Below are 52,042 nucleotides of genomic sequence, written 5' to 3'. Positions count from 1 at the left end.
TCACGCCGGCGGTACGTCAGGTCAAAAAAACGGGGAAAAGCGCTCTTCTGCCTTTCCCCGCCGTTGGGGTGTCCCCGACGCCTTATTTGCCCGCCCGGGCCTTGTCAATCTCGGCGTAGAACTCTTTGATGAAGTCTTCTCCGATCTGCGGCGCGAACTTGGCGACGACGGGTTTGACTTTCTCTTGGATCTTGGCGAGTTCGGCCGGGGCGATTTCGTTGACCTTGACGCCGGCGGTGCCAAACTTGCCGATCACTTCCTTGTCGCCTTCGTCGAGCAGTTGCCGCTGCAGGATCTTGGCTTCGTCAGCCGCCTTTTGGACGCCTTGCTTGTCGGCGTCGGAGAGGCCGTCCCAGAATTTCTTGGAAACGACGAGGGCCACCGGGGTGTACACGTGGTTGGTCAGGGAGATGTATTTCTGCACTTCCTGCATCTTGTTGGCGTACATGTGCACCAGCGGGTTCTCTTGGCCGTCGATGGCTTTGATCTCGAGCGCGGTGAAGACTTCGGAGAAGGCCATCGGGACGGCGTTGGCGCCCAGGGTCTTCCAGGTTTCGAGCGCGACGGGGTTGGCCATGACGCGGACCTTGAGGCCGTTGATGTCTTCGAGCTTGGTCACCGGGCGCTTGCTGTTGGAGAGGTTTCTAAACCCCATGCCGGTCCACATGAGGCCATGCACGCCGGTGGCTTCCACCTTCTCGAAGATCTTCTTGCACGCGGCACCGTCCAGCAGGGCGTAGACTTCCTTGGTGTTGGCGAACATGAACGGCAGGTCCCACACTTGCACTTCTTTGACCCGCGTGGAGAACGGGGCGAGCGTGCCGATGTAGAACTCTTGCGTGCCGGTCTGCACGGCTTGCAGTTGCTTCTCGTCGCTGCCCAGCACGGCACTGTGGAAGGCCTTGAGCTGGACGTTATTGTTGGTGTACTTCGCCGCCAACTCGACAAACTTGTTCATCGCGATCGCTTGCGGGTGGCTCTCCGGCATCGCGTGCCCCACCTTCCCCGTCACCGTCGCCAGCGCACTCCCCGTCGCCAACGCCCCCAGCGCCAGCCCCACCACCACCCGCTTCAGCATCCTTCCACTCATGTCTAACTCTCCTCGATTGAAAATTGCAACGATGACCAACACCACTTTTGCGAGGCGGCCTTGCTCCCGCGCCCCGTTCTTTTTCTCTACAGAACCGATAGCCAGCCGCCATCCACGTAAATGATTTGTCCGTTCACGTAGCTCGATGCGTCCGACGCGAGATAAACCGCGGTACCGACAAGCTCGTCCGGCCGTCCCCACCGTCCCGCCGGGTTGCTGCTCTTGACCCACGCGTCGAATGCCGCGTTGCTGATCAATGCTTCGTTCATGTCCGTGAGGATGTAGCCGGGACCGATCGAATTCACCTGGATGTCGAACGACGCCCATTCGGCCGCCATCGCCCGCGACAGGGTCTTGATACCCCCTTTAGCCGCCGTATACGGAGCCACCGTGGCCCGCCCCGCCTCACTGGTCAGTGAGCCGATGTTGATGATCTTGCCGCCGCGCCCGCGCGCGATCATGCGCCTTGCCGCCGCCCGACCGACGATGAATGCCGCCGTCAAGTTGGTATCGATGACACGCTGCCAATCCTTGAGTTCGAGCTCGACCATCGGTTTACGGAACTGGATGCCGGCATTGTTGATGAGGATGTGCACCTCAATGCCTCGCCGATCGAAATCGGCAAACGCGTTTTCGACGGCGGCTTCATCGGTCACGTCGAAAACCGCACCACTGGCGGCCAGCCCTTTCTCCGTCAGTTTGCCAACCGCTTCGTCCACCGCTTCGCGATGGCGTCCGTTGATGATCACATGTGCACCTTCTGCCGCCAATCCCTCGGCAAGCGCGAACCCGATGCCGCGCACCGACCCGGTAATCAACGCCGTGCGTCCCGTCAGATCAAATAACCTAGACATAGCTTTTCCTGTTCCTCAATTCAGTTCGCTGACGCGGCGCGTCAGATCCGGGCGTTGGAATACTTCGGGCAGGAGTTCGACGCCCAGGCCCGGCCCTTCCATCGGATAGACGTACCCGTTTTCAATACGCGGTACCGCGGTGACGAGTTCTTTGTACCAGCCTGTGTAGAACGCGCGGACCGACTCCTGGATCAGGGTGTTGGGCTGGCTGAACGAGGCGTGGACCGCCGCGATGAAACCGACAGGTCCCGTGCAGTCGTGCGGGGCGAACGGCCGGTGCCACGTTTCGGCGAGCGAGGCGATCTTTCGTCCCTCCGTGAGCCCGCCGGTCCAGCAGAGATCCACCATCGCGATCTGCGTGGCTCCGGCTTCCAGCATGTCTTTGAACGGATAACGCGACCCGAGCGTTTCACTGGCGCATACCGGCACATGGGTAGATTGCGCATACTCCCGCAACGCGGCGGCGGAGTTCATGCGGATCGGATCTTCGTACCAGGTCGGCTCATACTGTTCGAGGACTCGGGCAATCTTCTTCGCGGTCGGCAGATTCCAGAGGCTATGGAACTCGACCATGATTTCCATCTTGTCACCGACCGCCCTGCGAATTTTCTCGAACGGCTCGCACGCCTTCTTCAACTGCGCGGCAGAGATGAAAAGGCCGTTGTTCTCGATCGCAAACGGATCGAACGGCCAGATTTTCATTGCTGAGATACCGCTCGCCAACAAGCTCTCGGCGAGTTCGTCCGCACGGTTCATGAACCCATCGAGATCTTCGTACGGCCCCGATTTTTCGCCGGCGTTCCAACTGCCCGTGACGCAGCGGATGTTGTTGGAGCGAACGTACTTGTATCCCGCGCACGTGTTGTAGACGCGTACCTTGTCGAAACACTGCCCGCCGAGCATCTGATGCACCGGTTGGCCGCACACCTTGCCGAAGAGGTCCCAAAGCGCGATGTCGATCGCCGACGCGGCGCGATACTCGGCCCCGGTGGAGGACTGAGCCATCGGCAGATCCACCATCAGTTTGTTCAGCGCTTCGATGTGCAGCGGATTGCGTCCGAGCAGTCGCCCTGCGAGCGTGTCGTGGATATGTGCTTCTACAGCGCCAGCGCCGTAGAAGGTTTCACCTAGCCCAATGACACCCGCGTCGGTATGGACGCGGACCCAGAGCACGTTGGCGAACTCCTCGGTTCGCAGCGTTTCGATCGATGTAATCTTCATAGGATTCCTAGCTGTGATAAAGATGCGCGGCCGGTCTAGCGGCGTGCGCGCTTGAAGTGTTCTTGGAGATCGCGTTCGGCCTGCTCGATGATCGTCACCGCGGCCCGTTCCGCGGCATCGCAATCGCCTTTCCGGATCGCCGCGCACAACGCTTCGTGCATCGGGAAAGAGCGTTCAGGACCACCCGGCACCTCCGACACGAGGTCGAAACTCGTATGCAGAACGGCCGCCATGGCGTTCTGCATTTGCCGCACGAACTGGTTGCGACATGCGGCAAGAATCACCGAGTGAAACTCGAAGTCGGCAGCGACATAGTCCCCATCGCCGCCGATGGCCCGCCGCATCGCTTCGAGCGCCGCCGCCAGCCGTTCGCGCTCGTCATCCTCGATCCGGGCGGCAGCCAAGCGGCATGCCGCCGGTTCGATGATGCGGCGCAGCTCCATCATCTCGCAGGCGAGCGGCTCGTCGAACGTTTGCGTACGTCCCCGCCAAGAAATGATGTCGGGATCAAAAAGGTTCCAGGCTGCCGGTTCCAGCACCACGGTCCCGAGCTTTCGCCGGACCTCGAGCATGCCTTTCGAGGCCAGCGACTTGACTACCTCGCGCACGACGATGCGGCTGACGCCCAGGCGTTCGCATAGAACGGGTTCGATCGGCAAGGTTTCGCCAGGTCGATACATACCCCGGCAGATTTCCTCGCCGAGCCGTTCCAAAGTCTGCCGATGTAACGTAGCCACGAGCACTCCTTTTTCTACATCATACGTATGATGTAAACGATGTCAACGGAAAAATCGAGAGGGAGAAGTGCGGGACGCTTAAGGGGTCAGGACGGTGTCGGCACCAAGAGAAGCCCGGTCCAACCGCCGATGAGAAGGGCCTGCGTCAGGCCGGGATGGCCTCAAGAACCGCTTCGCGGTATTCCGCCGCCTGGTCCCGCAACCATTGGCGGAAAACCTGTAGCGATGCGGAACCTACCTTGTTTTCCGGATAGACGAGGTAGTAGCTTCGCTGGCTGTGCAGCACTTGCGGGCATGGAGTCACCAACTCTCCCGAAGCAAGTTCCTTGAGCACGAAAAAACGCGGGACAAGCGTTACGCCGAGCTCGGCCTTGGCGGCTTCGACCAGCATGGCGAACAACTCATAGCGCGAACCGCCCATGGCGTTCACGTTCGACAGCCCCGCGACCTCAAACCAATCGTGCCAGGCGTCGGGGCGTGCGGACTGATGCAGGAGCGGCAATTGTTCAAGTTCCGCCGGTTCGATCTGCGTGCGGCCTTTCAATAATGCGGGACTACACACGGGGACCATGTCTTCCCCGAAAAGAAATTCGCTCAACGCTCCCGGCCATACCGGGTCGCCGTAGTGAATCGCGGCATCGAACGGTGTGTCGGTAAACATGAACGGTTCGGCACGAGTCGTAAGGTCCAGCGTGATGCCGGGATGCACCGCATGGAAATGCCGAAGCCGAGGAATCAGCCAGCATGTCGCGAACGTCGGGATGACGGCGAGTTCGAGTACTCCACCAGCTCCGCGGTGCGCCATCAGCGACATCGTGTCGTGCTCAATACGTCGCAAGTTCTCCCGGACCTGCCGGGCATAAATCTGCCCCGCTTCCGAAAGCGTGACGCGCTTCTTGATCCGGTTGAACAACTGGACGCCGAGATAGTCCTCAAGTGCCGAAATCTGCCGACATACCGCGCTTTGCGTCAGCGAAAGCTCTTCAGCTGCCTGAGTGAAACTTTGGTGCCGAGCCGCCGTTTCAAAGGCGACCAGTAGTTCGGTACCGGGAATCTTTCTTCTCATTTGTTATTCCGAACCAGAACAATGTGGTGAATATACATCGTTTGCGGATTGTAAAAAAGCCCGGAACAATAAGCTCCCACGGGCCACACGACTGGCTCGCTGAAGCAGCATGAATTGATTGTTTTGCATGAAGTCGCGCTATTGATAGTCCCGGTTATAGGGTCTACCTTGGGGTAGGTAGACGGCTGGTGTTACGCGATTCCTACATAAGAAAAGGCCGCATCCAGGCCACGCTTCCAGTCGCCGTTTTTTTAGCGCACGACCCGACCCTTCCTTCCCATCGGGTCTTGAAAAGGCCATCCACAAGATGGCCGGGCATTAGGCCGTATTCCACCAACAAACGAGGATAAGTCAGATGACAACCGTCGCTTCCAACGAGAGCACGCTGTTCCGGGATTTGCGCGACATATCGGAACGGCAAAAGATCTCGCCGATGCTCAGTGCATTTATCGACCACTATTTCGCCGATGCCGATTTGGCCGGACTCGGCGAAGCGAGCCCCGAAGACTTGCATAGCGCGGCGCTCCAGCACCATCGGTTGGCCAGTGAACGTTCGACAAACCAGGCTGTTGTCGCTTTATACACGCCCGACTTCGACCGCCACGGCTGGCATTCGCCGCACACGGTGGTTGACGTCGTCACCGACGACATGCCGTTCTTGGTCGATTCCCTAACAATGACCGTATACCGTCGCGGACTTGCCATACACCGCATGGTTCACCCGGTTCTCGGCATCGATCGTGACGCCAGCGGGAAACTGATGAAGAGCGTGCCGCGCGGAACGAAGGCAAGCCACACCGAGTCGTGGATACACCTTGAAATCGACCGAATCAGCGACGCTCACGAGATCGAGGCGCTGAAGGCCGAGCTAGCCGACGTGCTGGCTGACGTTCGAGCCGCTGTTGAAGACCATCTTCCAATGCGGCAAAGCGTCGCCTCGGCAATCGCCGATCTCGAAACCTCCACTGGCCAAGATCGCGACGAGATCACGGAATTCCTGCGTTGGGTCGCCTCCGACAATTTCGTCTTTCTCGGCTACACGCATTACCGCGCCGACACCGCGTCGGGCGAACTCAAACGCGAACCTGAAGGCGGACTGGGCCTGCTGCGGCGCGCCGACCATCCGCGTTACGGGCGTTGTCTGGCCGGCATCCCAGGGAACCTGGAAGAGATCGCCCACTTGCCGTCGTCGCTCACTTTGGTGAAAGCCGACGCGCGGTCGACCTTGCACCGCCCCAACTATCTCGACTTTATCGGGGTGCATCATCGCGACGCCACCGGAAAGGTAGTCGGCGAACACGTTTTCGTCGGCCTATACGCGATGCACGTGTACCACGTTGCGACGACCGAGATCCCTGTCGTCCGTCAGAAAGTCGCCGCCGTCCGCGCCGCTTGCGGGTATTCGCCGGGCAGCTATCGTGACAAGGCGCTCATCAACGTTCTCGAAACCTACCCACGCAACGAGCTCATCGAGATCGCGACAGAGGATCTGCTGCGCATCGCGAACGGCATCGTGATGCTGGAGGAGCACCCCCGGGTCCGCGTCTTCCTGCGCGACGACAACTGGGGCCGCTACGTCTCCGCGCTGCTCTATATGCCACGCGATCGCTTCGATACGGCAATGCGCAAACGCATCATCGCCTTGCTCAAGGAAACGCTCCAAGCTGACAGCGTCGATTTCTCGCTGCAAGTCGGCGAATCGCGCCTGGCCCGCATGCACCTCATTGCCCGCAACCCCGGCACCAAACCCGGGCAATACGATGCAGCGGCATTCGAACGCGAGGTCGCACGTATCGTGCGTGGGTGGCACGACGAACTCCACCATCATCTTGTCGAACATTGTGGCGAAGAACGCGGCAACGCGCTCTTGCGGCGTTACGGTCTGTCCCTGCCGCTTGCCTACCAGGACCAAGTCCCTCCGACTTCCGCCGTCTCCGACCTGGAACGGCTGGAAGCAGCGGAGAAGAGCGGCCGGGTCGAGATCAAGCTCAATGCCCCCTACGGCGAAGACGGTTCGCATCAACACCTGAAGCTTTTCCTGAAAGGAAGCCCAAGGCCACTTTCAGCGGTCCTCCCCCTGCTCGAAAACCTGGGGATCACGGTTCTCTCGGAACAGCCGTTCAACCTCAGCGAGGGCGACCTGCACATCGCCGACTTCGCCATCTGCCTGCCACAGAGAGAAGCGCTGGACGGCGAAACGACCCGTGCAGCTTTCCTCGACTTGCTTGAGAAGCTTCTCCGTGACGAGGTCGAGAACGACGGTTTCAACCGCCTGACATTGCTCGCCGGCCTCGACGAACGTTCGATCACCATATTGCGCGCGTACGGCCGCTATCTGAGGCAGGCGGGCCTGTCGTTCAGTCAGGGCTACATTGAGCGTTGTTTGTCGAACCATCCGCAAATTGCCCGTCTGTTGACCGAACTCTTCGTCGCACGGCTGTCTCCGGATTGCGACGACGCTGCCGCGGACGCCGTCGGTGAAAGGCTCGGCGCTGCGCTAGCAAAAGTCACCAATATCGACGACGACCGGATTCTCTCCGGATACCGCACGGCGATCGAGGCGACTGTACGCACCAACGCCTGGCAGACGGACAGCGAAGGCAAGCCGAAGCCTTACCTCTCGTTCAAGATCTCCTCGAAGCAAATCCCCTTCCTACCCAAGCCGCTACCGTTGTACGAGACCTTCGTATACAACCAACGCATGGAAGGCATTCACCTGCGCGGCTCACGCGTCTCGCGGGGCGGTCTGCGCTGGTCGGATCGCATGGAGGATTACCGGACGGAAGGGCTCGGCCTCGTCAAGGCACAGACGGCCAAGAACGCAGTCATCGTCGCCCTTGGCGCCAAAGGCTGCTTCGTTGGCAAACGTCTCCCTTCACCGAGCGATCGGGACGCGTATCAGGCCGAAGGTGTCGCCTGCTACATGACATACATTCGCGGACTGCTTGATATCACCGACAACATCGTTGCCGGCAAGGTCGTCCCACCGGCCAATGTACGTCGTCGTGACGGCGATGACCCCTACCTTGTCGTGGCAGCGGACAAAGGGACGGCAACGTTCTCGGATACGGCCAACGGTATCGCCAACGAATACGGATTCTGGCTCGGCGACGCCTTCGCCTCTGGCGGTTCCGTAGGCTATGACCACAAGAAGATGGGCATCACCGCACGCGGTGCCTGGGAAGCAGCCAAACGGCACTTCCGCGAACTGGGACACGACACCCAGACGCAGCCCTTCGTGGCGGTCGGTATCGGCGATATGAGTGGCGACGTCTTCGGCAATGCGATGCTCAGATCCAAGCAAATCAAACTCGTCGCCGCCTTCGATCACCGGCACATCTTCCTCGACCCCAATCCGGACTGCGAGAAGACCTTCGCCGAACGCGAGCGCCTGTTCAACCTCCCACGCTCCTCATGGGATGATTTCGACCGGTCGATCATCTCCGAAGGTGGCGGCGTCTGGTCGCGCGCGCAGAAAACGATTCCGCTCTCGCCGCAAGTCCGCGAACGTCTCGCCGTCTCGGCAGAGCAGATGAGCCCCGCCGAGTTGATGAACACGATCCTCAAGGCCCCCGTTGACTTGCTCTACAACGGCGGCATCGGCACATACGTCAAAGCCAGCAGCCAAAGCCATCAAGACGCAAACGATCGCAGCAACGACGCGCTTCGTGTCGATGCGACCGAACTACGGGTGAAGGTGGTGGTCGAGGGCGGCAACCTGGGCCTGACGCAAAAGGCACGCATCGAATACTCGCTGAACGGCGGGCAGATCTACACTGATGCAATCGACAACTCGGCCGGCGTCGACTGCTCGGACCACGAGGTAAACATCAAGATCCTGCTCTCCAGCCTCGTTTCCGGCGGCGACATGACGATGAAACAGCGTGACGCGCTGCTCGCCTCGATGACCGACGACATCTCTCGCCTCGTGCTGATCGATAACTACCAACAGACACAGGCCATCTCGGTGGAGGCTTCGGTGGGGAACGCCTTGCTGAGCGCCCATTCCCAGTTGATTCGTTACCTTGAATCGCGCGGAACGATCGATCGCCGTATCGAAGCCCTGCCCGACGATAAAGGGTTCACCGAACGAGCTCAGATGGGCCGGGGCCTTACGCCTCCGGAGATCGCTGTTCTCCTTGCCTACACAAAGATCGCGCTCAAGGAGGAAATCGTCGCTTCCCCGCTCCCAGACGCGCCAGAACTGCAGCCGCTCTTCGCCGACTACTTCCCGGAACCATTGCTGCGGCAGTGCGGCAACGCACTAAGCACGCACCCACTGCGGCGCGAGATCATCACCATGCAGTTGGTGAATCGCTTGGTGAACCGGATGGGACCGAGCTTCGTCATTCAGGTCGGCAACGAAACGGGAGCGACGTCCGCGGAGATCGCGGCGGCCTGGTTTGCGGCCAGCGAATTGCTCGCCGTAGAGACGCTGTGGCACGAGATCGAGTCTCTCGATCTGAAGATTCCTGCCTCCGAGCAGCTCGCTTCCATGGCCGCATTGCGCGACATGACGGCCGCCGTGACGCGGCAAATCCTGGCCTCTCAGCAAAACGGCTCCATCGGTGAAACGATTTCTTTGTACCAAGCGGCGGTAAACGAAACGCTCACGGCGGTGCGCGGGGATCGCTCGGCTTACGCCGCCGTAGGAGCCATCCTCGAAGCGCGACCACGCATCGTCGGCGTTTTTGAACTCGTGGATTTCGCCCGCGCTAGTGGAAAAGCCTTGGCTCAAATTACCGCCTCCGCTGCCAAGCTCGACACCCTTGTCGACTTCGCGTGGCTTGCTGGCGCCATCGACCGACTTCCGGCAGGCAACCGCTGGCAAGCTCGGGCTCGGGCACAACTCGCCAGCGAGCTGCGGCGTCTGCGCGATGCGTTGATGCGGAAGGACTTTGCCGAGGTAATAACCGCAAGCGGGACCCCGGCGGTCATCGACGAGTTGAAGCGCAATCCGCCGCAGGATTTGGCGATGCTGTCGGCTGGAGTTGCTGAGATCAGGAGGCTGACTGGGGTTTAAAACTAAAAGAAGAGCAACGGGGGCGGAAATCATCCGACCCCCAGTACTACAGGCCGGGCTCGCCCGGCTTTTTTTGTGAAAAGCGTTGAGGATGGTTTTCCGCCATTCTGGAGGCGCGGGGGAAAGCCCCCTCTCGATGATTGAACGGGTGTTTGGCTACAGTCCTTTAGCGCGTGCGGTTGGCAGAGAATAGTGTGGCGCCGCGCGGGGAGCCTGATGCCTTGGGGAAAGCACCGTCTTTATGTATGGAGCGTGACATTAGCGTACACCGAGGAACACCAAGTGCGGATTTGAAACCAATGAAGCGGGGATTCATCCGCGCACAGCCGAGATACTTCACTAACAATCTGCGCAAACACCCTAAGTAGGTACGACAGATCGGTCCAATGTGCGTCCATTCTGTGGCTGACAACGGGAGAAAGACAAAAACAAAACGGGCGCCGAAGCGCCCGTTTCATCAAGCTAACTAACTAAAGTCAGATTAGAACGTGTGACGCAGACCGACTTGGTAACCCTTCTGATACGAGCCTTGTCCATCCAGACCGTACTTGACGGTGTTGTCGCTGTCTTGGCTCAGGTTGCCGTAGCCAGCGTAGATGTTCGTACGCTTGCTCAGGTCGTGGAAGTAGTTCAGGCCCCACATATGAGCTTTCTCGTCGCTCTTGCCAGCGGCAAAGAACTCGTTCGTACCGCGAGCGTATTGGATACCAACACGGTCACGCGAGCCGATCGGAACCATCGCGCCAACCGTCCATTGCTTACGCTTCTCAATATCTTTGGTCAACGCCGGGTTGCTGGTATTGTAAGCTGCGGTGGCCGCCCCTGCCGCGCGCATATCGATACCGGCGTCATTGCTGTTGTTAATCACACCGTACTCGGCGCTAATCGCAACAACCTTGAAGTCGTACGCACCAGCAATAACCCACTGGTTGCCAGCGTCAAAGCTCGTCGTATTGGTGCTTTGAGCCTTGCTCCGCTCATAGGTTGCACCGACTTTCAATGGGCCGTTGATGTACGCGACGCTACCGGTGAGAATACGAACGTTGCTCACGTTGCCAAGCGGGGTATTTTCGTTTTCAACACCCGCGGCATCCCAGCCGTTCGTCGAAACGCCAGCCTTGAATTGCAGGCCATTCCAGCTCGGCGACAGGTAGGCAATCATGTTGCTGTAACGACCTTGGTCGCGCATGATCGGGGCAGCTTGCGAAACCGTGTTACGGCCCGTAGCGTCGAAACCACCAATCATTTCATCCATGAACGTGTCGCGGCGACCGATCTGGATTTCGCCCCAGTTCTTGCCGGAGAGGCCAACCGTCGACCAACGGCTGAAGATGCCGCCGTTTTGAGCGGCCGTGCCGCCGTCGATGTTGATACCGGCTTCGTAGCGGAAGTTCGCAGCCAGACCATTGCCCAGATCTTCCGTGCCCTTGAAGCCCAGACGGGAACCCGACTGTCCACCGGAGTAAACCTTGCTGGTGCTCTTGGCGCCAGCGGTATAGCTGTCCGAACCATACACGTAGCCAGCGTCAGCAATACCGTAGATCGTCACGTTCGTTTGCGCGAAGGCAACGCCCGAAACCAGACCGGCAACTGCCAGAGCGATAACTTTCTTTTGCATTGTGAATCTCCTCTAGGTTTAAGGTCGGCGGAGATTTGACGCCCCACCAAACTGTACCTCTCAGCGATGAGAAGCTGGACGAATGATGGCAAAGGGGGAAGAGGACGGCAACCTTGAAGAGGCGACCCGGGTGTCTTGGCCGGGCAATTTGTTGCTAAATTGCAACAAACCGCCTCCCCCAACAGTTCCTTTTACAGGCTGCCAGCAAATAGTGCGACTAAGGCGGCTCCCGGACGCTGAGCTCGCATGAACGCCTCGCCGACCAAAAAGGCATTGACGTTACGGTGGCGCATCAAAGCGACATCTTCAGCGGCGAGGATTCCACTCTCTGTCACCACCGTCTTCCCCGCCGGAATGTTGGGCAGCAATGCAAGCGTGGTGTCTAGAGTGACCGCAAAGGTCTTCAGGTTGCGGTTGTTGATGCCGACGAGCGGGGTCCGCAGCTGCAGCGCCGCTTCAAGTTCCACACCGTCGTGCACTTCCACCAGGACTGCCATCCCGAGCCCTGAAGCAACCGCTTCGAGTTCCTGCATCGCAGGCAACTCGAGAGCGGCGGCAATCAGCAGGATGGCGTCGGCCCCCATGGCCCGCGCTTCGTATACTTGATAAGTGTCGACGATAAAGTCCTTGCGCAGCACCGGCAACCCGCACGCCGCGCGAGCGGCCCGCAGGTAGTCGGGCGCTCCTTGAAAAAAAGACCGGTCGGTAAGCACGGAAAGGCACGCGGCGCCATGCGCCTCGTAGTCGGCGGCGATTTCGGCCGGGCGAAAATCTTCGCGCAGGACGCCTTTCGACGGGCTGGCCTTCTTGACTTCCGCTATAACCGCGGCCTTGCCGGCGGCGACCCGGTTTCGGATCGCACCGACAAAGTCCCGCGTCCCCGGCTGTTCATCGGCCTCTGCACGAACTTCGGACAGTGGCCTGAGCGCCTTGGCCGACGCCACTTCCTCCCGTTTGACGGCAAGGATTCGGTCGAGAATGTCGCCCGTGCTCATGCGGTGAAGCCTTGCGTGAAGCGGGCGAACTCGTCCAGTTTGGCGCGCGCGGCGCCGCTGGCAATCGCTTCACGTGCCTGCTCGATACCCTGCCCGATCGATTCAGCGCGATTGGCAACATAGAGCGCCGTACCCGCGTTGAAGACGACAATGTCGCGCGCCGTTCCGGCGACGTTGTCGAGAACCGACAACACCACATCCTTCGATTCCTGGGCACTATCGACTCGCAGGCTGCGGTTCGACGCCATGCGCAAGCCGAAGTCTTCCGGGTGAATCTCGTATTCGCTGATCTTTCCGTCTTTCAGTTCGCCGACCAGCGTCGACGCGCCAAGAGAGACTTCATCCATCCCGTCCTTGCCGTGAACCACCATCACGTGCTTCGCCCCGAGCCGGTCCATGACGCGCACTAGGATACCGACCAAGTCGGCGTGGAACACGCCCAGTAACGAGTTGGGCGCGCCGGCCGGGTTGGTCAGGGGCCCAAGGATATTGAAAATTGTGCGCACGCCCATCTCGCGCCGCACGGGAGCGACGTTCTTCATCGCGGCATGATGATTCGGAGCGAACATGAAACCGATTCCGGTTGCCTCCAAGCACTCGCCAACTTGTGCCGGCGTCAGGTTGATATTGACGCCGAGCGTCTCGAGCACGTCGGCACTGCCCGATTTGGATGACACACCCCGTCCGCCGTGCTTGGCCACCTTGGCGCCGGCGCCCGCGGCCACGAACATCGACGCCGTGGAAATATTGAAGGTATTCGACCCGTCGCCCCCAGTACCGACGATATCGACGAAATTGGAGTTGTCCGCGACCTCGATGCGCGCCGACATCTCGCGCATCACCTGCGCCGCCGCGCTGATCTCGCCGACGGTTTCCTTCTTCACACGCAGACCCGTAATGATGGCCGCAGTCATTAGAGGGGAAATTTCGCCGCGCATGATCTGACGCATAAGATCAAGCATTTCGTCGAAAAAAATCTCCCGGTGTTCGATGGTGCGTTGCAACGCCTGTTGTGGAGTAATCATGGCTTATCTCGTCAGAAAGTTTTTCAGCATGTCGTGACCGCGCTCGGTCAGAATCGATTCGGGATGGAACTGGACGCCCTCGACCGGCAAAGTCTTGTGGCGTAAGCCCATGATCTCGCCGTCATCGGTCCAGGCCGTGACCTCCAGGCAATCGGGCAGCGACTCGCGCTCAACGGCCAGTGAGTGGTAACGCGTGCAGGAGATCGGGTTAGGCAGCCCCCGAAAAACACCGACGTCGTTATGAATCACGGGGGAAACTTTCCCGTGCATCAACTTCTTGGCATGGATTACGTGGCCGCCGAACGCCTCGCCGATCGCTTGGTGGCCGAGGCAAACCCCAAGCAATGGAATTTTGCCCGTCAGTTCGCGGATCGCGCCAAGGGAAACGCCGGCTTGCGCGGGTGTCCCCGGTCCCGGGGAAATCACCAGGTAGTCGGGGTTCATGCGCACGATGTCCGCGACGGAAATCGCATCGTTGCGGAACACACGCACATCCTGCCCGAGTTCGCCGAAGTACTGGACGATGTTGTAGGTGAAAGAATCGTAGTTGTCGATCATGAGTAGCATGGCGGGCCTCTCAGTCAAAGCGGGTATCAAGGCCGTTTTCGGCCAGTTCTGCTGCGCGCAAGACGGCACGCGCCTTGTTCTCCGTCTCCCGCCATTCGGAGGTCGGATCGGAGTCGGCGACGATCCCCGCCCCCGCCTGAACATGCAGTTGCCCGTCCTTGACGACCGCCGTGCGGATCGCGATCGCCAAATCCATGTCGCCGTGGAACCCGAGATAGCCGACAGCCCCCGCGTAGATACCGCGTTTGACCGGTTCCAGCTCGTCGATGATTTCCATCGCCCGCACCTTTGGCGCTCCGGACACCGTCCCGGCGGGAAACGTCGCCTTCAGGACATCGAGCGCGTCGAGTCCCGGCCTCAGTTTGCTTTCGACATTGGACACGATGTGCATCACGTGCGAGTAGCGCTCCACGATCATGTTCTCCGTCAACTTGACGGAACCGACCTTGGCCACGCGGCCGGCATCGTTGCGCCCGAGGTCGAGCAGTTGGACGTGCTCGGCGCGTTCCTTTTCGTCTGCGAGGAGTTCGACGGCGAGCGCTTGATCCTCCTCGAACGTCGCCCCGCGTTTGCGGGTTCCCGCGATCGGGCGCACGGTGACCGTGTCGCCTTCGAGGCGCACGAGGATCTCCGGCGAAGCGCCGACGACGTGGAAATCCTCAAAGTCGAAATAAAACATGTACGGCGAAGGATTAAGCGAGCGCAGCGAGCGATAGAGCGCAAGCGGACTGGCCGAGAACGGCTTGCTCATGCGCTGTGAGAGGACGACCTGCATGATGTCGCCCTCGGTGATGTAATGCTTGGCCTTGACCACCGCCTGCTTGAAGTGCGCCTCGCCGAAGAGGGACACCGCCGCTTGGGACGGCGCGGGCATTTCCGTGGGAATGGTCGCCGGCTCGCGCAACCTGGCAAGCAATGCCTTCAGTCTTGCCTGCGCTTTCTGATAGGCCCCCGGAACCCCGGGCTCGGCGAAGACGACGAGCGTCAGCTTGCCGGACAGGTTATCGACGACCGCGATCTCCTCGGAAAGCAGGAGGACGATGTCCGGCGTACCGAGTTCATCGGCTTTCGTCGTCCGCGTCAGCTTCGTCTCGATGTAGCGCACGGTGTCGTACCCGAAGCAGCCGACGAGACCGCCGCAGAAGCGCGGCAACCCGGGCGACGGCGCCGCGCGGAAGCGCTTCATGTACTTGCCGATGAACTCCAGCGGGTTGGTATCGTCTTCGCGCTCGGCAATACGGTTTCCGGTAAGCACCATGACCTGATGGCCGTTGACCACGATACGTGTCGGGCTCGACAGGCCAATGAACGAATAGCGGCCGAACCGTTCACCGCCCTGCACAGACTCCAGCAGGTAGGTATATGGGCCGTTGGCGAGTTTGAGGTAGATCGAGAGCGGGGTGTCGAGATCGGCAAAGGTCTCGAGTGTGACGGGGATGCGATTGAAGCCTTCGGCGGCGAGCCGATTGAAATACGTTTCGGTCATGGACGACTCCACTGACAATTACAGCAACGAGATTCGGCGCACGCGCGCCGAAAGAGGACAAGGGCTTACCGGCAGAGTCGCCAGGGCCACGCCTCCGCCCAAAACGCGGGCTCAAGATGCAAATTGTAGTGAAGTGGTTTCATCCGGTATTTAGGCTATCGAGTACGGGCGCCGATGCATTGCGCCGCGCTTGCGACGCTTGGGACTATACCATCGCAATCAAGTTCCTGCACGTCGACACCCTCGTTGTACCCGTAGGGCAGAAGCAGGACATGACAACCCGCCGCGCGACCGGCGAGCAGATCGTTGACCGAGTCGCCAATGAACACCGTATCCGCTGGCGAAACGCCTAATCGTCCGCACGCCCAGATAAGCGGCATGGGATCGGGCTTGAGTTTCGGCAAAACGTCGCCGCCTACGACCACATCGAAGAAACGAGCGAGTCCGGTCTGCTCCAGCAAAGGAACGGTGAAGGCTTGCGGCTTGTTGGTGATGACGGCGAGCGGTAAGCCGCGGTCCTTGAGCATCGCCAGCCCTTCGAGGACACCCGGGTAAGGCTTGGCATTGCGGCCGTTCTCCTGCGCGTAGTGCCGCCGAAAGCTGGCAAGGGCTTCGGCCGGCGCCGGCACACCGTCATCGGCCGCATCGAGCGAGCCGGCCAGAATGCGTTTGACAAGATTCTGGATACCGCGCCCGACATAGGCCCGCGTGGATTCGATTGGGAGCTCGGGGCGTCCGAGATCGCGCAGCATGGCGCAGGCCGCCGCGTGCAAATCGAAAACCGTGTCGAGCAGAGTCCCGTCAAGGTCGAAAAGAACCGCGCGCGCAGATATCTTCTCCGCTTCTGCCGTCACTGTACTGGCCGTCATTGCCCAGCCCCATTCGCGAGGGCTTGGCGCATGGCCGCTATGACTGAGTCGTAACGATGTGAATCGGTGTCGCGAGCCGCACCGTATACCGCAGAGCCTGCGACGAAGGTATCCGCCCCCGCGGCGGCGATCTCGGCGATGTTATCGATCTTCACCCCACCGTCGATCTCCAGGCGAATGTGGCGGCCGCTTTCCTGCGCGTAGGTATCGATTCGCTCACGCGCGGCCCTCAGCTTCCTCAACGTGCCGGGGATGAATTGCTGCCCCCCGAAGCCGGGATTCACACCCATCAACAAGACAAGATCGAGCTTGTCCATCACGTAATCCATGTAGTCAAGCGGCGTCGCCGGATTGAAGACGAGCCCGGCCTTGCAACCGCTATCCCGGATCAGCGAGAGGGTGCGGTCGACATGCTCGGACGCCTCCGGGTGGAAGGTAATGAGGTCCGCACCCGCTTTGGCGAAATCCGGGACGATCCGGTCTACCGGTTTGATCATCAGATGCACGTCGATCGTCGCCTTCGTCAGAGGCCGGATGGCCTGGCAAACCATGGGACCGACCGTCAGGTTCGGCACGTAATGGTTGTCCATCACATCGAAATGGATCCAGTCAGCGCCCGCCGCGATGACGTCGACCACCTCGGCGCCGAGCCGCGTGAAATCCGCGGAAAGGATACTGGGAGCAATAACGTACATGGGATGAGGTATCAGCGGAAAAGGCCGATTCTACCGCGAAAGCCACCGGTGGCCGGGGCTCGTTCCCTCCAGGCCATTGCCCCCCAGCGCTCGCGAGCACGAAGCCGGGCAACGATGAGTCAGAACTCGAAAACCTGGTTGTTCTGCAACATCTCGGGCTTGAGTTCACCTGCGCATTGCTCGATTTCGCCCATGATGAGTTCCACCTGGCCCGGCTTGAGATGGGAAATGTAAATTCGCGGGCTCACCGTCAGCTTGCGCAGTTCGCGACCGAGCATGTTCGGGCAAAGGTGCTTGGAGACCGCGGCCATGCGTTCTTCCCTGTTCGAGAAAGCCGTTTCGACGATCAGATAGCGCAAGTTGGCGATCGTGTTGAGCAGACGCCAGAAGGCGTCGTTGACCGTTGTATCGCCGGTAAAGACGAGGCTGCCTGCGCCGGAATCGAGGTGGTACCCGACAGCCGGCACCGAGTGCTCGGCCGGTACGGGGGTAATGATGCGTGAGCCGAACTGCAACGGCTGCCCGACTCGGATCGGCTTGTATTCCATCGCCGGTGCCGCGCCGACCGAAATGGTGCTGAAATCCGGCCAGATATCCCAGTTGAAAATATGCTCGCGTAGGGTGGAGAGCGTCTCGCTTGTTCCGTAGACCGTGACTGGCTTGGTCCTCGAATCGGTGACCGAATCGAGCATCAGCGGCAGGCCGACCACGTGATCGAGATGCGAATGGGTGAGAAAGACATGGTCGATCGCCGCCAACTCGGCGATCGAGAGATCGGCGATGCCGGTTCCCGCATCGATCAGAATGTCATGGTCGACCAGCATCGCGGTGGTGCGCAGATGCCGCCCGCCGATGCCCCCACTGCAGCCTAGGACTCTCACCTTCATGGCTTCTCCGCAACATCGTACGCAACTGTCAAACCCGTACGGTTCCCACGCGCCTTTGCTTTCCCGCCAGACTGCCCCGCTCGGTAACCGGTAACGCTACGCACAGCGTCCGGCGCTCAACGTTTAACCATGAATTTCATTCGTGTACCGGCGATTTCGACTACGTCGTTCTCCGCCAGTTTGCGGGCGGCCCCGTTCACCGGCTGGCCATTGATCGTGGGTAACAGGGCGCCTTCCACGTGCGTAATGAAGTACCCGTCGGGACGCCGGGCGATGACGGCCACCTGAACGCCGGGTTTGCCCAGCGTCGTCATCGTTTTGGTGAGTTCCAGCCGGCGTCCGGCATTTGTTCCGTTCAGGATTTCGACGATACCTAGCGGAGAGTCGCCGCGGGCCGAGAAACTCGTGGGATTCGTCGCCGAGATCGTGCTGGTGGAAAGCGAGGTCGTGAAGTTGGATTTGGTGAGATTCATTCCGCCGACGTCGGATCGTTCGAATTCGGTAGCGCCGTATTGCGGGATCTGCTCTACGACGTATTTCAGCTTGTACTTGCCGAGTTCGATCACGTCGCCGTTTTTCAGGAAGTGTTTCTTGGCCGGCTGCCCGTTGACGAGCGTTCCGTTCGTGCTATTGAGGTCTTCGAGGAAGGAATCGTCCAGGATGGTCACAACGACGGCGTGTTCGCCGCTGATCGCCAGGTTGTCGATCTGGATGTCGTTGTTCGGTTTGCGGCCGATGCTCATCCGCTCCTTGACCAACGGGATTTCTTTGAGAACCAGACCGTCCATGCTCAATACCAGCTTAGCCATCGCGCCCCCTCTGCCATCCCTTATCGGAACAACGCGAGCTTCGACCACCAGCGGCGGGAGGCGGGAAACTCGCGCAAAACCTTGACCAGAATTACCGAAACGTTATCACGGCCGCCGCATTCGTTGGCGACATGAATCAGACGGTCGGCCACGGCGTCCAGGTCAAGCCCCGGATCGCTGACGATCTGCCGGATTTCGTCGTCGTCCACCATGTCGTTGAGCCCGTCGGAACAGGCGAGGTAGATGTCGCCGACCTCTACGGGATAGTCGTTGATCTCGGTGTCGACCTCGGGGTCGACGCCCAGCGCTCGCGTGACCAGGTTCTTGTTCAGCGAGAACCTCGCTTCATCGGCGGAGATCATTCCGCAGTCGATCTGTTCCTGCAGCAACGAATGATCGCGCGTGATTGCGCGAAGTTCGTCGCCGCGCAGCCGGTAAAGGCGCGAATCGCCAACATGGGCCACCGCCAGTCGGTTGTCGTAAAACAGCGCGGCCACCAGCGTCGTGCCCATGCCTGCATAACGCGGCTGGTTCTCGGCGGCGTTGAAGATCGCCGCGTTGGTCAGCGCCACTTTTTCGACAAGGCAACGATGTGCATACGGCCCCCCGGACATCTCGTCGATTTCGTACGGCGCCTTGGCCGACAGCGCCATTTCGAGTTCGGCAGACAAGAACATCGTCGCCATGCTGCTTGCGACTTCGCCGGCGTTGTATCCGCCCATGCCGTCGGCCAGGATCACGAAACCGTGTGCCGGGTTGGCAAACACCGCATCCTCGTTGTGCCCGCGCACCCGTCCCGGGTCTGTCCTCACGGCGATTTCGAGCGCGTGCCTCAGCGTCGGGTCCATGCGCCCTCCCGCTCTCCAGCGGCCACAGCCGGCAGTGACCCCGGCACGTCGCAAGCCCTTAACGCGCGGGCCAATTCCTCACCGGTCTGATATCTCTGAGCCGCGTCCTTCTGCAAGGCCCGCTCGATGACGGCGACCAGGCCGTCGCCAATTTGCGGATTCAGCCCGCGAATATCGGGGGGCGGCTCGCTCACGATCTTGAACATCAATTTGGCCATTGAATCGGCGACGAACGGCAACTTGCCGCTCGTCATCACATACAGCATGACGCCGAGCGAGAAGAGGTCGGAACGACCGTCGACGGGCAGCCCACGCAACTGCTCGGGCGACATGTAACTCGGCGTACCGAGGACGGTGCCGGCACGGGTTCGTGACACGTCCGTGATGCGCGCGACGCCGAAATCCATGATTTTCACTTGGCCCGATTCTGGCGCGTAGATCACGTTTGCCGGCTTGACGTCGCGATGCACGATTCCATTGCGATGCGCGTAAGCCAGCGCGTCCGCGAGGCGCGCGACGATTTCCACCACCTGCGGAATCGTCAGCAGCGCGCCTTTTTTCGTAAAGGGCCGCAAATCGGTCCCCGCGCAATATTCCATCGCGATATACGCGAGCCCGTTGTCTTCGCCCGCTTCGTAAACCGCCACGATCGCGGGATGATGCAGACGGCCGGCGGCCTCGGCCTCCCTGAAGAAACGCGCTTTGACATCGTCCAGCACATCGGCGTCGAACTCGTCGGAAAGCGCCATTGTCTTGATCGCTACCGCTGTCCCCGAATCTGGCTCTCGCCCGAGGTAGACCATCCCCATCGAGCCCCGTCCAATCGTACGTTCGATCATGTAAGGGCCGATGCGAACGCGGGGACCAGCCATCGAGCCCGCCTTTCGGTGTTCGTCGTTTACCGCGCCGGCCCCACGCGGCGAAAGTCGATCGAGGTGATTGCGTGCCTCCCGATGATCGGAGCGCACCCGGGCGACGAACCGGAAGGCGGTAAGTGCGGCATCACGCAATCCTTGCCTCTCCAACTCGAGGCCCAACCGAAAAACATTGTCGACGAGCGCATCGTCCACCGGGCAGGAAACAAAGGCCTGCAGCGCCTCGTTGAGTCGTCCTTGCGCCTGCAGAGCAAGAGCCTGCCCTAAAGAAGAACGGGCGTCAGGAGCGCTCGCCAGGGCAGACGAGCGACCGCTCTTTCGGCACAAGTTCCGCTTCAGCGTAAGTAGTGTCTGTCCAACGCCAAGCAAAACAGCGCCCGGAACGAAGACATGAAACCCGAATGAAGGCTGCCAACCCCATGCGAATCGTGCACCAAGGAGCAACGTCAGCGCGGCCAGCACCAGCAACCAGCCGGACTTGTCGGAAACGCTGGGCGCCAGCACGACGAGATAGAAACCGCCAACGGCGAGCAAAGCGAGAGACACGATCTGCCCTGGCTGGCCCTGCGACCCGCGCAGGGCCACGAGGCCAACCTGCGCGGCGAGAGCGGCGCTGCTGACCGCCAGCTCGACAAACCAATCGGTCTTCCAGAACTCCGTCTTGCGCATGACGCCCCTTTTGCGCGGTCGCCCACCGTTACAAGCCGCGTTGCAAACCGCGCTCATCGCCCTACCCGCCGCCCTGGAGTCTCCACACGCGGCAAGCGTGCGAGAACGCCTCGTTCCGCATTCTCCGCATTCTCCCCGCGCGTCAAGAACGGCGTCAATGAAGGGCAAAGCGGCCCTCCGACTCTAGGCGCCGTACGGCAACTGCACACCGATCCCCTTTTCCCGCGCCAAGGCTTCCAGTCGTACAGCCACGGCGAGGTCCTGAATTGCCATGCCCTGAGACTCGAACAACGTGATCTGCTCGGGCGATGTCCGCCCCTGAAGCCGGCCGATGATGATGTCGCCAAGTTCGACGAGCTGGCGGTCGCTCAACCGTCCTTTTTCGAGCACTGGCAGCAGGTCGCCGGCCTCCTTGAGTGCGGTTTCGACGCTATCGACAACGATCGGGCGGCAGACCTTGAGAACGTCTTCGCCAACCTCGCGGCGAATGAGCGAGTTGGACCCAGCGGCATTTACGTGCGTCCCCGGCTCCAGCCAACCCGCCTCAAAGAGCGGCGTCGACGCCGTCGTCACCGTACTCACGATATGGCTTCCGCGCACCGTTTCCTCCGGCGAGGCGGCTGGCACGACGTCAATTTGCAGCCGTTCCGACATCTTTTTGCAGAAGGCGGCCAAGCGTTCCGTGTTGCGCGCATACACCTTTGCCCGGCGCAGCGGCCGCACGGCGGCGATCGCCTCGAGGTGCCCTTCGGCCTGCCAGCCGGAGCCGAACAGACCGAGAACCTCGGCGTCCGGTCGCGCGAGCCAGCGAGTGGCAACGCCGGAAGCTGCTCCGGTGCGCATCATCCCAAGGTAGTCGGCTTCGAAAACGGCACGCAAGGTGCCGGCCGAAGCGCTGAACAGGTGTACTAGAAAGCGTACGCCGGACCGGTTGCTCGTATAGGCCTTGTAGCCGACCGCATCGCTCCCCGGGAGGGCTCCCTGCAGGATGTGCAGCGCTGTCTGCGGCAGACGCGTACGTTGCCGAGGAATATCGATCGCCCTCCCGGATGAGAGTTCGCGGTGGGCTTCTTCGACGGCTTCGATGGCAAGCGGCATGGTCAGCAACTGGTGGACTTCGCTTTCGTTCAGGAATAACGCCATAGTTCCTCCGATGGTTCTTGATTGTCGATGAGAGTCGTGATTGCGGCCGATTCTACCGGCATTTGGCATTCGCTTCCCTCGCTTAGCACCCCGCATCGTTTGACGCTACCATACCGCCGTTCGGCGAAGCGGCCGCCAGAAGACCGCTCGCTTCGATGACGTCCCCTTTCGAGAACCGCCACATGCCCACCAAAACCTCGCTTCAGTTCCTGCGGCCGCTGCCGCTCCTCTTGCTTCTGGCGTTGGCGCCCGCCTCCGGGCAGGCGGCCCAATGGACAGGCCTCAAGACCAAAGGCTCGGCGCGCATTGAGGTGGATAGTGCGAGCATCCGCCCAGCCGGCGAGGGGACGGTTCGCGCCTGGTACCGCGAAAGTCGCGCTGTGCCCAAGCTCGTCGAGTCCGGCGCCTTCTCGTACAGCCGGGCCACCATCCTTGGCGAGTTCAATTGCGATAAGCGCACGGCCACGATCGTTCAGCAGATCTTCGCCCGCGCGGACGGCTCCGAGATCAAGTCCGAGACGTTCGACGGCGCGGAGAGCCAGCCGGTGGCCCCCGATACGCCGTTGGAAGCCGTGCTCAACCAGGTGTGTAAACGCACCGCCAAGCCGGTTGCCGCCGCCTCGGCGGAACCGGCCGAGCCGCCCCCCCCGCCAACGCCACCGGCGGTGGAAAAGAAGCCCGAAGCTGGGAAAAAGACAAAGGGCGGCAAGGAGCCCGAAGCGCCCCCACCACCGCCCGCGCACTGGAGCTACGCGGGCCATGCCGGGCCGGAAAAATGGGGAAGTTTGAGCGCGGACTACGCCACCTGTGCGCAAGGGCAACGCCAGTCGCCGATCGACATCCGCCGTTCGGTACGCGGCGATCTGCCGCCGGTGGAATTCGCGTACAAGCCGGTGCCGCTTTCGATCGTGGACAACGGGCACAGTATCCGCGTGGACGCACCGGGTGCCGGGGCGATTCTGCTCGACGGGGAAAGCTACGAACTGCAGCAGTTGCATTTCCATCGCCCAAGCGAGGAGCGGTTCAACGGCAAGGCCTATGAGATGGACGCCCATCTCGTTCACCAGTCGAAGAGCGGCAAGCTCGCTGTCGTCGCCGTGCAGTTCGAGGCCGGCAAAGAACAGGAGCTGATCCGCACCTTGTGGACCCACTTGCCGCTGGAGCAGAACAAGCCAGTCACGCGCAACGACGTGCGCATCGACCCGTCGCGCCTGCTCCCGAAGAAACGCAACTACGTGACCTACCTCGGCTCGCTCACGACCCCTCCTTGCACCGAGGGCGTCACCTGGGTCGTTCTGAAAACTCCTGTGCAAGCCTCACGCGAGCAATTGAACGATTTCGCGACCATCTACAAGAACAACGCACGGCCGGTCCAGCCGATCAACAATCGTGTGATCAAGGAGTCACGCTGAGCCACGCCGAAGTTCACTCTTGCGAAGACGCAAAGCACTCGGCGTAAGGTATCCTCTGTCGGTTTTTCATCAATCAGGAGCATGTATGTCTGCCGTAAAACTGGGCGGCGTTATTCCGCCCGTTCCGACCATCTTTTCCGCCGACGAGACGTTCGACCGTCGAGGGATGGGTGTTCTCATCGACCGGCTGTTGGCCTCGGACGTCGACGGTTTCCTGTTTCTCGGCAGCGCGGGTGAGTTTTCGCAACTCTCCGCGCCGGAGCGGCGAGAGATCGCCGAGTTCTGCGTCGGCCGGGTGGCGAAGCGGCGGCCGGTGATCATCGGCACCGCCTCATGCTCCACGCGTGAGGTCATCGAGCTCAGCAAACACGCAGCAGAGATCGGCGCCGACGCCGTAATGGTCGTCAATCCGTACTACTCGCTGCTTACCGAAGAGCGCATCTACTCGCACTACCGGACAATCGCCGAATCGGCCGGACTCCCCGTGCTGCTCTACAACTTCCCGGCGTTGACCGGGCAGGATCTGTCGGTCGACCTCGTCCGGCGCCTCGCGCGTGATTGCCCGAACATCGCCGGCATCAAGGACACGGTAGACTGCACCAGCCACATCCGACGCATTGTGCTCGAGGTCAAGGGCGAGCGCCCCGATTTCATCGTTTTCTGCGGTTTCGATGAGTACCTCCTGGACACCCTGCTGGTCGGTGGAGATGGGGCCATTCCGGCGACATCGAACTTCGCTCCCGAAATCACCTGCGGCATCTACAAGGCATTCCGTGCAGGCGACTTCGCGACGATCAAGACCCTTGTTCCTCGATTGGCCGCGTTGTCGCGGATCTACTCGATCGATACGCCGTTCAGCGGCTTGATCAAAGAAGCCATCCGCCTCACCGGTTCCGACATTCCGACCGCCGTCGTGGCGCCGGCCACCGCTCCCGACGCCGCGATGAAACAGCGTCTCGTGGACATCCTCGTCCGCTCTGGCGTCCTCCCTGCCTGATCCATCGCCACTTCCGGCGGCCGACTCGTTAGTGAGCACGGCCGCCGGCGCGGTTGAACTGTCAGTCCAGCGCGCCCGGTACTTCCCTCTACTTCACTAACGCCAAACCAGCGTCGGGCTCGGGAAAATCCATCGTCATAGGTTCCCGCTTTCACGCGGGATTCCGGTTCATTCCACTTCGCGACGACTCGTCACTTGACCGGTTTTCCCAAAGCAAAACCGAGCTTGCATTGACAGCTCAGATATTATCGATAATAGTATCGATAACACGCATTGAGTCGCAGCAGGTTTTTCTTTCACTCGACAGACGTTACGTCTGCCACGCCACGCACACCACGGGGAGGCTGGAGATGTCGGAAGAAGCGTTGCAGCAACTATGCAGGGAGATTCGGCGGGACATCATCCGCATGATCGGGGAAGCAAAGTCCGGGCACCCCGGCGGCTCCCTGTCCTGCGTCGAAATACTCACCTCGCTGTACTTTGCCGAGATGCGTTCGGATCCGGCGCTACCGGCAGCCGAGCGCGACCGTTGCGTGCTGTGCAAGGGACATGCCGCACCGGCGCTATACGCCGTCCTGGCGCGGCGAGGTTACTTCCCGGTCGATGAGTTGCGTACCTTCCGGCGCCTTGGCTCTCGCCTGCAGGGCCATCCCGACATGAAGAAGACGCCCGGAGTCGACGCCTCGACCGGTTCGCTCGGCCAAGGAGGATCGATCGCCGTCGGGCTGGCAATCGGCGCCCGGCTCGCGCGCTCGACGCAACGCATCTTCGCCGTCGTCGGCGACGGCGAGATGCAGGAAGGTCAGTTCTGGGAATCGATGATGTCTGCCGCGCATTTCGGACTCGCCAACCTGACTGTGATCCTCGACCACAACGGCCTGCAAATCGATGGTGCCAACGACGACGTGATGAATCTCGGGGACATACCGGCCAAGATGCGGGCCTTCGGATTCGAGGTCATTACCATCGATGGGCACAGCCTTTCGCAGCTCTTGGCTGCCTACCGCAAGGTATCCGAGCGTCCGAAGTTCATCCTCGCCGATACGGTGAAAGGTAAGGGCATCTCCTTCATGGAGAACCAGTACGGCTGGCACGGCAAGGCGCCGAACGCCGACGAAATGCAGCGCGCGCTTGCAGAACTGGAGGGTTGAAATGACGACGCTTGCCACCGTAGCACCCACGACCGTCGCGCGCGGCACCAAAGCCATCCGCGTCGCCTATGGCGAGGCCCTGGCCGAGCTCGGCGGAGAACGGCCCGATCTCGTCGTACTCGACGCGGACCTGGCCCACGCCACCACGACCTGCGTTTTTGCCGACCAATACCCGGACCGCTTCTTCAATCTCGGCATCGCCGAGCAGAACATGATGGGCGTCGCCGCAGGACTTGCCATCAGCGGTTTTACACCGGTCGCCAGCACCTTTTCGATGTTCGGTACCGGGCGTGCGTTCGAGCAGGTACGTAACAGCATCTGCTACCCCGGGCTCAACGTCACCTTGGCGCTCAGCCACAACGGTCTTACCGTCGGCGAAGACGGCGGCAGTCATCAGGCGGTCGAGGACATCGCGCTCATGCGCGCTCTCCCGGGCATGACGATCCTCGTGCCGTGCGATGCGATCGAGATGCGCAAAGCGCTGCGCGCGGCGATCGACATCCCCGGCCCCGTCTACATCCGCGTCTCCCGGCCGCCGGCACCGATCTTCACCGACGACGAGGCGCCTTTCATTCCCGGGCGAGCGAATCGACTTCGGTCCGGCGGCGACGTAACCATCGTGGCCACCGGTCTGATGGTGTACCAGTCGTCGCTCGCGGCCGACCTGCTCGCCGGGGATGGAATCCAGGCCACCGTCCTCAACATGCACACGATCAAGCCGATCGACCGCGAGGCCATCATCCTCGCCGCCGCGCGCACCGGCCGGCTGGTGACCGTTGAGGACCATTCGATCATCGGCGGACTCGGTTCGGCGGTGGCGGAGGTTCTGTCGACCGATTATCCCGCTCGGCTGAAACGCATCGGACTGCAGGACTGTTTCGGGCAATCCGGCACGCCGGACGCGCTGGCTGATCACTACGGCCTGACGGCACCGCACATCGCAAGCACCGTGCGCGCCTTTTTGGGAGAAGGACGATGAACGCCAGCAAAGTCAGCGTCGAACAATTCGAAGGCGAAGGCCTGAAGCGGGTCGTCGAAAGCGGTGACTGGTTCGTCGGCATCAAGAACTGGAAGCCGGCGAACGACCGCGCCCATTTCGACTGCATGGAACGGCATCTGCTGACGGACGAAGTGTTCGTCCTGCTCGAGGGCGGCTGCACGCTGCTCGTCGACCATTCCCCCGAGAACCAATGTACCGACGTCCGCTGCATCCCGATGCAGAAGAACCGCGTATATTGCATTCATCCCGGCGTATGGCATAACACCATCACCACGCTGGATGCCAAACTCATCCTCGTGGAGAACCGGAACACGTCGATGGACAACAGCGAAATGCGCGTGTTGACCACCGATGAAATCGGCGCGCTGCAACAAAAGCTCTGAAGCTCTGCCGCGACGCGGCCAACGACAACGAGAACAGGATGCGCAAGGAATCATCACGCAAGGCCGACGAGGTTTACGCGCGGCTGAAGAAGCAGATCGTCATGTCCGAACTGCTGCCCGGACAACAACTCGTCGAACTCGAACTGGCCGGGACGCTGGGTTGCAGCCAGAGCACGGTACGCGAAGCCTTGCTGCGCCTGCAGGAAGATGGACTCATCGTCCGCCAGGGATACCGCGGAACGTCGGTGTCCTCGATCACGCCGACCGAATCGCAGATCTTCCTCGAACTGCGCACGATGCTTGAAACGCAAGCCGCACGGCTGTCGTTGAAGCGCATCGACGAAAGCGCGCTCACAGCGCTCCGTCGCATCGTCGAAGAGATTGAAGCCGCCGCAGCCAACGAGGACCCGTATGCCGTGTTCGAAAAGGATCTGGCGTTTCATATGCGCGTGTTCGAGATCGCCGATCTACCGGCGCTCGTCCCCGTCCTGATGCGCTGTTCGATGTACAACCACCGGAACAAGATCTCGCAGACCGACAAGCCGCGCGCGCTCACGGAAACTGCCCGCCGTCATCGCAAAATCGTCGAGGCCTTGGCGGCGGGGAACGCCGACGTCGTCGAAGAAGTGGTCCGCCATCACGTCGTCAGCGTATTCGGCACGCCCGAGCCCGATGCGGCGCCTCGCCGAGCCGAAGACCTCATGTCAGAGAGCATGCGCGAAGTGTTCGCGTATATCGCCGCTGACGAAGCCGGATTCGCGGACCCGGTGACGCTTCCCCCGGCCGACGGGCGCAAGCAGTTCGTCGCGCGCAGCCGGAAGTGGAACCAGATAGACGCGAGGCGGTTCGCGATCGAACGCTTCGTGATTCCCGCCAACCCGCTCGCGCGCACCGAGGGGCGCGACGTTCCCGCTGTACGAGTGAAAACGGCGGGTAGCCAACCGGCAGCCAGCGTACTTTACTTGCACGGCGGCGGATGGACCTTCGGCAGCCCGGAAACGCATCTCGGCACCATGTCGCGCATCGCAGACTTGAGCGGCTGCGAAGTGGTCGGCATTGATTACGCCCTGGCCCCGGAAGCGCCGTTCCCGGCGGGCCTCAACGAGTGCACGTGGTCTTGGCGCTGGCTACAGGCGCAGGAGAACTCCCACAATACCCAGCGCCCGTGGTTCCTCGCCGGCGACTCGTCTGGCGCCAATCTCGCCTTGGCCATGATGCTCGACCTGCGCCAGATCGGCGAAGCGCTGCCCGACGCGGCCGCCTTCATCAATGGAGCGTTCATCGAGGAGTCGAACTCCGAATCGCACCGTCTGTTCGGAGGCGGCGATTTCGGTTTATCCACCGCGCGCATGGCGTGGTTCTGGAACAACTATCACGCCGCCGGTTACCCCGAATTCGCCCGCACGCGCATGTTCCCGACCGAGGCCGACCTCAACGGACTGCCCCCGCTGCTGGTCATCGCCGCCGGCCTTGACCCGCTGCGGGACGATAGCGTCAAACTGGTCAAGACGCTCGCGGGGACCAGCACGCCGTTCGAATTCCGACAGCACGCGGGCGTCATTCACGGCTTCATTCAGATGTACGACAGGCTGCCAGAGGCGAGGCAGGCTATCGGTGAGGTCGCGGCATTCTTCCGCGCACGTATCGCCTAGTTTTCGATTGAGTCGTTTGAACTACTACAGGAGCAGCGAAGAACAATGCATTAACCGAATCAACATTCGAACAGGAGGGAACTGGACATGAAAAAGATCTGCAGACACGGTATCGCGATCGCTTTCGGGCTGCTTGGCCTGATGGGAAGCCCGGCCTGGGCGCAGACACCCGTCAATTTCTGGTATCACTTTGACAACCCGGAAAGCACCAAGCTCATGGACGACCTGGTGAGCGCGTTCGAAAGCAAGAACCCGGGCATCAAGGTCAAAGCCGAGAACGTTCCCTGGAATAACTACTACGATAAATTGTTCACCTCGATCGTCGGCGGCAAGGCCCCGGACGTAGCCATGGTCAAGCTGGCGCAACAACCGCAGCTTCTTGAGATGGGTGCGCTCGAGCCGATCGACAAGATGGTCGCGAGTTGGCCGGGCAAGGACGATCTCGGCAACAACCTGCTCGAAATCAACAAAGGCCCGGACGGCAAGCAGTACTACCTGCCGCTGCAATACGTCGTCGTCTATCTCTATTACCGCGCCGATCTCTTCGCCAAAGCCGGGCTCGAACCCCCGGCTACCTGCGAGGCGTTCCTCGACGCCGCCAAGAAGCTGACCTTACCGGCGAGTGCCAACAACGGCGTCGAGCAGTTCGGCTTCGGCATGCGCGGCGGCAAGGGCGGCTACGACAACTGGGGGCCGTTCGTCCTCTCGCAGTCCGACTTCACGCCCGGCGGCATGACGAGTGCCAAGGCGATCTCCGCCAACACGTGGTACGTGGACCTGTTCCGTAAACACAAGGTGTCACCGCCGTCGGCCCCGAACGATGGTTTCAACGAGATCATCAGCACCTTCAAGTCCGGCCGCACGGCGATGATCTTCCACCACATCGGCTCGTCGAAGACGATGGTCGCCGCGTTCGGCGACAAGGTCTCCGCTGTACCGGCGCCGTCATGCAACGGCGGCCGCTGGACCTCGTTCGGCGATGAGTCGACGGCACTGTTCAAATCATCGAAGAACAAGGAGGCTGCCTGGAAATGGATGGCCTTCCTCAGCGAGGGTGAGAACAACGTCAAGTTCAATCAGGCCACCGGCCAAATGACGGTCACGCGCAGCGGCGCCGAGAAGGCGGCCTTCGAACCGCGCTTCATCAAGGCCACGGTTGATTCGCTGCCGTTCGCCAAGACGCTCCCCGCCGTGCCGCAATCGGCGGACTTCGTGAACACCGTCTGGCCGGTCAACATGCAGCGCGCGCTGACCGGCGAAATCACGCCCGAGCAGATGATGACCGCTTTCGACAAGCATTACAGCACCAAGTAGCAACGCTCGCCCGCCTTGCCGGTTCCGTCTTGCCGTAACAACGGAGCCGGCAGAAAAAATACAACGAGGGGATCGATGAGCCACCGCTCCAGCCTTCGACGCATGCCCTACTGGTTGCTTTCCCCAGCCGTACTGGCCACGCTCATCGTCGTCTTCTATCCAATGCTGCAAGCCGGCATCACCAGCCTGTACTACAACGTTCTCTGGAAGCCGAAGGCGGTTCGTTTCATCGGTTTCGACAACTACCTGTCCATCGCACAAGACCCGGTGTTCTGGGCATCGCTCGGACGCACCGCGTTGTGGATCGGGATCACCGTGCCGCTGCAGTTGCTGCTCGGCTTCGTTACCGCTCTCCTGCTCAACCAGCAATTCCGTTGGCGTACGCTTGCACGCAGTCTGATCCTGATCCCCTGGGCGCTGCCGAGCGTCGTCATCGGTTTGATGTGGTCCTGGATCTACCACCCGCAGGTCGGCCTGCTCAACGACCTGCTGTTGCGCGTCGGACTCCTTAACACGGCGATCCCGTGGCTCGCCAGTCCGGACACCGCGCTCTACTCGATCATCGCCGCGCTCGTCTGGCAGGGTTTTCCCTTCTTCGCGATCATGATCCTCGCCGGCCTACAGACGATTCCGGCCAACCTTTACGAAGCGGCCGAAATCGACGGCGCCACGACGTGGCAGCAATTTGTCGAGATCACGCTTCCCGGCCTCAAAAGCGTCCTGGTGACGGCCGTAATGCTGCGCATCATCTGGGTCGCCAACTCGATGGACGTAATCTACGTGATGACCGGCGGCGGCCCGGGTTACGCCACGCACACACTGCCGCTCTATGCGTTCAAGCGCACTTACAGCAGCATGGACTTCGGCTACGGCTCGGCGCTCGCCGTGACATTCTCGGCGCTGCTGCTCGGCTTCATCGTTCTATACCTGCGCCGCGTCGGCAAGGGCATGGAGTAAGGCGACGATGCGTACCGTCAAAACCTCTTTCACCCGCCGCCTCTTTCTGTTGCATCTGCCGATGGCGCTCATCGTACTCTTTGCCATCAGCCCCTACCTGTGGATGTTGCTCACCTCGCTCAAGCCGGAAGCGACGCTGTTCTCGGCCAACCGCAGCCTGCTGCCCGAGGTGATCACGCTCGACAACTACATCCGTCTGTTCGCCAAGACCGGCTTCATCAAGAACCTCGGCCACAGCTTCATCGTTGCCAGCGGCGCCGTCGCGCTCGGCCTCTCGGTCAGCATCACCGCCGCCTATGCCTTCTCGCGCTACCGCTTCAAAGGACGCCGGCCGCTGATGCTCATGTTCCTGCTCATCAACATGTTCCCGGTCGTGCTGCTGATCATCCCGCTCTTCATCATCATGAAGCACCTTGAGCTGCTCGACACGCACGCCGGCCTGATTCTCGGCCATTCGACCTTTGCCATTCCGTTCGCCACGTGGATGATGATCAGCTATTTCAACGCCGTGCCGCGCAGTCTCGACGAAGCCGCGCAGGTCGACGGCTGCCGCCCGTTCGGCGCCATGCTGCGCGTCGTTTTGCCCGTTACGTTGCCCGGCATCATCGCCACCGGCATCTACATTTTCATAACCTCGTGGAACGAGTATCTCTACGCCTCGGTGCTCGCCGGTCAGGACGTGCGCGTTCTGACGGTGGCGGTGCAAACGCTGATCGGCGAATACGAAATCGCATGGGGTCTGCTCACCGGTGGCGGCGTGGTCGGCGCGTTGCCAGTGACGCTGCTCTTCATGCTCATTCAGAAGCGATTGATCGCCGGCATGACGCAAGGCGCGGTGAAGGGATAAGCGTGGGCGCCGATAGGAAAAAACAATGCGAAAGGTGGGTCGATGAGCGCAGTCAGCCTCAGAAACGTTTTCAAGAGCTACGACGACACGCAGGTGATTCACGGCGTGAACCTTGACATCCCGGACGGCGAATTCGTCGTCTTCGTCGGTCCGTCGGGCTGCGGCAAAAGCACGCTGATGCGCATGGTGGCGGGGCTCGAGGACATCACCGGCGGCGAGATCCTGATCGACGGTCACGTGGTCAATGACCTCCCACCGCGCGACAGAGACATTGCCATGGTCTTCCAGGACTATGCGCTCTACCCGAACAAGACGGTGTTCGACAACATGGCGTTCGGGCTCCGCCTGCGCGGTACGCCGTTGCAGCAAATCAAGTCCTGTGTGCAAGCCGCCGCCGAAACGCTGCAGATCGAGCACCTGCTCGACCGTCTACCGAAGGCGCTATCGGGTGGGCAGCGCCAGCGGGTCGCCATGGGCCGGGCCATCGTACGTCAACCCAAAGTCTTCCTGTTCGACGAGCCGTTGTCGAATCTCGACGCCCTGCTGCGCAACCAGGTACGCGCCGAGATCAAGAAGCAGCACCATCGGTTGAAAGGCACGACGATCTACGTCACCCACGATCAAGTCGAGGCGATGACGCTCGCCGATCGCATCGTGGTGCTACGCGCGGGGATCATCGTCCAGGTCGGAACACCGGACGAGATCTACCATCACCCGCGCCATCGCTTCGTCGCCGGCTTCACCGGGTCACCGCCGATGAACTTCGTTGACGCCACCGTCGTCGCGGCTGATGGCGAGACGATGTTGAATCTGGTCAGCCATCATCGACTACCGCTACCGCCTTCCCTCCTGCAAGCAGCCGGCGACCAGATCGGCCGCGGTGTCGAGTTCGGCATCCGGCCCGAGAATGTGCATCTAGCGGGAATCGGCACACCGGCGCATTGGCCGCGGCTTTCCCTCGCCGTCGAACTCATTGAACCGATGGGTGCCGAGAACCTGGTGCACTTCGCCCTATGCCAGCACGCACTGATCGGCCGCTTCGGCAATGACGTCCGGCCGGCGCCGGGTACGCTGCTTGAGGTCGCCCTCGATTCAGACAAGATGCATCTCTTTGACAAGGAAACGGGACAAGCGCTAGATTCGCCGCCACCTATTCCTTGACCGACGGACACGAGGGAGGAGCCTCCGCCTGACGGAGCTCCGCCGGGCTTTTCAACACGTTGGCAACGCCCTTTCCACCCAGATAGAACACGGCGAGGCGCACCGGCTCGCAGCCGGCATTGCGGCCGTTGTGCCAGGTATCGACGACTTCGATGATCGCGTCGCCGGGTTTGAACGACAGCGATTTGCCGCCTTCCATATCGACCTCGAGCCGGCCCGACACCACGTATCCATACACCGGTACCGGGTGCTTATGCCACCCGGTGGCAGCTCTCGGAGCGATATCAACCTCGAGCGCCGTCACTTCCGGTTGAGCGAAATCCGGATACCTGATCGCATCGCCGTTGCCGGTGACTCCGGACTGCGTAATGACGCGCGCTTTGACTCCACCGTCGTATTCCGCCCCAAACGACGGGCTGGCGAGCAGGAAGGACGCGAGGACGGCGGCGGCAAACGGATATGAGAATGAAACAACGCGAAGGAGGTTTTTGGCTTTCATGCGGCGAGGCTAGCACGGATTCATGCGCCCCCGGTATCGCAACCATCATGCTCTGAGGCACGGGGTTACAAACAAAAAGGCCGGCAACGCTACGGCGTTGCCGGCCCTTTTTGCCGATGTCCGCTTACAGCAGGCTCTTGAGCAGCTTGCCGATCTCGGACGGGTTACGGGTGATCTTGAATCCGCATTCCTCCATGATTGCCAACTTCGCGTCGGCCGTGTCGGCGCCGCCGGAAATCAGCGCGCCGGCGTGACCCATGCGCTTTCCGGGAGGTGCCGTAACGCCGGCGATGAAGCCGACGACCGGCTTCTTCATATGCTCCTTGCACCAGTAGGCGGCTTCCGCCTCATCGGGGCCGCCGATCTCGCCGATCATGATGACGGCGTCGGTATCGGGATCGTCGTTGAACAGCCGCATGACGTCGATGTGCTTGAGCCCGTTGATCGGGTCGCCGCCAATCCCGACCGCCGACGACTGCCCCAAGCCGATCTCGGTCAGTTGCGCGACGGCTTCGTACGTCAGCGTACCGGAGCGCGAGACGACACCGATGCGGCCCTTGCGGTGAATATGGCCGGGCATGATGCCGATCTTGATTTCGTCCGGGGTGATAAGGCCGGGGCAGTTAGGGCCGAGCAGCAAGGTTTCCTTGCCGCCGTCCGCGACCTTCTGCTTCATTCGGTTACGCACCATCAGCATGTCGCGTACGGGGATGCCCTCGGTGATGCAGATGACGAGGTCGAGGTCTGCTTCGACAGCTTCCCAGATGGCGTCGGCCGCGCCGGCGGGCGGCACGTAGATGACGGAAACGTTGGCGCCGGTTTGCTGTTTGGCTTCGCTCACCGTGGCAAAAATCGGGATGTCGAAAATGCTTTCTCCGGCCTTCTTCGGATTGACGCCGGCGACGAAACACGCCTTGCCGTTGGCGTACTCCTGGCACTTCTCGGTATGGAACTGGCCGGTCTTGCCGGTGATTCCCTGGGTGATGACTCGCGTATCTTTGTTGATCAGGATCGACATGGATTCTCCCCTCTTACTTGACGGCGGCGACGATCTTGGTGGCCGCTTCGGCCATCGTGTCGGCGGTGATGATCGGCAGACCGGAGTCCTTGAGGATCTGCTTGCCGAGCTCTTCGTTCGTACCTTTCATGCGTACGACGAGGGGAACCGTCAGGTGGGCTTCGCGCACGGCGGCGATGACGCCGTTGGCGATGGTGTCGCACTTCATGATGCCGCCGAAGATGTTGACCAGAATGCCTTGGACCTTCTCGTTGCTGAGCATGATCTTGAACGCCGCCGTCACCTTTTCGGTCGAGGCGCCGCCGCCGACGTCGAGGAAGTTCGCGGGCGAGCCGCCGAACAGCTTGATGGCGTCCATCGTCGCCATCGCCAGCCCGGCGCCGTTCACCAGGCAGCCGATGTTGCCGTCGAGCGAGATGTAGGCGAGGTCGAATTTCGACGCTTCGATTTCGTTCGGATCTTCCTCGTCGAGGTCGCGGTAGGCGACGATCTCGGGATGGCGGAAGAGTGCGTTGGCGTCAAAATTGAACTTGGCGTCCAGCGCTTTGACGTCTCCGTTGCCCTCGAGGATCAATGGGTTGATCTCGGCCAACGACGCATCGGTGCGCACGTAACAGGTGTAAAGGCCGCTGAACAGCGCCACGGCCTTGCCGACCGACGCCGCCGGAATACCGATGCCCTGCGCCAGTTCGCTCGCCTGCGCGTCGGTCAATCCGACCAGCGGATCGACATAGACCTTGAGTATCTTCTCGGGACTATGATGCGCGACTTCCTCAATCTCCATGCCACCTTCCGATGAGGCCATCACGACGATCTTTTGTGTTGCGCGGTCGGTCAGCACGGCAACGTAGTATTCCTTCCGAATGTCCGCGCCTTCCTCGACCAGCAGGCGGCGCACATTTTGCCCCTCGGGGCCGGTCTGGTGCGTGACAAGCTGCATGCCGAGAATCTGCTGCGCATACGTCCGGACCTCCTCGAGCGATTTAGCAACCTTGACGCCGCCCCCCTTGCCGCGTCCGCCGGCATGAATCTGGGCCTTCACCACCCATACTTTGCCGCCCAACAGCTCGGCCGCCTTGACTGCTTCGTCCACCGACTGGCAAAACACGCCACGCGGCACCCGCACGCCAAACTGGCTGAGCAGTTCCTTGCCTTGATACTCGTGAATTTTCATGCGCCACCCTTTTTTGGAATAAGGTTAGGGACTTCCGCCGCCCAGGCCGGGCGGTAATGTTTTCTGTTTCACCATGGCATGAAGCCCGCGGCAAGCCGGGGCTTCTCTGATTATGATGCTCCTTGAGCCATCGGCAACCCGGTCGAACAACCTGCTCGGCATCGTGGTTACCGCGCCGGTTCGAGCACGGTTTTCCGGAAATGTTCAAAAAATCTGCAGGGAACGTTCGTTTGCGCCCGCAGGTGGGCACTGACCGGCCTCGGTGCCAAACGGGACGGCAACAGAGCTGCCCGCGAAAACGGGCGGCGCGTGAGACGCCTCCGTGGCCCGCGACTTAAGCCCGGCCGGTCGCTAGAGCAGGTCGCCAAGCACCGTGAGAAGCGCGTCCTTGTCGCGGAAGACGTCTTTGCCGAGTTCCTCGACACGCCCTCCGTCGTGCAACACGAAGAGGTATTCGGCCAGACGTCGCGCCTGACTCAGGCCATGCGACACGACGATCAGCGTGTACCGCGATCTGAGTTCGCCGAGGAGTTCTTCGACCATTTGCGCGGCCTTGAAGTCAAGCGACGCGGTCGGCTCGTCGAGAAGCAGGATGTCAGGCCGCAGGGCCAGCGCCCGAGCCAGGCAAAGACGTTGCTGTTGCCCCCCGGATAGAGCAACCGCCGGATCGCGCAGGCGGTCCCTGACCTCGCTCCACAGCTGCGCCTCGCGCAACGCCTCCTCCATTCGGGCTTCGGCCTCTGCGCCGCGCATTCCCTGCGTCGCTTCGAGCGGCATGCAGATATTGCGGGCAATCGAGAGCGGCAAGACGTTCGGCGTCTGAAACACCATCCCGACACGCCTACGCAGTACCTCGACCGCCGTGTCGGGCGCGTAGGCCTCCATTGCGCCATCCGCCGTATTTACCACAACCCGCCCCGACGTGCGGCACGCCGGGAAGCATTCGTTGAGCCGGTTGATCGCACGCAGCAACGTCGTCTTTCCCGAGCCGGAACGGCCAAGCAGGAACGTCGGCCCGCCCTTCGGAATTTCCAGGCTGGCGTCGCGCAAAACCGCCTTGCCGGAAAAATCGACGCTCAATCTTTCAATACGAATAGCTACCGCCATGCGGCCACCTCCATCCCGCTCCAGGTCCTATGGAGACGACGCTGGAAAACACGGGCGACGACGAATAGCGTTCCTGTCAGACAAAGCAGCACCAGCGCGGAACCGAACGCCTGCGCCAGTTCCGCCGGCGTCTGATACTCGGCCGCCAGATAGTAAATGTGAAACGGCAGCGCCTCGTACTTGCCGGTCAGGCTGCCCGGCATCCCGGCGTTGGCGACGACACCGGTAAGCAGAATCGCCGCCGTATCCTCCGCGGCGCGCGCGACGGCGAGAACAACACCGCCCGAGACCCCGCGTAAACTCGCGGGCAGCAGGAGCCGGCTGACCACTTGCCACCGCGTCAGACCCAGCCCGAACCCGGCGAGCCGCAGCCCTGCCGGCAACGTCTCCAGCGTAAGGCGGGTGGCATTGATTAAATAAGGCAGCGCGAGGACCGCCAGGCACAGCGCCGAAAGCAACAGCCCCGTATTGGCGTCCGGTGCGAACGTCCGGCGGAGGAGAAGTATCAACGCAAAACCGAACAAACCGACGACGATGGATGGGACACCAGCGAGCAGGTCGACGGCGAGCGAGAACGCCATCCGCGTCCGCCTTCCCGCGTATTCGGCGAGAAACACCCCAGTCGCGACGCCGAGCGGAATGGCAATCAGCGAGGCGAGGCCGATAAGGGAAAGCGTCCCCACGCACGCTGGCCAGATGCCGTCGAAGACGGGCGCCCGCCCGGTCAAGGCCGCCAGCGCCGGGGTATCGCCAAAGAAAAGCGGCGCTCCCCAGCTCGGCCAAGCGCGAACGACAAGGAACCCGACCATCGCGCACAGAACCGTGGGCACGAACAGCGCTGCCAGCCAGGAAAAGCCGATCAGTGCGCTCTCGGCTCCTTGGCCACGCTTAACCAAGACGGCGCCCCCGTACGCTGAGAACGCCGAGATTCACGCACAGCGTCGCCAAGAAAAGGATCAGGCCGCAGGCAAACAGCGAGTTGTAAGCGGCGCTGTGGCTGTCGGTCGCGACGACGAGAGCGATGTGCGCCGTCAGTGTGCGCAACGAATCGAGCAGCGAGCCCGGAACGCGCGGCGCGTTGCCGGCCAGCATCAGCGGGATCAGGGTATCGCCGAGCGCCCGGCCGAAACCGAGAACGGCAGCGATCGCCAGCCCGCGACGAGACAGCGGCAGGACGAGGTGACGCATTTCCTGCGACGGCGCAAGACCGACGGCCGCCGCGGCCACACGCACTTCTGCACGCACGGCCTGGAATTGGGTATCGATGATCAGGACCACGGTCGGTAATACGAGAACAGCCAGCACGAGCGCCGCGGCAAGCCAGGAAAAACCGGATCCCGAAAAGGCGCCCCGGATAACGGGCACCAGCAGGAAAACCGAAACGAGCCCATACACGACGGTCGGCACGCTCGTCATGAACCGAATACTCACGAACAACGGCCGCGCCGCCCACGCCGGTCCGCACCCATGGACGAAGCAACAGACGCCGAGCGCGAGAGGATACGCCACCGCCATTGCCGAGCCGGCGAGGCAGAGCGACCCCACGACCATGGGCAGGATGCCGAACTCGCCGGCCAGCGGACGCCAATGCCAGGACAGCAAGGAACCGAGTTGCCCGCCGCTCAAGACAGGCCACGAGAACGCGGCGAGAAAAGCGAAGATCGAAAAGACGAGAGCCGCAGAAACGCAGGCGGCGCCACAAAGCAAAGCCGACGGGAGACGGTCCGCCCCTCGCCGGTCGCATGGCTCCTTGGGCCGCATGCGGATGGTCCTTACCGAGACAGCGGCAGATACCCGGCGTCGGCCGTGATCTTCACGCCCTCCGGCCCCATGATGTAGTCGATGAACGCGGCGGTGAGCCCTTGCGGTGCCCCCTTGGTATTCATATAGAGATTGCGCACGATCGGGTATTTTCCGGAGCGCGCGTTATCCTGGGTCGGCGCCACGCCGTCGAGTGTCGGCGCCTTGATCGTTTCGTCGATGTGCCCGATGGAGACGTAACCGATCGCGCCCGGGTCGCCGCTCACCGCCGACTTCATCGCGCCGTTGGACGCCACCACGTTGGCCGCCTCGACGATCGAACCTTTCTTGAGCAGCTTTTCCCAAAAGACTTCACGCGTGCCGCTGGCCTCGTCGCGCGTGTAGAGGTGGATGGCGGCGTCCGCTCCTCCGACGGTTTTCCAGTTGGTGATCTTGCCTGCGAAGATGTCCTGCACTTGTGCCGGTGTCAGATTGCTGACCGGATTCTTCGGATGCACGGCGGCCGCGACGCCATCGATGGCGAACGCGAACGACTTGAGTCCGTACTTGGCAATCTCCTCGTCGCTCAGCGGGCGTCCCGTATTGCCGATATGAATGAGCCCCTCGCCGACCTTCTGCACACCGACGCCCGATCCGCCGGCTCCGACCGTGATGCGGATTTCCGGATTGGCCTGCATGATGCGCTTCGCCGCTTCCTTCATTACTGGGATGTGGGCCGTTCCGCCGGCGATGTCGAGCGTCCCTTTCTTGCCGGCGAAGGCGTCCAGCCCAGCGCCCGTCGCGGCACTGCAATACAGCGCGATACAGGCGGCCGAGGCGGCGAGGCGACCCATCCTGCTCACCGTTCTCAAGGCCGCGGCCGACTCCCTGCCCATCCAGTTCATCCCGTTCATCTCATTACCTCTGCAAATGATGAAAAAGCAAAAACGCATAACTATACGTCAGCGGTCGTCCTCGAAGCCACCTCCCGAGCCACGGGAGTATTCGCGCCAGCGAAGCCATGACCCAAACCGGTTTCAGAACTCTCGGTTGTCCAACGTAGAATGACCCCTGCTGACCTTATCGATACTTATCGTTACCCATGAAGACCGAGCCGATTCGCTACGCCATCCGCCCCGCCGACCCCGCCGCACATCGTTTCGAAGTGCGCTGCACGGTAGCCAACCCCGACGCCGGTGGACAGCGCTTCGCGCTCCCCGCCTGGATACCGGGCAGCTACCTGATCCGCGATTTCGCCCGCCACATCGTCAGCATCCGGGCCGAAGCCCGGGGTAAGCCGGTCGCCCTGAACAAGCTCGATAAGCACACCTGGCAGGCCGATCCGGTCAGCGCCGGGCAGCCGCTTACCGTTATCTGCGAGGTTTATGCGTGGGATCTCTCGGTACGCGGTGCGCATCTCGATACCACGCACGCATTTTTCAACGGCACCAGCGTTTTCCTGTGCGTGCTTGGACAGGAGGACCGGCCGTGCCTCGTAGACATCCAGCCACCCGAGGGAAAGGACTACGCCGACTGGCGCGTCGCCACAGCGCTCGATCCGGCCCGGGGTGAAAAGAGGGCCGCCCGACTTCACGGCTTCGGCGTTTATCGCGCCGCCAACTATGACGAGCTGATCGACCATCCGGTGGAGGCCGGCCGCTTCTCGCTCGGCCGCTTCGAGGCCTGCGGCGTTCCGCACGAAGTCGCGATCACCGGCGTACACGACTGCGATATGAAACGACTGACGGACGACCTCAAGCGCGTCTGCGAGTGGCAAATCCGGTTGTTCGGCGAGCCCGCGCCAATGCGCCGCTATGTGTTTCTCGTCACCGCCGTCGGCGAAGGCTATGGCGGTCTCGAACACCGGGCATCGACAGCCCTCCTCTGCTCGCGCAACGATCTGCCGTACGCCGGCATGGAGCCGATGCCGGAGAGCTACCGGACCTTCCTCGGCCTGTGCAGCCACGAGTACTTCCACACCTGGAACGTCAAGCGCATCAAGCCGGCCGTTTTTACCCCCTATGATCTCAATCGGGAAAACCATACCCGCCTGCTCTGGGCCTTCGAAGGCTTCACATCGTATTACGACGATCTGGCGCTGATCCGAAGCGGCGTCATCGGTCTGCCCGACTGGCTCGACCTCACTGCGAAGACGATCACGCGTGTGCAACAAACGCCGGGGCGCCTGCGCCAGTCGGTCGCCGAATCGAGCTTCGATGCCTGGAGCAAGTTCTACAAGCCGGACGAAAACACGCCCAACGCCGTCGTCAGCTACTACACCAAGGGCGCGCTGGTGGCGCTCGCGCTCGATCTGACATTGCGCGCAAAGACGGCCGGCAAGGTATCACTCGACCACGTGATGCGCACGCTATGGCAACGCCATGGACAGACCGGGCTTGGCGTCGCGGAAGACGGGATCGAACGGATTGCTGAAGAAGTGTCTGGGCTCAAGCTCGTCCGTTTCTTCGCCGACGCCGTACACGGGACAGACGACATCCCGCTCAAGAAACTGCTCGCGCCGTTCGGCCTGAAGCTCGATTGGGAAAAAGGCAAACTCCCCTCGTTGGGAGTCAAGACGTCCGGCGACGGCAACGAAGTTAAGCTGACCAATGTCTTTGACGGTGGCGCAGCGCAGCGAGCCGGGCTCGCCGCCGCTGACGTGATTGTCGCCATTGACGGATTGCGCGCCACACCGAGTGGATGGGAGAAGGTTCTGCGGCGGCGGCAGCCGGGCGACGTCGTTCGCATTCACGCATTCCGGCGTGATGAGCTGATGGCCTTTCAGGTACGCCTCGATCCGCCGCCCGCCGATACCGCCCGGTTAAGCGCCGCACCGAAAGCGAACAGCCTGCGCCGCGCCTGGCTGGGCGTCTGAACGAGCACTTAGGGCCGGCTCCTAAGCTTTCTCGCGCACGGTGCTCCAGAGCAGGCGGCCAAGCAACCCGGCGGCGAATACCAGGCTGGCCAGCGAGCCAAGCCAGTAGCCGGCTACGCCCATCGGTTGCGGTAGGCCAAAGGCCAGCCACCATCCGCCGCCGAGCCCGACGCCCCAGAAGCACACCAGGTGTACGACCATCGGCGCCAACGTGATCTTGTAGCCGCGGAGCGCGAACGCGGCTACAGTCTGCAACGCGTCGAAGACTTGGTAGATCGCGACGTAAGCGATTAGCGACAGGGCGACTCGGCGAACGGCCGGGTCATTCGTATACGCGGCCACGAGCGGATTCTTGCCGAGCCAGAGCAGAACGCCGGAGATCATGGCCAGCACGGAGGCAATCATCATTCCGGCTGCAGCGGCAGCGCGCGCGCCGTTCCAGTCGCGCCCGCCAGCGGCTTGTCCGACATGGGCCACGGTCGCCAATGCAACCGACAAGGGCAGCATGTAGCAGATCGCTGCGAAATTGGCCACGATGCGGTGCCCGGCGACGACCGTCGCGCCGAGCCTGGCGACGAAAAGCGCGATCAGAGTAAACGACGAAATTTCCACGAAGCTCGAAAGCCCCATGGGGAGACCCAAGCGCAAGAGTTCGCGCTGCGCCTCAAAACGTGGCCATTGCCAGCCGCGCAACAGGCGATACGGAGCAAGTGCCGGCGCCCGGGCTACATAAACCAGACCACAGGCAAATGCGAACCAGCTCGCAACCGAATTCGAGATGCCGCAGCCGCGCGCCCCGGACGCCGCTGCGCCGAGGAGGCCGTTAACCAGCGCCCATGCCAGGACGCCGTGCAACACGGTACAACCGAACGAAATCAGCATCAAAGGCCGTGGCCGGCCAAGGGCATTGGCAAAGGCGTAGAAGGTGCGATAAAGCAGCGACGCTGGCATGCCCCACGCCAGCATCGCAAGGTAGCCACGTACCTTGGCCTCGACTTCGGGATCAATGCTCGACAAAGCGAGCAGCCCGCCTGGAGCGAGCATCAATACGACGCCGGGAACGGCCAGAGCAATCGCCAGCCAGAATGCCTGCTGCAAGGCGCCGGCGATTTCGTGATCGCGCCTGCCGCCCTTCAGGTGCGCGACGACCGGCGACACCGCCTGTGTGATTCCGGCGAGCGCGAACAGGACAGCGATGTAGATACCGCTGCCGACCGCTACCGCGGCCAGGTCCTCGGTGCCGTAATGCCCGAGCAGCACGGTGTCGATGATCATCATTCCCATCGACGCGAGCTGGGCGATGAGCATCGGCACGGCATGCCGTGCTATCTGCCGCGTTTGCTCCCAAAACGCTCCCGTCATTTCCCCAACCACGATTGCTGCCGGAAACGGTCACCAGCCAGTATTCTTTTCGATAGGCCCATACAAATTCGAGATTGGGAGAGGACTCAGGGAGACGGCACCACCGCCCCCGCCGAGCGTGCACGGAAGGGGCGGCCCACACACCGGCTGCCGGAACAACTCGCCGGTCGGCTCCGTACCGCTCCAACGCCAGCCGGGAGTGAAACAACAACGACTAGACGAGCCGGATCGTCAGCTCGCCGATTCCTGCAATAGCACCTTCGAGCGTGTCACCGCGTACGATGGTCGACACGCCGGCCGGCGTCCCGGTGAAGATCAAGTCTCCCTGGGCAAGGCGGACGTACTGCGAGAGGTTGGCAATGATCTCGGGGACATTCCACGTCATGCGCGAAAGGTCGCCGTTTTGGCGCATCTCGCCGTTCACCTTGAGCCAGATGGCCCCCGCCCCGGCGACACGGTTTGCCGGATCGGCCGGCTTGAGAGGGCCGATCGGCCCCGATTGATCGAAACCTTTTCCCATTTCCCAGGGGTGGCCTTTTTCCTTGGCTTTCGCCTGCAGGTCGCGACGCGTGAGATCAAAGCCGATGGCATAACCGAAGATGCACTCCACCGCTTGTTCCGGCGTCAGGTTCGCACCGCCAGCCGCAAGCGCGACGACGAGTTCCACCTCATGCTGGAGTTTCTCGGTCATCGGCGGATAGGCGACATCGCCGCCCCCTGGCACTAACGCATCGGCCGGTTTGCTAAAGAAGAACGGCGGGTTGCGCCCGTCGCCGCCCATCTCGGCGACATGGTCGGAGTAGTTCTGCCCGACGCAATACACGCGCCGAACCGGGAAAAGAGTATCGCTTCCGACGATGGGGAGCGCCACAGTCGGCGCCGGCGGGAAAACGTAGTTCATGAAAGCTCCAGTAATTAGACGGGGTTGTCGATATCAATGAATTCGCAACGCAAGCCGAAGCGAGCGGCGACGTTCATCGCCACGGCCTGCACACCATAACGCTCGGTGGCATGGTGTCCGGCGGCGATGAACGCAACCCCCGATTCACGCGCGGTATGCACATGGCGCTCGGAGATTTCTCCGGTCACGAAGGCGTCGGCGCCCGCCGCGATGGCTTCGTCGAAAAAATCCTGCGCGGCGCCAGTACACCAGGCGATGCGCGCTACGGGCCGGGTCGCCTCTCCGATCACCAGAGGCTCGCGTCCGAGCGACAATGCGATGTCTCGTCCGAGTTTCCCGAGCGGCAACGGGTTCTGGGGGCGGCCAAGCCAACCGATTTCCTGATCGCCGAAACGTCCGTCGGGTATCCATCCCAAACGCCCCGCCAGTTGGGCGTTGTTGCCAAGCTCGGCGTGGCCATCCAGCGGCAGGTGATAGCCGATTAGGTTCAGGTCATTGGCCAACAGCGTCTGCAGGCGACGCTTGCGCAGCCCAACGACTCGGCCATCCTCCCCACGCCAGAACCACCCATGGTGCACGAGCAGCGTATCGGCACCCCGCTCGACGGCGGCATCGATAAGCGCTTGATTCGCCGTCACGCCAGCGACGATGTGGCGTATCTCGGGGCGACCTTCCACTTGTAGACCGTTTGGGCAATAATCCTTGAAACGCGCGGAATCAAGCAGTTGGTCCAGGTAGCGCGTCACTTCTTCTCGTTTCGTCATCGGGTTCCGGCTTTCTATGCGCAGACTTTGGCTGATTTTCACACAAACCGTCACCGTTGGTCTTGCCGTCCTTTTCGTCATCAGCACGCTGAAACCCGAATGGCTTGGGAAACCCGGAGTCGGCGGGCCGGCCGTCGTCGCCCTGCAGGAATCGGCACCCGTGGCGACCCCAAGCGGCAACGCTTCGTCATACCGCGAGGCCGCCAAGAAAGCCTTGCCTTCGGTCGTGCACATCTTCACGTCGCAAAAAATCCGGGCGCCGCGTCATCCGCTCAGTGACGATCCGATCTTCCGGCATTTCTTCGGTGACAGCCCCGAATCCGAAACCCAGCGCAACGCCGGTCTCGGATCGGGGGTGATTGTCAGCGAGGGAGGTTACATTCTGACCAACTTTCACGTCGTCGACGGCGCAGATCAGATTGAAGTGGCGCTTGACGACGGTCAAACGCTGAAGGCGCGGCTCGTCGGCGGCGACCCGGAGTCGGACCTCGCCGTCCTGCACGTCGGGTCAGAGAAGCCGGCGGATACCAAGCTGCCGGCCATCACCCTCGGGCAGATGGAAGACATGGTCGTGGGCGACGTAGTGCTCGCAATCGGCAACCCGTTTGGCGTCGGCCAGACCGTCACCATGGGCATCGTCTCGGCACTCGGGCGTTCGCACCTCGGCATCAACACCTTCGAAAACTTCATCCAGACCGACGCGGCAATCAATCCGGGCAACTCGGGCGGCGCGCTCGTCGATGCACGCGGCAATCTGGTGGGCATCAACACGGCGATCTATTCGCGCTCTGGCGGCTCGCTCGGGATCGGCTTCGCGATACCGATCTCGACCGCCAAGAACGTCATGGAACAGATCATCCAGACCGGCACGGTAACGCGCGGTTGGATCGGCGTCGAGGCGCAGGAAATCAACCAGGAACTCGCCGATTCGTTTGGTCTGCCGAATACGTTCGGCGCGCTTATCGCCGGCGTGCAGCGCGGCAGCCCGGCGGACCAGGGGGGAATCAAGCCCGGCGACATCCTCCTCGCCGTCGGGGGGAAACCCATCAAAGATCCGCAGGTGATGCTCGACCTGATTGCCAGCCAGAAGCCCGGCGATACGGTGAACTTCACGTTGCGCCGGCAGAACGCGCCACTGGAAGCACCCATCCGCATCGGCAAGCGCCCACCGCTGAAGCGGGAACGCTAATTCTTAGCGCCGAGCGAATCAAGCTGGATTCGGCGCAACCGCCGCCTAGAGTTTTTGCTCGATCTGTGCGCTCTCTTCCACCGCTGGTCGGGTGACGAAGCGCGCCATCAATAAGCCGAGTTCGAACAGCAGGCAGAGGGGAATCGCGAGCATCAATTGCGAAATCACGTCGGGCGGCGTGAAGATCGCTGCGATGACGAAGGCGCCGACGATGACGTAGGACCGCCACTCGCGCAGAGTCGCCAGTTCGACGATCCCGACCTTGACGAGAACGATCACGATAACGGGCACTTCGAACGTCACGCCAAAGGCAATGAAGGTCGTCATCACGAACGACAGGTATTTCTCGATGTCCGTCATCCAGGCAACGCCCTCCGGGGCGACCTTCGCCATGAACCCGAAAACCGTCGGAAACACCAGAAAATAGGCGAACGCCATGCCGACAAAAAAGAGCAGAACGCTGGCAGCCACCAGTGGCAAGGCGAGTTTCTTTTCGTGTGCGTAGAGCCCGGGGGCAATAAACGCCCACGCCTGGTAGAGCACGTAGGGAAGCGCGATGAGGAAAGCAACCATCAGCGCCACCTTCATCGGCACCAAGAAGACGCCAACTACGTCCGTGGCGATCATCTGCCCGCCTTTCGGCAAGGTGGCCAGCAAAGGCTGCGCCAACAATGCGTACAGCTCCTTCGCCCACGGGAAGAGGCACACGAAAACGATCGCAATCGCAAGCAAAGCGCGGATCAGACGATCGCGCAGTTCGATCAGGTGGGAAAGGAAGGATTCCTCAGGAGCGGATTCCATATGTCTCAAGTCTTGCTCACCGGCACGTCGCCCTGACCGGCAGCACTCTGCCCTACTATCGAAGCGCTTGGCGCGGCGACCTCTGCGGGTTCGACCGGTTTGGCGTCTGGTAACGCCGTACTGGTGTCGGCACCCGATTGCACGGCCTGTTCGACCGAAGCCACTTCACTCCGGATGCTGTTCTCCAGCGAGCGCGCTGATTCCTGCATTTGCGCCTGAAGCTTCTTGAGTTCGTCGAGTTGCATCTCCCGACTGATATCGGCCTTGACGTCGTTCACGTAACGCTGCAGGCGGCCCAGAAGAAGGCCTGCCGTACGCGCGACTTTCGGCAGCCGCTCCGGACCAATCACCACTAGGGCGACGATACCGATCACGATCAGCTCGGAGAAACTGACGTCGAACATGATGGGAGTGTTTTCGTGCGCAGACCGCGCGGCTGTAGGAGTGAGAGAAAGGGGACTGCGGAATGTGAGGGAAGGAATCACGCGAGCCAGGGAACGGAAAACCCGCCCCATGACCCGCGCGTACCTCTTTTTTACGACTTCGTTTTTTCCCTGACCTCGCCTTCAATCGTTTGCCCGCCGGTAACTTGCGGCGGAGGCGTTTCTGCCGTCTTGTTATCCGACGTACCTTCACGCATTCCTTCCTTGAATCCCTTCACCGCGCCCCCGAGGTCCTCTCCGATGTTGCGCAGCTTCTTGGTCCCGAACACCAACATGACGATGATCAGAACGATGATCCAGTGCCAAATACTCATACTACCCATGATTAATCTCCTCAGATCCGCTTGAGCATCGGCCCAACCGGCTCGGGCCCGCCGACGACATGGGCGTGGAGGTGCTGCACCTCCTGCTGCCCGACTCGCCCCGTGTTGATGATTACACGAAATCCGTCCGGGCTGCCGTTCTCCGTCGCCAAGCGGTTGGCGATAGCCAGCAGGCGGCCAAGCACCGGCGCATCGGCCTCTTCGATTGTCGCTAGCGATGTGATGTGCCGGCGCGGGATAACGAGCAGGTGAACCGGCCGTGCCGGATTGATGTCGTGAAAAGCGAAAAGCTCGTCGTCTTCATACACCTTGCGCGACGGGATCTCTCCGCGCGCGATCTTGCAGAAGATGCAGTCGTCCATAGCCTTTTACTTAGTGCCCCGCGATTTCTTTTCGTCGATGCCGGAAATCCCCTCGCGGCGACGCATTTCCTGGGAAACGTCTTCGATTCCCATGCCATAGAACGCGAGCAGGACCATCACGTGATACAGGAGGTCGGTCGACTCCCAGACGATATTCAGGCGTTTGCCGTCCTTGGCCGCCATGATCAACTCGGCCGTCTCTTCGCCGATCTTCTTGAGGATCGAGTCTGGCCCATTGGCGAACAACTTGGCGGTGTACGACGTCTCCGGGTCCGCATGCCGCCGCGAGGCGAGCGTTTCCGAAAGCCGATGCAGAATATCGTGAGTGCTCATTTCTTGTAGATTTCCCTCGGGTCCTTCAGCACGGGCTCGACAGCCGCCCAGCGCTCCTCCCGCAATTCGTTGAAAAAACAGCTTTCGCGGCCCGTGTGGCAAGCGATGCCGCCCTCCTGCGTGATCGACAGCAGGATTACGTCGCCGTCGCAGTCGGTACGCACTGAGGCGACCTTCTGGAAATGCCCTGACTCTTCGCCCTTGCGCCAAAGACGCCGACGAGAGCGCGACCAGTATACCGCGTTACCTGTGGTCACCGTCTCTTGCAACGCTTCCCGGTTCATCCAGGCGAACATGACGACCCTACCCGTCGCTGTCTCTTGAGCGATCGCCGGAATTAAACCGTTTTCGTCCCACTTGAGGGCGTCGAGCCACGGCAGGCTCGCATCCATGTCGCTCACAGGCGTACCTCGATGCCACGATCGCGCATGAACTCCTTGGCTTCGCGTACGGTGTATTCGCCGAAATGGAAGATGCTGGCGGCGAGAACCGCGTCTGCGCCGCCCTGTGTGACTCCATCGGCCAAGTGCTGAAGATTGCCGACACCGCCACTGGCGATTACCGGAATGTCGACCGCGTCCGCCACTGCACGCGTCAGGGGCAAGTCGAAACCGTTCTTCGTGCCGTCACGATCCATGCTGGTTAGCAGAATTTCGCCAGCACCGAGTTGCTGCACACGTTCCGCCCACTCCACGGCGCCGATACCGGTGCGGTTGCGACCGCCGTGAGTAAACACCTCCCACTGGCCGGGGGCCACCTGTTTGGCGTCGATCGCTACGACGATGCACTGATTCCCCACCTTGGCCGATGCTTCGGCGACAAGATCGGGGTTGTTGACCGCGGCGGTGTTCATGCTCACCTTGTCCGCCCCGGCATTGAGCAACCGGCGCACGTCAGCTACCGTACGCACACCGCCGCCCACGGTCAGCGGAATGAAGACCTGTGCTGCACAAGCTTCAACGACATTCAGGATGATGTCGCGCTGGTCGGACGAAGCCGTGATGTCGAGGAAGGTAATTTCGTCGGCACCCTGTGCGTCGTAACGGCGCGCAATTTCCACGGGGTCCCCGGCATCGCGCAATTCGACGAAGTTGGTTCCCTTGACAACCCTACCGGCCGTGACATCCAGGCAGGGGATGATGCGTTTGGCTAAGCCCAAGATGAATATCCGCTAGTCTTGCTGGACGTTGAGTTCGCCTTCCGCCATGCGGTCGGCTTCCGCCTGCGCGGCGGAAAAATCGAGCGAACCGTCGTAGATCGCTCGTCCGGCGATCGTCCCTGAGATGCCCTCAAACTCGACGGCACATAACGCCCGGATGTCTTCGATCGACGACAGGCCACCGCTTGCGATGACGGGTATGCGCAAGGACTGCGCCAGCTTGACGGTTGCCTCGATGTTGATTCCGGTGAGCATGCCGTCGCGCCCGATATCGGTGTAGATGATCGCTTCGACGCCATAATCTTCGCACTTCTTCGCCAGATCGATGACGTCGTGGCCGGTCAGTTTGGACCAGCCATCGACCGCGACCTTGCCGTCCTTGGCGTCGAGACCGACGATGATCTGTCCGGGAAAGGCACCGCAGGCGTCATGAAGGAAGCCTGGATTCTTGACGGCCGCCGTACCGATGATCACGTAGCTGACGCCATCGTCGAGGCAGCGCTCGATGGTATCCAGGTCGCGGATGCCGCCGCCGAGCTGGATCGGAATCTCTCCATCAACCGCCTGTACGATCTCCTTGATGGCGTTGGCGTTCTTGGGCTTGCCGGCAAACGCGCCGTTCAGGTCCACGACATGCAGGCGGCGTGCTCCCTGCTCCAGCCAGTGCGCAGCCTGTGCGCCGGGAGTGTTCGAAAAAACGGTTGCCTCGTCCATGAGTCCCTGCTTAAGACGCACACATTGGCCGTCTTTCAGGTCAATCGCGGGAATGATCAGCATGTTAGAAAAACGAGAGTGGTGGTGGGAAAAGGGGCTGCGAAAGAGGATCTACAAAAGAGAACCTGCGATAACGGTACTCACTGGCCGATCAGGGCTTCCATCGGATGAAGTTGGCGAGCAAGGTGAGTCCCGCCTGAGCGCTTTTTTCCGGATGGCATTGAATAGCAAAGATATTATCCCGCGCCACCGCACTGGTAAAGGGGATACCGTAGTCAGTCGTGCCTGCAATGAAGGAGCGTTCGACCGGATCGACATAGTAGCTATGAACGAAGTAGAAGCGCGCGCCATCGTCAATGTCATTCCAAAGCGGGTGTGACCGGGTATGGGTTACTTCGTTCCATCCCATATGCGGTACTTTCAGCTTGTTTCCCTGCGCACCGAGCATGCGCTCGGCGGGAAAGCGGCGAACCTTGCCGGCAAAGACGCCCAACCCCGGCACGTCGCCTTCCTCGCTGTGTTCGAACAGCATCTGCAAACCGATGCAGATGCCGAGGAAAGGTTTGCAGCGTGCGGCATCGAGCACCGCTTGACGCAGGCCGCGAGCTTCGAGCTCGCGCATGCAGTCGGGCATCGCCCCTTGGCCGGGAAACACGACACGATCCGCCGCCACCACCGCCTCGGGGTCCGCTGTGACGGTCACCTCGCACTGACCGCCGACATGAACGAGCGCCTGCCAGACCGAACGCAGGTTTCCCATGCCGTAATCGACGACCGCGACCTTCTCCTTCTGCGCCAGTCCAGCCATCAGAGCGCTCCTTTCGTCGACGGGATCGCTCCGCTCGACCGAGGATCCGCTTCGACAGCCAGGCGCAATGCCCGACCGAACGCCTTGAAGACCGTTTCTGCCTGATGGTGTGCGTTCTCGCCGCGCAGGTTGTCGATATGCAAGGAGATCAACGCGTGGTTGGTGAGCCCCTGGAAGAATTCGTGAACGAGGTCCACATCGAACGCGCCGATCATTGCGCGCTTGAAGTCCACGTGGAATTCAAGGCCAGGCCGCCCGGAAAGGTCGATGACGACGCGCGACAGCGCCTCATCCAGAGGCACATAGGCGTGGCCGTAGCGACGCAGGCCCTTCTTGTCTCCAAGCGCCTTGGCGAGGGCCTGCCCGAAGGTGATGCCGATGTCCTCAACAGTGTGATGAGCGTCGATATGCAGGTCACCCTGCGCTTCGATTTCGAGGTCGATCATGCCGTGGCGCGCCACCTGATCGAGCATGTGGTCGAGAAACGGAACCCCGGTGGCGAACTTCCCTGTTCCCGTGCCTTCCAGATCCAGACGCACGGTGATTCGGGTTTCCAGAGTATTCCTACTGATTTCTGCCTGCCGCATGACAACCCCGTGATAATTGACACGACCTCAAGCCCGCGCAATCTAGCGTATTGGCGCCTTCCGAGAAAGGGGAGCGGGTACGGCGCATGATACCATTTCATTCTTTCGCTGCATCCCAGCCCGCGAGCCGATCATGAGCCAGTACTGGAGCCCTTTCGTCCACACCTTGACGCCTTATGTTCCGGGAGAACAACCAAAACTCCCGAACCTCGTCAAACTGAACACCAACGAGAACCCGTATCCGCCCTCGCCACGGGTCATCGCGGCGATCCAGGAGGAGTTAGGCAATGACGGCGCTGCGTTGCGCCTCTATCCCGACCCCAATGCTGACAGGCTCAAGCAAGCCATCGCCGACCATTTCGCGGAATTTGGCATCTCGCGAACGCAAGTGTTCGTCGGTAACGGATCGGACGAGGTCCTCGCGCACGCCTTTCTGGGCCTGCTCAAGCACGACGCTCCCGTCCTTATGCCGGACATTACATACAGCTTCTATCCGGTGTATTGCGAGTTGTATGGCATCAAGCGGTGCGCA

At 61.4% G+C, this 52,042-nt stretch carries 51 protein-coding genes (1 of these 51 only partly in view); 14 read left to right on the top strand and 37 right to left on the bottom strand.

From position 1 onward, the window contains the following. Positions 1-82 precede the first annotated feature (82 nt). The 5 genes from NZ453_RS09265 to NZ453_RS09245 form a co-directional block, all read right to left on the bottom strand. On the bottom strand, positions 83-1,090 hold the full coding sequence (locus tag NZ453_RS09265) for a TRAP transporter substrate-binding protein (RefSeq protein ID WP_263770257.1): 1,008 nt from the start codon (positions 1,088-1,090) through the stop codon (positions 83-85). A gap of 86 nt (positions 1,091-1,176) precedes the next feature. Continuing rightward, the gene (locus tag NZ453_RS09260; RefSeq protein ID WP_263770256.1) at positions 1,177-1,944 is read right to left on the bottom strand and encodes an SDR family oxidoreductase; all 768 of its coding nucleotides are present in this window, start codon (positions 1,942-1,944) and stop codon (positions 1,177-1,179) included. 15 nt (positions 1,945-1,959) lie between these two features. Beyond that, positions 1,960-3,165, bottom strand: coding sequence for a mandelate racemase/muconate lactonizing enzyme family protein (locus NZ453_RS09255; RefSeq protein WP_263770255.1), 1,206 nt, complete (start codon positions 3,163-3,165; stop codon positions 1,960-1,962). A 35-nt stretch (positions 3,166-3,200) separates the two neighbouring features. After that, complete coding sequence (locus tag NZ453_RS09250; protein WP_263770254.1) at positions 3,201-3,902, bottom strand: FadR/GntR family transcriptional regulator; 702 nt, start codon at positions 3,900-3,902, stop codon at positions 3,201-3,203. A gap of 145 nt (positions 3,903-4,047) precedes the next feature. After that, on the bottom strand, positions 4,048-4,968 hold the full coding sequence (locus tag NZ453_RS09245) for a LysR family transcriptional regulator (RefSeq protein ID WP_263770253.1): 921 nt from the start codon (positions 4,966-4,968) through the stop codon (positions 4,048-4,050). Positions 4,969-5,323: 355 nt separating this feature from the next. Between NZ453_RS09245 and NZ453_RS09240 the strand changes: the two genes are divergently transcribed. Beyond that, positions 5,324-9,991 carry an NAD-glutamate dehydrogenase gene (locus tag NZ453_RS09240; protein ID WP_263770252.1) on the top strand — a complete coding sequence of 1,556 codons (4,668 nt, stop codon included), beginning with the start codon at positions 5,324-5,326 and terminating at the stop codon, positions 9,989-9,991. Between the two features lie 481 nt (positions 9,992-10,472). Here the strand turns inward: NZ453_RS09240 and NZ453_RS09235 are convergent, their stop codons facing one another. From NZ453_RS09235 to NZ453_RS09180, 12 genes are all read right to left on the bottom strand, one after another. Beyond that, positions 10,473-11,609, bottom strand: a complete 1,137-nt coding sequence (locus tag NZ453_RS09235; protein ID WP_263770251.1) for a porin — start codon at positions 11,607-11,609, stop codon at positions 10,473-10,475. A 191-nt stretch (positions 11,610-11,800) separates the two neighbouring features. Then, positions 11,801-12,604 carry an indole-3-glycerol phosphate synthase TrpC gene (gene trpC / locus NZ453_RS09230; protein WP_263770250.1) on the bottom strand — a complete coding sequence of 268 codons (804 nt, stop codon included), beginning with the start codon at positions 12,602-12,604 and terminating at the stop codon, positions 11,801-11,803. After that, positions 12,601-13,629 carry an anthranilate phosphoribosyltransferase gene (gene trpD, locus NZ453_RS09225; protein WP_263770249.1) on the bottom strand — a complete coding sequence of 343 codons (1,029 nt, stop codon included), beginning with the start codon at positions 13,627-13,629 and terminating at the stop codon, positions 12,601-12,603. Before trpD ends, trpC begins: the two co-directional genes overlap by 4 nt. A 3-nt stretch (positions 13,630-13,632) precedes the next feature. Beyond that, a complete protein-coding gene (locus tag NZ453_RS09220) occupies positions 13,633-14,196 on the bottom strand; it encodes an anthranilate synthase component II (RefSeq protein ID WP_263770248.1) in 564 nt (187 codons plus the stop codon). A gap of 10 nt (positions 14,197-14,206) precedes the next feature. Beyond that, complete coding sequence (gene trpE / locus NZ453_RS09215; protein WP_263770247.1) at positions 14,207-15,682, bottom strand: anthranilate synthase component I; 1,476 nt, start codon at positions 15,680-15,682, stop codon at positions 14,207-14,209. Between the two features lie 155 nt (positions 15,683-15,837). Continuing rightward, positions 15,838-16,551 carry a phosphoglycolate phosphatase gene (locus NZ453_RS09210; protein ID WP_263770246.1) on the bottom strand — a complete coding sequence of 238 codons (714 nt, stop codon included), beginning with the start codon at positions 16,549-16,551 and terminating at the stop codon, positions 15,838-15,840. After that, entirely contained in the window at positions 16,548-17,246 is a 699-nt protein-coding gene (rpe, locus tag NZ453_RS09205) for a ribulose-phosphate 3-epimerase (protein WP_263770245.1), read from the bottom strand. Before rpe ends, NZ453_RS09210 begins: the two co-directional genes overlap by 4 nt. A gap of 119 nt (positions 17,247-17,365) precedes the next feature. Then, positions 17,366-18,133 carry an MBL fold metallo-hydrolase gene (locus tag NZ453_RS09200; RefSeq protein WP_263770244.1) on the bottom strand — a complete coding sequence of 256 codons (768 nt, stop codon included), beginning with the start codon at positions 18,131-18,133 and terminating at the stop codon, positions 17,366-17,368. 116 nt (positions 18,134-18,249) lie between these two features. After that, positions 18,250-18,942, bottom strand: a complete 693-nt coding sequence (locus NZ453_RS09195; RefSeq protein ID WP_263770243.1) for an FHA domain-containing protein — start codon at positions 18,940-18,942, stop codon at positions 18,250-18,252. Between the two features lie 20 nt (positions 18,943-18,962). Beyond that, a complete protein-coding gene (locus NZ453_RS09190; RefSeq protein ID WP_263770242.1) occupies positions 18,963-19,790 on the bottom strand; it encodes a Stp1/IreP family PP2C-type Ser/Thr phosphatase in 828 nt (275 codons plus the stop codon). Then, positions 19,775-21,334, bottom strand: coding sequence for a serine/threonine-protein kinase (locus NZ453_RS09185; protein ID WP_263770241.1), 1,560 nt, complete (start codon positions 21,332-21,334; stop codon positions 19,775-19,777). Before NZ453_RS09185 ends, NZ453_RS09190 begins: the two co-directional genes overlap by 16 nt. Positions 21,335-21,517: 183 nt before the next feature. Beyond that, complete coding sequence (locus NZ453_RS09180) at positions 21,518-22,477, bottom strand: ornithine cyclodeaminase family protein (RefSeq protein WP_263770240.1); 960 nt, start codon at positions 22,475-22,477, stop codon at positions 21,518-21,520. Between the two features lie 182 nt (positions 22,478-22,659). Here NZ453_RS09180 and NZ453_RS09175 point away from each other — a divergent pair, with 182 nt between their 5' ends. The 10 genes from NZ453_RS09175 to NZ453_RS09130 all read left to right on the top strand — a co-directional run bounded on the left by NZ453_RS09175 (position 22,660) and on the right by NZ453_RS09130 (position 33,351). After that, positions 22,660-23,889 (top strand): carbonic anhydrase, encoded by a 1,230-nt coding sequence (locus tag NZ453_RS09175; RefSeq protein ID WP_263770239.1) that lies wholly within the window; start codon positions 22,660-22,662, stop codon positions 23,887-23,889. Positions 23,890-23,974: 85 nt separating this feature from the next. Continuing rightward, positions 23,975-24,886: a dihydrodipicolinate synthase family protein gene (locus NZ453_RS09170; protein WP_263770238.1), complete on the top strand. Its 912-nt coding sequence runs from the start codon at positions 23,975-23,977 to the stop codon at positions 24,884-24,886. Positions 24,887-25,236: 350 nt separating this feature from the next. Further along, complete coding sequence (locus NZ453_RS09165; protein ID WP_263770237.1) at positions 25,237-26,037, top strand: transketolase; 801 nt, start codon at positions 25,237-25,239, stop codon at positions 26,035-26,037. A gap of 1 nt (position 26,038) precedes the next feature. Then, a complete protein-coding gene (locus tag NZ453_RS09160; RefSeq protein WP_263770236.1) occupies positions 26,039-27,016 on the top strand; it encodes a transketolase family protein in 978 nt (325 codons plus the stop codon). After that, positions 27,013-27,420, top strand: coding sequence for an ureidoglycolate lyase (locus NZ453_RS09155; RefSeq protein ID WP_263770235.1), 408 nt, complete (start codon positions 27,013-27,015; stop codon positions 27,418-27,420). The genes NZ453_RS09160 and NZ453_RS09155 overlap by 4 nt, the downstream gene beginning before the upstream one ends. 38 nt (positions 27,421-27,458) lie before the next feature. Continuing rightward, positions 27,459-29,072 (top strand): alpha/beta hydrolase fold domain-containing protein, encoded by a 1,614-nt coding sequence (locus tag NZ453_RS09150; protein ID WP_263770234.1) that lies wholly within the window; start codon positions 27,459-27,461, stop codon positions 29,070-29,072. A gap of 87 nt (positions 29,073-29,159) precedes the next feature. Beyond that, entirely contained in the window at positions 29,160-30,386 is a 1,227-nt protein-coding gene (locus NZ453_RS09145) for an ABC transporter substrate-binding protein (RefSeq protein ID WP_263770233.1), read from the top strand. A 75-nt stretch (positions 30,387-30,461) separates the two neighbouring features. Further along, the gene (locus NZ453_RS09140) at positions 30,462-31,343 is read left to right on the top strand and encodes a carbohydrate ABC transporter permease (protein WP_263770232.1); all 882 of its coding nucleotides are present in this window, start codon (positions 30,462-30,464) and stop codon (positions 31,341-31,343) included. Between the two features lie 7 nt (positions 31,344-31,350). After that, positions 31,351-32,190: a carbohydrate ABC transporter permease gene (locus NZ453_RS09135; RefSeq protein WP_263770231.1), complete on the top strand. Its 840-nt coding sequence runs from the start codon at positions 31,351-31,353 to the stop codon at positions 32,188-32,190. Between the two features lie 42 nt (positions 32,191-32,232). Beyond that, entirely contained in the window at positions 32,233-33,351 is a 1,119-nt protein-coding gene (locus tag NZ453_RS09130) for an ABC transporter ATP-binding protein (protein WP_263770229.1), read from the top strand. Here NZ453_RS09130 and NZ453_RS09125 read toward each other — a convergent pair. The 7 genes from NZ453_RS09125 to NZ453_RS09095 form a co-directional block, all read right to left on the bottom strand. Continuing rightward, complete coding sequence (locus NZ453_RS09125) at positions 33,341-33,850, bottom strand: cupin domain-containing protein (protein WP_263770227.1); 510 nt, start codon at positions 33,848-33,850, stop codon at positions 33,341-33,343. The genes NZ453_RS09130 and NZ453_RS09125 overlap by 11 nt on opposite strands. Before the next feature lie 124 nt (positions 33,851-33,974). Further along, entirely contained in the window at positions 33,975-34,868 is an 894-nt protein-coding gene (gene sucD / locus NZ453_RS09120) for a succinate--CoA ligase subunit alpha (RefSeq protein ID WP_263770226.1), read from the bottom strand. A 13-nt stretch (positions 34,869-34,881) separates the two neighbouring features. Then, entirely contained in the window at positions 34,882-36,042 is a 1,161-nt protein-coding gene (sucC, locus tag NZ453_RS09115; protein WP_263770225.1) for an ADP-forming succinate--CoA ligase subunit beta, read from the bottom strand. A 351-nt stretch (positions 36,043-36,393) separates the two neighbouring features. Next, positions 36,394-37,149: a phosphate ABC transporter ATP-binding protein gene (locus tag NZ453_RS09110; RefSeq protein ID WP_263770223.1), complete on the bottom strand. Its 756-nt coding sequence runs from the start codon at positions 37,147-37,149 to the stop codon at positions 36,394-36,396. Next, on the bottom strand, positions 37,140-38,045 hold the full coding sequence (locus NZ453_RS09105; protein ID WP_263770221.1) for a PstA family ABC transporter permease: 906 nt from the start codon (positions 38,043-38,045) through the stop codon (positions 37,140-37,142). The genes NZ453_RS09110 and NZ453_RS09105 overlap by 10 nt, the downstream gene beginning before the upstream one ends. Next, complete coding sequence (locus NZ453_RS09100; protein WP_263770220.1) at positions 38,038-38,910, bottom strand: PstC family ABC transporter permease; 873 nt, start codon at positions 38,908-38,910, stop codon at positions 38,038-38,040. Before NZ453_RS09100 ends, NZ453_RS09105 begins: the two co-directional genes overlap by 8 nt. An 11-nt stretch (positions 38,911-38,921) precedes the next feature. Then, positions 38,922-39,803: a phosphate ABC transporter substrate-binding protein gene (locus NZ453_RS09095; RefSeq protein ID WP_263770218.1), complete on the bottom strand. Its 882-nt coding sequence runs from the start codon at positions 39,801-39,803 to the stop codon at positions 38,922-38,924. Positions 39,804-39,991: 188 nt separating this feature from the next. On the opposite strand from NZ453_RS09095, the gene NZ453_RS09090 reads away from it, so the two are divergent. Next, positions 39,992-41,764 carry a M61 family metallopeptidase gene (locus NZ453_RS09090; protein WP_263770217.1) on the top strand — a complete coding sequence of 591 codons (1,773 nt, stop codon included), beginning with the start codon at positions 39,992-39,994 and terminating at the stop codon, positions 41,762-41,764. 21 nt (positions 41,765-41,785) lie between these two features. Here NZ453_RS09090 and NZ453_RS09085 read toward each other — a convergent pair whose 3' ends face one another. From NZ453_RS09085 to NZ453_RS09075, 3 genes are all read right to left on the bottom strand, one after another. Further along, positions 41,786-43,126, bottom strand: a complete 1,341-nt coding sequence (locus tag NZ453_RS09085; RefSeq protein ID WP_263770216.1) for an MATE family efflux transporter — start codon at positions 43,124-43,126, stop codon at positions 41,786-41,788. 214 nt (positions 43,127-43,340) lie between these two features. Then, the gene (locus tag NZ453_RS09080) at positions 43,341-44,027 is read right to left on the bottom strand and encodes a fumarylacetoacetate hydrolase family protein (protein WP_263770215.1); all 687 of its coding nucleotides are present in this window, start codon (positions 44,025-44,027) and stop codon (positions 43,341-43,343) included. A 14-nt stretch (positions 44,028-44,041) separates the two neighbouring features. Beyond that, on the bottom strand, positions 44,042-44,791 hold the full coding sequence (locus NZ453_RS09075; RefSeq protein ID WP_263770214.1) for a Nif3-like dinuclear metal center hexameric protein: 750 nt from the start codon (positions 44,789-44,791) through the stop codon (positions 44,042-44,044). Positions 44,792-44,807: 16 nt separating this feature from the next. On the opposite strand from NZ453_RS09075, the gene NZ453_RS09070 reads away from it, so the two are divergent. Next, positions 44,808-45,980: a trypsin-like peptidase domain-containing protein gene (locus NZ453_RS09070; RefSeq protein WP_263770213.1), complete on the top strand. Its 1,173-nt coding sequence runs from the start codon at positions 44,808-44,810 to the stop codon at positions 45,978-45,980. A gap of 45 nt (positions 45,981-46,025) precedes the next feature. Here the strand turns inward: NZ453_RS09070 and tatC are convergent, their stop codons facing one another. From tatC to hisB, 10 genes are all read right to left on the bottom strand, one after another. Beyond that, positions 46,026-46,781, bottom strand: a complete 756-nt coding sequence (tatC, locus tag NZ453_RS09065) for a twin-arginine translocase subunit TatC (protein ID WP_263770212.1) — start codon at positions 46,779-46,781, stop codon at positions 46,026-46,028. Between the two features lie 5 nt (positions 46,782-46,786). Further along, positions 46,787-47,185 (bottom strand): Sec-independent protein translocase protein TatB, encoded by a 399-nt coding sequence (gene tatB, locus NZ453_RS09060; RefSeq protein ID WP_263770210.1) that lies wholly within the window; start codon positions 47,183-47,185, stop codon positions 46,787-46,789. Positions 47,186-47,316: 131 nt separating this feature from the next. Next, positions 47,317-47,547: a Sec-independent protein translocase subunit TatA gene (gene tatA / locus NZ453_RS09055; RefSeq protein WP_263770208.1), complete on the bottom strand. Its 231-nt coding sequence runs from the start codon at positions 47,545-47,547 to the stop codon at positions 47,317-47,319. An 11-nt stretch (positions 47,548-47,558) separates the two neighbouring features. After that, positions 47,559-47,909 carry a histidine triad nucleotide-binding protein gene (locus NZ453_RS09050; RefSeq protein ID WP_263770207.1) on the bottom strand — a complete coding sequence of 117 codons (351 nt, stop codon included), beginning with the start codon at positions 47,907-47,909 and terminating at the stop codon, positions 47,559-47,561. A gap of 6 nt (positions 47,910-47,915) precedes the next feature. After that, the gene (locus NZ453_RS09045; protein WP_263770206.1) at positions 47,916-48,242 is read right to left on the bottom strand and encodes a phosphoribosyl-ATP diphosphatase; all 327 of its coding nucleotides are present in this window, start codon (positions 48,240-48,242) and stop codon (positions 47,916-47,918) included. Then, positions 48,239-48,634: a phosphoribosyl-AMP cyclohydrolase gene (gene hisI / locus NZ453_RS09040; protein ID WP_263770264.1), complete on the bottom strand. Its 396-nt coding sequence runs from the start codon at positions 48,632-48,634 to the stop codon at positions 48,239-48,241. Before hisI ends, NZ453_RS09045 begins: the two co-directional genes overlap by 4 nt. A gap of 5 nt (positions 48,635-48,639) precedes the next feature. Continuing rightward, positions 48,640-49,401, bottom strand: a complete 762-nt coding sequence (hisF, locus tag NZ453_RS09035; RefSeq protein ID WP_263770205.1) for an imidazole glycerol phosphate synthase subunit HisF — start codon at positions 49,399-49,401, stop codon at positions 48,640-48,642. 12 nt (positions 49,402-49,413) lie between these two features. Continuing rightward, complete coding sequence (gene hisA, locus NZ453_RS09030) at positions 49,414-50,178, bottom strand: 1-(5-phosphoribosyl)-5-[(5-phosphoribosylamino)methylideneamino]imidazole-4-carboxamide isomerase (RefSeq protein ID WP_263770203.1); 765 nt, start codon at positions 50,176-50,178, stop codon at positions 49,414-49,416. 88 nt (positions 50,179-50,266) lie between these two features. After that, positions 50,267-50,923: an imidazole glycerol phosphate synthase subunit HisH gene (hisH, locus tag NZ453_RS09025; protein ID WP_263770202.1), complete on the bottom strand. Its 657-nt coding sequence runs from the start codon at positions 50,921-50,923 to the stop codon at positions 50,267-50,269. Further along, on the bottom strand, positions 50,923-51,510 hold the full coding sequence (gene hisB, locus NZ453_RS09020) for an imidazoleglycerol-phosphate dehydratase HisB (RefSeq protein WP_263770200.1): 588 nt from the start codon (positions 51,508-51,510) through the stop codon (positions 50,923-50,925). The genes hisH and hisB overlap by 1 nt, the downstream gene beginning before the upstream one ends. A gap of 133 nt (positions 51,511-51,643) precedes the next feature. Here hisB and hisC point away from each other — a divergent pair, with 133 nt between their 5' ends. Then, on the top strand, positions 51,644-52,042 hold the start of the coding sequence (hisC, locus tag NZ453_RS09015) for a histidinol-phosphate transaminase (RefSeq protein ID WP_263770199.1). 678 nt of this gene lie beyond the right edge of the window; 399 of the gene's 1,077 nt are visible here — the first part of the coding sequence; it begins with the start codon at positions 51,644-51,646; its stop codon lies off the right edge, out of view.

It is taken from the genome of Propionivibrio soli (assembly GCF_025770765.1).
Lineage (GTDB): Bacteria > Pseudomonadota > Gammaproteobacteria > Burkholderiales > Rhodocyclaceae > Propionivibrio > Propionivibrio soli.
The sequence above is the reverse complement of the archived record's forward strand: the minus strand, read 5'-3'. Positions and strand labels throughout refer to the sequence as shown.

What these genes read in the sequence shown, in the direction of transcription:
- NZ453_RS09235 (WP_263770251.1), bottom strand. Translation starts at nt 11,609, where the DNA reads ATGCAAAAGAAAGTTATCGCTCTGGCAGTTGCCGGTCTGGTTTCGGGC.
- NZ453_RS09125 (WP_263770227.1), bottom strand. Translation starts at nt 33,850, where the DNA reads ATGAAAGCCAAAAACCTCCTTCGCGTTGTTTCATTCTCATATCCGTTT.
- trpD (WP_263770249.1), bottom strand. Translation starts at nt 13,629, where the DNA reads ATGATTACTCCACAACAGGCGTTGCAACGCACCATCGAACACCGGGAG.
- hisA (WP_263770203.1), bottom strand. Translation starts at nt 50,178, where the DNA reads ATGCTGATCATTCCCGCGATTGACCTGAAAGACGGCCAATGTGTGCGT.
- NZ453_RS09150 (WP_263770234.1), top strand. Translation starts at nt 27,459, where the DNA reads ATGCGCAAGGAATCATCACGCAAGGCCGACGAGGTTTACGCGCGGCTG.
- NZ453_RS09175 (WP_263770239.1), top strand. Translation starts at nt 22,660, where the DNA reads ATGCCCACCAAAACCTCGCTTCAGTTCCTGCGGCCGCTGCCGCTCCTC.
- NZ453_RS09245 (WP_263770253.1), bottom strand. Translation starts at nt 4,968, where the DNA reads ATGAGAAGAAAGATTCCCGGTACCGAACTACTGGTCGCCTTTGAAACG.
- NZ453_RS09140 (WP_263770232.1), top strand. Translation starts at nt 30,462, where the DNA reads ATGAGCCACCGCTCCAGCCTTCGACGCATGCCCTACTGGTTGCTTTCC.
- NZ453_RS09190 (WP_263770242.1), bottom strand. Translation starts at nt 19,790, where the DNA reads ATGGACCCGACGCTGAGGCACGCGCTCGAAATCGCCGTGAGGACAGAC.
- NZ453_RS09240 (WP_263770252.1), top strand. Translation starts at nt 5,324, where the DNA reads ATGACAACCGTCGCTTCCAACGAGAGCACGCTGTTCCGGGATTTGCGC.
- NZ453_RS09095 (WP_263770218.1), bottom strand. Translation starts at nt 39,803, where the DNA reads ATGAACGGGATGAACTGGATGGGCAGGGAGTCGGCCGCGGCCTTGAGA.
- NZ453_RS09090 (WP_263770217.1), top strand. Translation starts at nt 39,992, where the DNA reads ATGAAGACCGAGCCGATTCGCTACGCCATCCGCCCCGCCGACCCCGCC.
- NZ453_RS09050 (WP_263770207.1), bottom strand. Translation starts at nt 47,909, where the DNA reads ATGGACGACTGCATCTTCTGCAAGATCGCGCGCGGAGAGATCCCGTCG.
- NZ453_RS09155 (WP_263770235.1), top strand. Translation starts at nt 27,013, where the DNA reads ATGAACGCCAGCAAAGTCAGCGTCGAACAATTCGAAGGCGAAGGCCTG.
- hisH (WP_263770202.1), bottom strand. Translation starts at nt 50,923, where the DNA reads ATGGCTGGACTGGCGCAGAAGGAGAAGGTCGCGGTCGTCGATTACGGC.
- NZ453_RS09045 (WP_263770206.1), bottom strand. Translation starts at nt 48,242, where the DNA reads ATGAGCACTCACGATATTCTGCATCGGCTTTCGGAAACGCTCGCCTCG.
- NZ453_RS09135 (WP_263770231.1), top strand. Translation starts at nt 31,351, where the DNA reads ATGCGTACCGTCAAAACCTCTTTCACCCGCCGCCTCTTTCTGTTGCAT.
- NZ453_RS09220 (WP_263770248.1), bottom strand. Translation starts at nt 14,196, where the DNA reads ATGCTACTCATGATCGACAACTACGATTCTTTCACCTACAACATCGTC.
- trpC (WP_263770250.1), bottom strand. Translation starts at nt 12,604, where the DNA reads ATGAGCACGGGCGACATTCTCGACCGAATCCTTGCCGTCAAACGGGAG.
- NZ453_RS09145 (WP_263770233.1), top strand. Translation starts at nt 29,160, where the DNA reads ATGAAAAAGATCTGCAGACACGGTATCGCGATCGCTTTCGGGCTGCTT.
- sucC (WP_263770225.1), bottom strand. Translation starts at nt 36,042, where the DNA reads ATGAAAATTCACGAGTATCAAGGCAAGGAACTGCTCAGCCAGTTTGGC.
- NZ453_RS09265 (WP_263770257.1), bottom strand. Translation starts at nt 1,090, where the DNA reads ATGAGTGGAAGGATGCTGAAGCGGGTGGTGGTGGGGCTGGCGCTGGGG.
- NZ453_RS09180 (WP_263770240.1), bottom strand. Translation starts at nt 22,477, where the DNA reads ATGGCGTTATTCCTGAACGAAAGCGAAGTCCACCAGTTGCTGACCATG.
- NZ453_RS09160 (WP_263770236.1), top strand. Translation starts at nt 26,039, where the DNA reads ATGACGACGCTTGCCACCGTAGCACCCACGACCGTCGCGCGCGGCACC.
- NZ453_RS09195 (WP_263770243.1), bottom strand. Translation starts at nt 18,942, where the DNA reads ATGGCTAAGCTGGTATTGAGCATGGACGGTCTGGTTCTCAAAGAAATC.
- tatA (WP_263770208.1), bottom strand. Translation starts at nt 47,547, where the DNA reads ATGGGTAGTATGAGTATTTGGCACTGGATCATCGTTCTGATCATCGTC.
- sucD (WP_263770226.1), bottom strand. Translation starts at nt 34,868, where the DNA reads ATGTCGATCCTGATCAACAAAGATACGCGAGTCATCACCCAGGGAATC.
- tatB (WP_263770210.1), bottom strand. Translation starts at nt 47,185, where the DNA reads ATGTTCGACGTCAGTTTCTCCGAGCTGATCGTGATCGGTATCGTCGCC.
- hisB (WP_263770200.1), bottom strand. Translation starts at nt 51,510, where the DNA reads ATGCGGCAGGCAGAAATCAGTAGGAATACTCTGGAAACCCGAATCACC.
- NZ453_RS09255 (WP_263770255.1), bottom strand. Translation starts at nt 3,165, where the DNA reads ATGAAGATTACATCGATCGAAACGCTGCGAACCGAGGAGTTCGCCAAC.
- NZ453_RS09170 (WP_263770238.1), top strand. Translation starts at nt 23,975, where the DNA reads ATGTCTGCCGTAAAACTGGGCGGCGTTATTCCGCCCGTTCCGACCATC.
- hisI (WP_263770264.1), bottom strand. Translation starts at nt 48,634, where the DNA reads ATGGATGCGAGCCTGCCGTGGCTCGACGCCCTCAAGTGGGACGAAAAC.
- tatC (WP_263770212.1), bottom strand. Translation starts at nt 46,781, where the DNA reads ATGGAATCCGCTCCTGAGGAATCCTTCCTTTCCCACCTGATCGAACTG.
- NZ453_RS09200 (WP_263770244.1), bottom strand. Translation starts at nt 18,133, where the DNA reads ATGAAGGTGAGAGTCCTAGGCTGCAGTGGGGGCATCGGCGGGCGGCAT.
- rpe (WP_263770245.1), bottom strand. Translation starts at nt 17,246, where the DNA reads ATGTACGTTATTGCTCCCAGTATCCTTTCCGCGGATTTCACGCGGCTC.
- NZ453_RS09075 (WP_263770214.1), bottom strand. Translation starts at nt 44,791, where the DNA reads ATGACGAAACGAGAAGAAGTGACGCGCTACCTGGACCAACTGCTTGAT.
- NZ453_RS09185 (WP_263770241.1), bottom strand. Translation starts at nt 21,334, where the DNA reads ATGCGCAAGACGGAGTTCTGGAAGACCGATTGGTTTGTCGAGCTGGCG.
- NZ453_RS09210 (WP_263770246.1), bottom strand. Translation starts at nt 16,551, where the DNA reads ATGACGGCCAGTACAGTGACGGCAGAAGCGGAGAAGATATCTGCGCGC.
- NZ453_RS09110 (WP_263770223.1), bottom strand. Translation starts at nt 37,149, where the DNA reads ATGGCGGTAGCTATTCGTATTGAAAGATTGAGCGTCGATTTTTCCGGC.
- NZ453_RS09165 (WP_263770237.1), top strand. Translation starts at nt 25,237, where the DNA reads ATGTCGGAAGAAGCGTTGCAGCAACTATGCAGGGAGATTCGGCGGGAC.
- NZ453_RS09080 (WP_263770215.1), bottom strand. Translation starts at nt 44,027, where the DNA reads ATGAACTACGTTTTCCCGCCGGCGCCGACTGTGGCGCTCCCCATCGTC.
- NZ453_RS09070 (WP_263770213.1), top strand. Translation starts at nt 44,808, where the DNA reads ATGCGCAGACTTTGGCTGATTTTCACACAAACCGTCACCGTTGGTCTT.
- trpE (WP_263770247.1), bottom strand. Translation starts at nt 15,682, where the DNA reads ATGACCGAAACGTATTTCAATCGGCTCGCCGCCGAAGGCTTCAATCGC.
- NZ453_RS09130 (WP_263770229.1), top strand. Translation starts at nt 32,233, where the DNA reads ATGAGCGCAGTCAGCCTCAGAAACGTTTTCAAGAGCTACGACGACACG.
- NZ453_RS09260 (WP_263770256.1), bottom strand. Translation starts at nt 1,944, where the DNA reads ATGTCTAGGTTATTTGATCTGACGGGACGCACGGCGTTGATTACCGGG.
- NZ453_RS09100 (WP_263770220.1), bottom strand. Translation starts at nt 38,910, where the DNA reads ATGCGGCCCAAGGAGCCATGCGACCGGCGAGGGGCGGACCGTCTCCCG.
- NZ453_RS09085 (WP_263770216.1), bottom strand. Translation starts at nt 43,126, where the DNA reads ATGACGGGAGCGTTTTGGGAGCAAACGCGGCAGATAGCACGGCATGCC.